This window comes from Carnobacterium sp. (assembly GCF_040274425.1).
The window spans coordinates 57672-114739 of record NZ_JBEMBC010000001.1; the positions used below are offsets into that span (position 1 = coordinate 57672).

49 protein-coding genes (1 of these 49 only partly in view) are annotated in these 57068 nt (G+C 34.8%); 29 read left to right on the top strand and 20 right to left on the bottom strand.

The features are described from left to right. Positions 1–602 carry the 3' portion of an N-acetylmannosamine-6-phosphate 2-epimerase gene (locus tag ABS911_RS00290; protein WP_350465719.1) on the top strand. The gene continues 91 nt to the left of window position 1, outside the view, so only the last 602 of its 693 coding nucleotides appear in the window; the start codon falls outside the window, past its left edge; it ends in the stop codon at positions 600–602. Positions 603–659: 57 nt separating this feature from the next. Here the strand turns inward: ABS911_RS00290 and ABS911_RS00295 are convergent, their stop codons facing one another. After that, positions 660–1466 carry a MurR/RpiR family transcriptional regulator gene (locus ABS911_RS00295; protein WP_350465720.1) on the bottom strand — a complete coding sequence of 269 codons (807 nt, stop codon included), beginning with the start codon at positions 1464–1466 and terminating at the stop codon, positions 660–662. A gap of 853 nt (positions 1467–2319) precedes the next feature. Here ABS911_RS00295 and ABS911_RS00300 point away from each other — a divergent pair. Continuing rightward, entirely contained in the window at positions 2320–3642 is a 1323-nt protein-coding gene (locus tag ABS911_RS00300; protein ID WP_350465721.1) for an FAD-dependent oxidoreductase, read from the top strand. A gap of 171 nt (positions 3643–3813) precedes the next feature. Here the strand turns inward: ABS911_RS00300 and spxA are convergent, their stop codons facing one another. Continuing rightward, a complete protein-coding gene (gene spxA, locus ABS911_RS00305) occupies positions 3814–4218 on the bottom strand; it encodes a transcriptional regulator SpxA (RefSeq protein WP_350465722.1) in 405 nt (134 codons plus the stop codon). A 267-nt stretch (positions 4219–4485) separates the two neighbouring features. Between spxA and gcvT the strand changes: the two genes are divergently transcribed. Genes gcvT through gcvPB form a run of 4 tightly spaced genes read left to right on the top strand, consistent with a single transcriptional unit; the run spans position 4486 to position 8836 of the window. Next, positions 4486–5598 (top strand): glycine cleavage system aminomethyltransferase GcvT, encoded by a 1113-nt coding sequence (gene gcvT / locus ABS911_RS00310; protein WP_350465723.1) that lies wholly within the window; start codon positions 4486–4488, stop codon positions 5596–5598. A gap of 31 nt (positions 5599–5629) precedes the next feature. Further along, positions 5630–6028 carry a glycine cleavage system protein GcvH gene (gene gcvH / locus ABS911_RS00315; RefSeq protein ID WP_350465724.1) on the top strand — a complete coding sequence of 133 codons (399 nt, stop codon included), beginning with the start codon at positions 5630–5632 and terminating at the stop codon, positions 6026–6028. A 4-nt stretch (positions 6029–6032) separates the two neighbouring features. After that, the gene (gene gcvPA / locus ABS911_RS00320) at positions 6033–7379 is read left to right on the top strand and encodes an aminomethyl-transferring glycine dehydrogenase subunit GcvPA (protein ID WP_350465725.1); all 1347 of its coding nucleotides are present in this window, start codon (positions 6033–6035) and stop codon (positions 7377–7379) included. After that, the gene (gene gcvPB, locus ABS911_RS00325; protein WP_350465726.1) at positions 7376–8836 is read left to right on the top strand and encodes an aminomethyl-transferring glycine dehydrogenase subunit GcvPB; all 1461 of its coding nucleotides are present in this window, start codon (positions 7376–7378) and stop codon (positions 8834–8836) included. Before gcvPA ends, gcvPB begins: the two co-directional genes overlap by 4 nt. A gap of 108 nt (positions 8837–8944) precedes the next feature. Here the strand turns inward: gcvPB and ABS911_RS00330 are convergent, their stop codons facing one another. After that, on the bottom strand, positions 8945–10309 hold the full coding sequence (locus tag ABS911_RS00330) for an FAD-binding oxidoreductase (protein WP_350465727.1): 1365 nt from the start codon (positions 10307–10309) through the stop codon (positions 8945–8947). 252 nt (positions 10310–10561) lie between these two features. Next, positions 10562–11296, bottom strand: a complete 735-nt coding sequence (locus ABS911_RS00335) for a YjjG family noncanonical pyrimidine nucleotidase (RefSeq protein ID WP_350465728.1) — start codon at positions 11294–11296, stop codon at positions 10562–10564. Positions 11297–11423: 127 nt separating this feature from the next. On the opposite strand from ABS911_RS00335, the gene ABS911_RS00340 reads away from it, so the two are divergent. The 5 genes from ABS911_RS00340 (at position 11424) to ABS911_RS00360 (ending at position 14073) form a co-directional block, all read left to right on the top strand. Further along, on the top strand, positions 11424–11753 hold the full coding sequence (locus tag ABS911_RS00340; protein ID WP_350465730.1) for a DUF6054 family protein: 330 nt from the start codon (positions 11424–11426) through the stop codon (positions 11751–11753). A 135-nt stretch (positions 11754–11888) separates the two neighbouring features. Then, positions 11889–12536 carry a CAP domain-containing protein gene (locus ABS911_RS00345; RefSeq protein WP_350465732.1) on the top strand — a complete coding sequence of 216 codons (648 nt, stop codon included), beginning with the start codon at positions 11889–11891 and terminating at the stop codon, positions 12534–12536. A 43-nt stretch (positions 12537–12579) separates the two neighbouring features. Further along, on the top strand, positions 12580–13068 hold the full coding sequence (locus tag ABS911_RS00350) for a cob(I)yrinic acid a,c-diamide adenosyltransferase (protein WP_350465733.1): 489 nt from the start codon (positions 12580–12582) through the stop codon (positions 13066–13068). A 47-nt stretch (positions 13069–13115) separates the two neighbouring features. Beyond that, positions 13116–13535, top strand: coding sequence for a DUF4430 domain-containing protein (locus tag ABS911_RS00355; protein WP_350465734.1), 420 nt, complete (start codon positions 13116–13118; stop codon positions 13533–13535). Beyond that, the gene (locus tag ABS911_RS00360) at positions 13522–14073 is read left to right on the top strand and encodes an ECF transporter S component (RefSeq protein ID WP_350465735.1); all 552 of its coding nucleotides are present in this window, start codon (positions 13522–13524) and stop codon (positions 14071–14073) included. The genes ABS911_RS00355 and ABS911_RS00360 overlap by 14 nt, the downstream gene beginning before the upstream one ends. Before the next feature lie 67 nt (positions 14074–14140). Here ABS911_RS00360 and ABS911_RS00365 read toward each other — a convergent pair whose 3' ends face one another. Continuing rightward, positions 14141–15640 carry a peptidoglycan DD-metalloendopeptidase family protein gene (locus ABS911_RS00365; protein WP_350465736.1) on the bottom strand — a complete coding sequence of 500 codons (1500 nt, stop codon included), beginning with the start codon at positions 15638–15640 and terminating at the stop codon, positions 14141–14143. A gap of 274 nt (positions 15641–15914) precedes the next feature. On the opposite strand from ABS911_RS00365, the gene ABS911_RS00370 reads away from it, so the two are divergent. After that, complete coding sequence (locus ABS911_RS00370; protein ID WP_350465737.1) at positions 15915–16814, top strand: ROK family protein; 900 nt, start codon at positions 15915–15917, stop codon at positions 16812–16814. Positions 16815–16959: 145 nt separating this feature from the next. Next, positions 16960–18729, top strand: a complete 1770-nt coding sequence (locus ABS911_RS00375; protein WP_350465738.1) for an ammonium transporter — start codon at positions 16960–16962, stop codon at positions 18727–18729. Between the two features lie 59 nt (positions 18730–18788). Here ABS911_RS00375 and ABS911_RS00380 read toward each other — a convergent pair whose 3' ends face one another. Genes ABS911_RS00380 through ABS911_RS00390 form a run of 3 tightly spaced genes read right to left on the bottom strand, consistent with a single transcriptional unit; the run spans position 18789 to position 21012 of the window. Continuing rightward, the gene (locus ABS911_RS00380; protein WP_350465739.1) at positions 18789–19400 is read right to left on the bottom strand and encodes a hypothetical protein; all 612 of its coding nucleotides are present in this window, start codon (positions 19398–19400) and stop codon (positions 18789–18791) included. Beyond that, positions 19400–20401: a flotillin-like protein FloA gene (floA, locus tag ABS911_RS00385; RefSeq protein WP_350450550.1), complete on the bottom strand. Its 1002-nt coding sequence runs from the start codon at positions 20399–20401 to the stop codon at positions 19400–19402. The genes ABS911_RS00380 and floA overlap by 1 nt, the downstream gene beginning before the upstream one ends. A gap of 2 nt (positions 20402–20403) precedes the next feature. Next, on the bottom strand, positions 20404–21012 hold the full coding sequence (locus ABS911_RS00390) for an NfeD family protein (protein ID WP_350465740.1): 609 nt from the start codon (positions 21010–21012) through the stop codon (positions 20404–20406). A 709-nt stretch (positions 21013–21721) separates the two neighbouring features. Between ABS911_RS00390 and glgB the strand changes: the two genes are divergently transcribed. The 7 genes from glgB (at position 21722) to ABS911_RS00425 (ending at position 33412) form a co-directional block, all read left to right on the top strand. Beyond that, positions 21722–23632: a 1,4-alpha-glucan branching protein GlgB gene (gene glgB / locus ABS911_RS00395; RefSeq protein WP_350465769.1), complete on the top strand. Its 1911-nt coding sequence runs from the start codon at positions 21722–21724 to the stop codon at positions 23630–23632. Positions 23633–23686: 54 nt separating this feature from the next. Continuing rightward, positions 23687–24835 carry a glucose-1-phosphate adenylyltransferase gene (locus ABS911_RS00400; protein ID WP_350465741.1) on the top strand — a complete coding sequence of 383 codons (1149 nt, stop codon included), beginning with the start codon at positions 23687–23689 and terminating at the stop codon, positions 24833–24835. After that, positions 24825–25997: a glucose-1-phosphate adenylyltransferase subunit GlgD gene (glgD, locus tag ABS911_RS00405; RefSeq protein WP_350465742.1), complete on the top strand. Its 1173-nt coding sequence runs from the start codon at positions 24825–24827 to the stop codon at positions 25995–25997. Before ABS911_RS00400 ends, glgD begins: the two co-directional genes overlap by 11 nt. A gap of 4 nt (positions 25998–26001) precedes the next feature. Next, complete coding sequence (gene glgA, locus ABS911_RS00410) at positions 26002–27438, top strand: glycogen synthase GlgA (RefSeq protein WP_350465743.1); 1437 nt, start codon at positions 26002–26004, stop codon at positions 27436–27438. 116 nt (positions 27439–27554) lie between these two features. Beyond that, positions 27555–29990: a glycogen/starch/alpha-glucan phosphorylase gene (locus ABS911_RS00415; RefSeq protein ID WP_350465770.1), complete on the top strand. Its 2436-nt coding sequence runs from the start codon at positions 27555–27557 to the stop codon at positions 29988–29990. Positions 29991–30033: 43 nt separating this feature from the next. After that, positions 30034–31893 (top strand): glycoside hydrolase family 13 protein, encoded by a 1860-nt coding sequence (locus ABS911_RS00420; protein WP_350465744.1) that lies wholly within the window; start codon positions 30034–30036, stop codon positions 31891–31893. A 241-nt stretch (positions 31894–32134) separates the two neighbouring features. Next, complete coding sequence (locus tag ABS911_RS00425; RefSeq protein WP_350465745.1) at positions 32135–33412, top strand: NCS2 family permease; 1278 nt, start codon at positions 32135–32137, stop codon at positions 33410–33412. A gap of 102 nt (positions 33413–33514) precedes the next feature. Here ABS911_RS00425 and ABS911_RS00430 read toward each other — a convergent pair whose 3' ends face one another. Further along, complete coding sequence (locus ABS911_RS00430) at positions 33515–34249, bottom strand: hypothetical protein (protein WP_350465746.1); 735 nt, start codon at positions 34247–34249, stop codon at positions 33515–33517. Between the two features lie 146 nt (positions 34250–34395). After that, a complete protein-coding gene (locus ABS911_RS00435) occupies positions 34396–35022 on the bottom strand; it encodes a DsbA family oxidoreductase (RefSeq protein WP_350465747.1) in 627 nt (208 codons plus the stop codon). 186 nt (positions 35023–35208) lie between these two features. Between ABS911_RS00435 and ABS911_RS00440 the strand changes: the two genes are divergently transcribed. Continuing rightward, entirely contained in the window at positions 35209–36882 is a 1674-nt protein-coding gene (locus ABS911_RS00440) for a peptide ABC transporter substrate-binding protein (RefSeq protein ID WP_350465748.1), read from the top strand. Positions 36883–36971: 89 nt separating this feature from the next. Here the strand turns inward: ABS911_RS00440 and ABS911_RS00445 are convergent, their stop codons facing one another. Then, positions 36972–37328 carry a hypothetical protein gene (locus ABS911_RS00445; protein WP_350465749.1) on the bottom strand — a complete coding sequence of 119 codons (357 nt, stop codon included), beginning with the start codon at positions 37326–37328 and terminating at the stop codon, positions 36972–36974. A 139-nt stretch (positions 37329–37467) separates the two neighbouring features. Further along, positions 37468–37842, bottom strand: coding sequence for a DUF4828 domain-containing protein (locus ABS911_RS00450; protein WP_350465750.1), 375 nt, complete (start codon positions 37840–37842; stop codon positions 37468–37470). A 312-nt stretch (positions 37843–38154) separates the two neighbouring features. On the opposite strand from ABS911_RS00450, the gene ABS911_RS00455 reads away from it, so the two are divergent. After that, complete coding sequence (locus ABS911_RS00455; protein ID WP_350465751.1) at positions 38155–39507, top strand: aspartate kinase; 1353 nt, start codon at positions 38155–38157, stop codon at positions 39505–39507. Between the two features lie 356 nt (positions 39508–39863). On the opposite strand, the gene ABS911_RS00460 is transcribed toward ABS911_RS00455, so the two are convergent. Further along, on the bottom strand, positions 39864–40688 hold the full coding sequence (locus ABS911_RS00460) for an undecaprenyl-diphosphate phosphatase (protein WP_350465752.1): 825 nt from the start codon (positions 40686–40688) through the stop codon (positions 39864–39866). A gap of 137 nt (positions 40689–40825) precedes the next feature. Continuing rightward, on the bottom strand, positions 40826–41809 hold the full coding sequence (locus ABS911_RS00465) for a YeiH family protein (RefSeq protein ID WP_350465753.1): 984 nt from the start codon (positions 41807–41809) through the stop codon (positions 40826–40828). 181 nt (positions 41810–41990) lie between these two features. Between ABS911_RS00465 and ABS911_RS00470 the strand changes: the two genes are divergently transcribed. The 4 genes from ABS911_RS00470 (at position 41991) to ABS911_RS00485 (ending at position 47498) form a co-directional block, all read left to right on the top strand. Next, positions 41991–44147 carry a glycoside hydrolase family 3 N-terminal domain-containing protein gene (locus ABS911_RS00470; RefSeq protein ID WP_350465754.1) on the top strand — a complete coding sequence of 719 codons (2157 nt, stop codon included), beginning with the start codon at positions 41991–41993 and terminating at the stop codon, positions 44145–44147. Positions 44148–44290: 143 nt separating this feature from the next. Then, positions 44291–44794, top strand: coding sequence for a PTS sugar transporter subunit IIA (locus ABS911_RS00475; RefSeq protein ID WP_350465771.1), 504 nt, complete (start codon positions 44291–44293; stop codon positions 44792–44794). Between the two features lie 298 nt (positions 44795–45092). After that, positions 45093–45815, top strand: a complete 723-nt coding sequence (locus ABS911_RS00480) for an ABC transporter ATP-binding protein (protein WP_350465755.1) — start codon at positions 45093–45095, stop codon at positions 45813–45815. 27 nt (positions 45816–45842) lie between these two features. Next, positions 45843–47498: an ABC transporter permease gene (locus tag ABS911_RS00485; RefSeq protein ID WP_350465756.1), complete on the top strand. Its 1656-nt coding sequence runs from the start codon at positions 45843–45845 to the stop codon at positions 47496–47498. A 58-nt stretch (positions 47499–47556) separates the two neighbouring features. Here ABS911_RS00485 and ABS911_RS00490 read toward each other — a convergent pair whose 3' ends face one another. The 5 genes from ABS911_RS00490 to ABS911_RS00510 form a co-directional block, all read right to left on the bottom strand. Next, a complete protein-coding gene (locus ABS911_RS00490; protein ID WP_350465757.1) occupies positions 47557–48177 on the bottom strand; it encodes a flavin reductase family protein in 621 nt (206 codons plus the stop codon). A 64-nt stretch (positions 48178–48241) separates the two neighbouring features. Then, complete coding sequence (locus ABS911_RS00495) at positions 48242–49231, bottom strand: ring-cleaving dioxygenase (protein ID WP_350465758.1); 990 nt, start codon at positions 49229–49231, stop codon at positions 48242–48244. 1 nt (position 49232) lies between these two features. Then, the gene (locus tag ABS911_RS00500) at positions 49233–50135 is read right to left on the bottom strand and encodes a VOC family protein (protein ID WP_350465759.1); all 903 of its coding nucleotides are present in this window, start codon (positions 50133–50135) and stop codon (positions 49233–49235) included. Between the two features lie 178 nt (positions 50136–50313). Beyond that, positions 50314–51372, bottom strand: coding sequence for a lactonase family protein (locus ABS911_RS00505; protein ID WP_350465760.1), 1059 nt, complete (start codon positions 51370–51372; stop codon positions 50314–50316). A 132-nt stretch (positions 51373–51504) separates the two neighbouring features. Beyond that, on the bottom strand, positions 51505–53610 hold the full coding sequence (locus ABS911_RS00510) for a CDP-glycerol glycerophosphotransferase family protein (RefSeq protein ID WP_350465761.1): 2106 nt from the start codon (positions 53608–53610) through the stop codon (positions 51505–51507). Between the two features lie 205 nt (positions 53611–53815). Here ABS911_RS00510 and ABS911_RS00515 point away from each other — a divergent pair, with 205 nt between their 5' ends. The 3 genes from ABS911_RS00515 (at position 53816) to ABS911_RS00525 (ending at position 56099) form a co-directional block, all read left to right on the top strand. Next, entirely contained in the window at positions 53816–54175 is a 360-nt protein-coding gene (locus tag ABS911_RS00515; protein ID WP_350465762.1) for a PTS glucitol/sorbitol transporter subunit IIA, read from the top strand. 39 nt (positions 54176–54214) lie between these two features. Next, positions 54215–55423 (top strand): AI-2E family transporter, encoded by a 1209-nt coding sequence (locus tag ABS911_RS00520; protein WP_350465763.1) that lies wholly within the window; start codon positions 54215–54217, stop codon positions 55421–55423. A gap of 163 nt (positions 55424–55586) precedes the next feature. Further along, positions 55587–56099 carry a hypothetical protein gene (locus ABS911_RS00525; protein ID WP_350465764.1) on the top strand — a complete coding sequence of 171 codons (513 nt, stop codon included), beginning with the start codon at positions 55587–55589 and terminating at the stop codon, positions 56097–56099. 393 nt (positions 56100–56492) lie between these two features. Here the strand turns inward: ABS911_RS00525 and ABS911_RS00530 are convergent. Next, on the bottom strand, positions 56493–57068 hold a 576-nt coding region (locus ABS911_RS00530), incomplete at its 5' end, for a M20/M25/M40 family metallo-hydrolase (RefSeq protein ID WP_350465765.1).

A 57068-nucleotide genomic window follows, 5' to 3' on the forward strand; every position in this document is an offset into this window, starting at 1 on the left:
GAATGGCAGTTGCTGCTGAAGAAGGCGGAGCAAAAGGCATTCGTTCGAATTCAAAAGAAGATATTATTGAGATCAAGAAAAACACTGAATTGCCAGTTATCGGAATTGTAAAAAGAGATTATGATGACTCAGAAGTTTTTATTACGGCAACGATGAAAGAAATTGATGAATTAGCTGAATCTAAATGTGACATGATTGCTTTAGATGCTACAAGTCGTGTTAGACCAAATGGAGAAACACTTGAGTCATTTGTTCAATCCATTCGTGCGAAATACCCGTCAATTTTGTTAATGGCTGATACAGCAACTATTGATGAAGCGATTGAAGCAGAACGATTAGGCTTTGATTGTGTCTCTACTACCTTAATGGGATATACTAAAGAATCAAAAGGTGACAATATTGCGGATAATGATTTTGAACGCTTAAAAATTATTTTAAAATCCGTGAAAGTTCCTGTAATTGCTGAAGGTCACATAGATACACCTAATAAAGCTAAAAGATGTAAAGAGCTTGGTGTTCATTCTATCGTAGTAGGAAGTGCAATCACTCGTCCTCAGTTGATTACGGCTGAATTTGTTGGGAAAATGAAAGAAGTAAAGTAACGTAAAAAGCTAGTAAGAAAGTGGGATTACTCCACTTTCTTACTAGCTTTTTTTGATTTAATGTGAATCTAAGGCAGATAACGTTTTTTTGCGTTTATTTTTATAAGATTTATTTTCTAGCAAGACATAGCACAATACATCTAAAATAAAATGAATCGGCAATTGGCTGTTGATAAATTGGTCATCTGGAATGGACGTTCGACCTGAAGCAAACAGTACTTGATCGGCAATTTCTGTTAAAGGTGTGTGGTTTTGATTGGTAATGACAAAAACGGTAGCATGTTCTTTTTTTGCTATAGTACAGGCATCAATGACAGCTTGTGTTTGTCCATAATTCGAAATAGCGATCATCAAATCATATTTTTTTAACAATACGGCGTCCATTAACATCATATGGGGATCGGTTACGACGTCAACGATCAAGCCCATTCTAACTAACCGATACTTCAATTCCATAGCACTTAATCCGGAATTTCCCACTCCACAAATTAAAATCTTATTGGAAAGATGAATTGCTTCCACAAAATCAGTAATCTGTTGTGTTTCAATCAATTGAGATGCAGAGTTGATCAATTGTGTGTAATAGCTGGCAATTTTAACAGGCACTTGTAAGGGCAATGGGTTCTCACCTAATTCTTGAGTTACAAATGTTTTAAATTCACTAAAATTTCGATAATGTAATTTTGAACAAAAACGAGAAATAGTAGCATTGGAAGTCTCTGTTAAACGTGAAAGATCTTTAATATTCCAAGACTCCACATCATTTTTATTTTCCAATATAAATGCGGCTACGTGTTTTTCTTTTTTTGATAGTAGCGGATAATTTTGATTGATTCGATTAGAAAGATCAAGATTGTTTGTCATAAGTAAAATAACCTGCCTCTAAGTCCTTTTTTTTAAGGATACCATTTATAACGGATGTTTACAAAAGAGAAATAAATAAAAAAAAGTCAAATAGAAGTCTTTTATTATTTCATCTTAGGCGTGTTTTAAAACTAGTTTGTCAAGAGGGAAGCCGCCGTTAGATAAACAAAGGCTAAATAAAATGTTGCGATAGGCCGATACTGATTCGAAAATGGTTCGATTCGATAGTGAGAAGGAAAAAGAATGTCGACTTAATGTAGAATCTCATTTGAGTAGGCGCAATAAAGCTTAATTCGATTAACTCAGAGTAGTTTTCCGTTTGAGTAGGCGCAATAAGGCTTCATTCAACTAACTCGGAGTAGTTTTTCATTTAAGTAGATACAATAAGGCTTAATTCGATTAACTCAAATCCGCTTTCTATTTGAGTAGGCGTAATTGGCTTCAGTTTGAGCAATTAAGAACAGAATCCCAATGAATTGACCGAATTTAAGGTACAATGCCAAAAGAATCTACTAGAAAGGTCTGCGTTAGGTGATACTTGCTGACTAAATGCGCTTCTAGTAAACCCGTATCGCGCCATAAATAAAAGCGGATATAAACCGTTTCCTTGATCTTAGCAATCTTTAGGCAGACATTTAATAACGTTCAATGCTCATCCTGATCACTCCTATTTTCTTTTATTACTCCAGATATACCAAAAATCAGGTTCATCCTCAGTTTTCAAACACAACCTAAGAAATAATGCAGAGAAAGTTTATAAACAAATCATTCTTTCTTGCAGCATTGAAGTGTTATACTGAAATTGTATATGGTAAAACGATTCCAATTTAATTTAGAAAGGAACGGTGTTATTTTGAAAAAGTATGATGCGATTATTATTGGATTTGGTCAAGGTGCTCGTACCTTAGCAACTAAGTTAACAGCGAATAAATGGAAAGTAGCATTGATTGAAAAAAATGAATTGATGTATGGCGGTTCTTGTGTCAACATCGGTTGTATCCCTACTAAGATCTTAGAACACGATGCAAGGGAACAAATAGATTATGCTACGGCATTAAAGCGCAAAAATGAGGTAACTCAAAGAAATCGAAATACGGAATTTACAAGTATGCAAAAAAGTGAACAGGTTGATTTGTATACTGGGACAGGTTCATTTAAATCAAACCATGTCATAATCGTCGATTTAGGCGATCAAACGGAAGAACTTGAAGCAGAATATATTTTCATTGGTACTGGTTCAGAAAGTAATTATCCACCAATTGAAGGATTAAAAGAAACAAAAGGAATCTACAATAGTACAGAACTTCAGTCACTGCCTGAAGTACCTAAATCTTTAGGCATTATTGGTGCAGGGAATATCGGATTAGAATTTGCTTCTATTTATGAAATGTTTGGTTCAAAGGTCACTCTTTTTGAAACGGGCGAACAATTCATGCCAAAAGAAGAGCGAGAAGTAGCAGAAGCTGTTCAACAAGTTCTGGAAGACAAAGAGATCACGATTCAGCTAAATGCAAGAACGAATAAAGTTTCAAATGAGAAAGACCAAGTTAAGCTTGAAACAGAGGACAATAAGGAATTTTTATTTGATGCTGTTTTAGTCGCTACCGGTCGCAAACCCAATACTGCTTATTTAAATTTGGAGAATACAGAGATTGTTGTTGATGAAAAAGGCGGAATCGAAGTGAATGATTATTTGGAAACCGCTGTTGAACATGTTTTTGCTTTAGGAGATGTTAAGGGAGGTTATCAATTTACGTACATCACGATTAATGATGCTAAGTTAATTGCTGATTATGTATTAGGCAAAGGCAATCGTAAACGCTCAGAACGCCAGCATGTCCCTTATTCTATTTTTATAGAGCCGTCATTTGCTCGAGTTGGTTTAACCGAAGCAGAAGCAAAAGAGCAAGGGTACCAAGTGATTACCAACACTGCTCCCGTTAGCGGAACAACTCGCTCAGATGTTATTAATGATACTAGAGGATTGTATAAAGCTGTTGTAAATAAGGAAACAGATGAGATTTTAGGAGTCACTCTTTTCGGTGATCAAGCTCATGAATTGGTCAATCAAGTTAAGATGGCAATGGATAATCATATTCCTTACACTTATTTGAGAGATCAAGTCGTAACACATCCTGTTATGTCTGAGATTTTTAATACTTTATTTGATCTTTAAAAAAAAATTCTTTTCACTTTAAATAGTGAAGAGAATTTTTTCTTGGATAACGAATCATGTAAAAACGAATAAGAAATAGAAAAAGTGGATAAGTGCTGCGAATTTACGCATAAACTTATCCACTAAGAGCAATAATAAACCAAATAATTTTAATAATTTGGTTTATGGTCATTAGAAATTAACTGGTAATTGATCGTGTAATTTTGATAGTTCCAGTTTTCTGATGTCTCTAGGCAAAAAACAACGGATGTCTTCTTCGTTATAACCGACGAGTAACCGTTTATTATCGACAAGAATAGGACGCCGCATTATACCCGGATGTTGCTGAATGAGTTTCAACACTCTTCCTAAGGGCATTTCTTCTATGTTGATATTCAATTCTCTGAAAGCTTGAGAACGTTGCGAGATGATTTCATTTGTTCCATTTTCCGTTAGTTGCAAAATTGCTCTCAATTCTTCATCAGTTATCTTTTCAGTGAATACATTCTTTTCAGTAAATGGAATGTCATGTTCTTCTAACCATGATCGGGCTTTGCGACAAGAGGTACAACTAGCAGATGAATATAACGTAATCATGTGTAACCCTCCTTCTCAATTTCATTGAATAGTAGTATACTATCTAATAAACGTAAACGTTTTCAATCAAAAGCTTAAGTGAAATGATCTTAAAAAGCAATCATTTTGCCTACAGTTAACTAGATGAAAAAAACTTTTTTCTTAACAATTTTGATTGTAGACTATTAAATTGTTCGTTAAAATGGTAAATTTAATTTATTAGGACAATTAAAAGTGAACAACAATAAAATTAAGTGCGGCATAATATAATAGAATGAGGGAGATAAAATGGGAAAAGAATTGAAAAGAACACCTTTATTCAATTATTATAAAGAGAATGATATTAAATTAATGAATTTTGGAGGTTGGGCTTTACCGATTCAATTTTCCAGTATAACAGATGAACATAAAAACGTACGTGAAAAAGCTGGTTTATTTGACGTCTCACATATGGGGGAGATCCTCGTAAAAGGAACAGGATCCGAAGGGTTTCTAAATCATTTATTAACGAATGATGTTTCAAAACTCACAGTTGGTCAAGCCCAATACAACGCCATGGTGTATGAAAATGGTGGTACAATTGATGATTTAATTATTTTTAAATTAGATAAACTAGGATACTTAGTAACTCCTAATGCTTCGAACACAGAAAAAGTTTTTCAATGGATGAAAAAAAAATTGGTCGAAGATGTTATCTTGGAAAATAGGTCTGAAGATATTGGGTTGATTGCACTTCAAGGACCATATGCTGAGCGAATTTTGCAAAAACTAGCAGATGATGATTTAAGTAAACTTAAACCATTCCATTTTTTTCAGCATGTTGCTTTAAAAGATATTACGTCGGTACTGATTTCTCGCACGGGGTACACTGGAGAAGATGGTTTTGAAGTGTATTTGGAAGCCGATGAAACTGAAAAATTATGGCACCTTATAGTAGAAGCCGGGATGGAAGATGGTTTACAGACTTGTGGATTAGGTGCTCGTGACACTTTGCGTTTAGAAGCGAGTTTATCTTTATATGGCAATGAATTATCAGATGAGATTTCCCCTCTTCAAGGAGGAATTGGATTTGCCGTTAAGACTAAAAAAGAAGCTGATTTTATTGGTAAGGCTGCTTTAACAGCTCAACTAAAAAATGGAGTGGATAAGAAAATAAAAGGTCTTGAACTCATAGGAAAAGGAATTGCACGACATGGATACAAAGTGTTTGATGAAGCTGGTTCGGAAATTGGGGTAATCACTTCGGGAACCAAATCACCAACACTTGGCAATAGTATTGCATTAGCTTTATTGTCTACAAACGGAAATGAAGTTGGGACAAAGGTGAAGATTGAGATCCGTAATAAATTGGTGGATGCTGTAATTGTGCAACTACCGTTTTATAAGAGAGAAATCGAATAAAAAAGAATGAAAGATAAGGGGTGTTTTAACCATGACAGAGAATAGATTATACAGCAAGGAACATGAATGGATATTACCATTAGGGGAAGATGCAGTACGTGTTGGGATTACAGATTATGCTGTTAAACAACTGGGAGACGTTGTCTATGTAGAAGTACCAGAAGTGGACGCAGAAGTCTCTATTGGTAGTGAAATGGGTACGGTAGAATCCATCAAATCGGCTTCAGAGATTTTTGCGCCGGTTACAGGAATTATTCTAGCAGTTAATGAAGAATTGGAAGATGCTCCAGAATTAGTAAATGCTTCTCCTTTTGAAGAAGGTTGGTTTGCTGAGATCCAATTAGAAAATCCAATTGAATTAGAAGGACTACTAAGTGAAGAAAACTACCAAGCCTACGTTGCAGAACTGGCAATTGAAGAGGAGGCATAAGCGATTGAACGAATTCAGATACTTGCCTGATACTGCACAAGATCAAAAAGACATGTTAGACTTTTTAGAAATTGAGTCTGTTGAAGAATTATTTTCAGATATTCCAAAACATATCACCTTAAACGAAAAATTGGACATTCCATCTGCTCTTCATGAATCAGCGCTAACAAAAAAGATGAGAAAATTAGCAGCTAAAAATACTACTGCAAATGAGTACAGTCTCTTTTTAGGAGCAGGAACTTATGACCATTATATCCCAAGTGTAGTGGACCATGTGATTTCTCGTTCTGAATTTTATACGGCCTATACGCCTTATCAAGCAGAAGCCAGCCAAGGAGAACTGCAAGCTTTATTTGAATTTCAAACAATGGTGTGTGAATTGACTGGTATGGATGCAGCGAATTCTTCTTTGTATGATGGATTTACTTCACTTGGAGAAGCTGCTACGTTAGCTATTGGAGCTACAAAGCGTTCTAAGATTCTTATCTCTAAAGCTGTTCACCCTCAAGGAAGAGAAGTTTTGCAAACTGTTGCAAATGGTCATGAGTATCGAGTTGAAGAGATTGATTTACTTAATGACAGCACTAATCTATCTTTATTAGCAGAACAACTAGATCATGAAACAGCAGCAGTTGTTGTCCAATACCCTAATTTTTTTGGCTCAGTTGAGGATTTAGCGGCAATAAAAGAACTGGCAGCAGCAAATAAAGCTTTACTTATTGTTATGGCGAATCCTTTAGCTCTAGCTTTGCTTGAATCACCTGGTAAGTTAGGAGCGGATATTGTTGTGGGGGACATGCAACCCATGGGATTAGCCATGAATTTTGGCGGGCCACATTGCGGTTATTTTGCAGTTAAGAAGAAATATATGCGTAAAATACCCGGACGTATTGTTGGGCAAACTACGGATATTGAAGGGAAGCGTGGCTTTGTTTTAACTCTTCAAGCACGCGAACAGCATATTCGTCGTGAAAAAGCGACTTCTTATATGAGTTCAAATCAAGCGCTAAATGCTCTAGCTTCATCTGTTTTCATGTCTGCTTTAGGTAAAGAAGGCATAAAGAAGATGGCACAACTAAATATTGAAAAAGCTTCTTACATGGCGAAACAATTGGAGAGTAAAGGTTTTTCAATCAAGAATAAAGCAGCCTTTTTTAATGAATTTATTGTTCAACTAGATAAACCAATTGAAGAAATCAATCAGGAGTTGCTTCAAAAAGGATTTATTGGGGGATATGATCTAGAGCCTGATTATGGCTGGGAGAATGAGGTTTTAATAGCCGTTACGGAACAACGTACAAAAGAGGAAATTGATCAATTTATTGAAGTACTGGAGGGGATGACTAAATGACTGAATACAATGAATTGATTTTTGAAATAAGTCAACCCGGACGTACTGCTTTTAGCCTTCCTGAAAGCGATGTTCCTTCAATTGATTTGACGGCTAAGTTTCCGGAACACTTGGTTCGCCAAGAGCCAGCTGACTTGCCAGAAGTATCAGAACCTCAATTGATGAGGCATTATACGTCTTTATCAACGAAGAACTTTGGTGTGGACAATGGCTTTTACCCACTTGGTTCATGTACGATGAAATACAATCCAAAAATTAATGAAGATGTCGCTCGTTATGACGGATTCGCAGCGATCCACCCATTTCAACCAATTGAAACTGTTCAAGGGGCTTTTCAATTACTTTATGAGTTACAAGAAGACTTGCAAGTTATATCCGGCATGGATGCCATTACTTTGCAACCAGCTGCTGGTGCTCAAGGGGAATGGACGGGGTTGATGATGATGAAGGGCTATCACTCTAAAAATGGTGATAGAACAACTAGAACGAAGGTTTTAGTTCCAGATTCTGCTCATGGAACAAATCCTGCTAGTGCTCATGCCGCCGGTTTTGATGTTGTAGAAATCCCTTCTAATTCGAATGGAACAGTGGACTTAGTCGCATTAAAGAAACAAGTTGGCGACGATACTGCTGGTTTGATGTTGACCAATCCGAATACACTAGGTATCTTTGAAAAAGACATTATAGAGATGGCTGAAATCGTTCATCAAGCGGGTGGACTTGTTTATTATGATGGAGCAAATTTGAACGCTATTTTAGGTCAGACAACTCCGGGAATGATGGGTTTTGATATCGTTCATTTGAATTTACATAAATCCTTTAGTACTCCACATGGAGGAGGAGGTCCAGGTTCTGGTCCAGTAGGGGTCAAGGAATTTTTGATTCCTTATTTACCTGTCCCACGAATTGAAAAACAAGAAGACCAGTACGTCTTAAATACGGACTATCCTGATTCTATTGGTCGAGTAAAAGGCTATTATGGAAACTTTGGGGTCAATGTTCGTGCATATACGTATATACGCACAATGGGGCCTGAAGGATTAAGACAAGTATCCGAAAGTGCCGTATTGCATGCCAATTATTTGCGTAAGAAATTAGAACCTTATTACGACACACCTTATACTCAATACAGCAAACATGAATTTGTTTTATCCGGGTCAAGACAGAAAAAACTTGGGGTTCCAACGACTAATATTGCAAAACGGATTCTCGACTTTGGCTATTACGCTCCAACGGTTTATTTCCCTTTGATCGTGGAGGAAGCATTAATGATTGAACCAACGGAAACGGAAACAAAAGAGACGTTAGATAAATTTGCAGACGCATTGATCCAAATTGCTAAAGAAGTAGAAGAAACACCAGAATTAGTGTTGACCGCACCGCATACAACATTTGTAAAACGCCTAGATGAAGTGAAAGCTGCAAGACAGCTGATTGTTAAGTATACACAAGAATAGAATGCAAACACCCCAACTTCGTAAAATTACGAGGTTGGGGTGTTTTGTTTTAAAACCAAACTTAATGGTTTATAGCTATATGGATCTAAACATTTTTTATACTATGATTTACATCACTTTTGTTGGGTTCAAACGACCGTCTGGATCAAAAACTTGTTTGATTTTACGCATGTAAGTTAAATAATTTGGATCAGTCATTTTAGCAAGATAAGGTTTTTTGATAATTCCGATACCATGTTCTGCAGAAGGGAGTCCACCAAGCTCTTTAATTTTTGCGTACATTTTAGTTAATACATCATCACGTTTTGTTTCCCACTCTTGTTGATCTTCTATTGTTCCACGCGCAACACAAGTATGAAGATTTCCATCACCTGCATGGCCAAAACTGATCATACTTAAGCCGCTTTCTGCTTCCAATTGTTTCGTATATTGGTATAGCGTAGAAAGCTGATTAATAGGAACCGTTTCATCCATCGTTACTTGTTCAGTGTAATTTACTACTGCTGTTAACAAAGAATCACGTAATGCCCATGCCGTTTTCTCTAGTTCAGGAGTTTCTAGGATAATGATCTCTAACACATTGTGAGGCTGAACACTTTTTTCAAGTAATTGAACGCGACTCATAATTGCTTCTATGCTATCGCCATCTAATGTTGTTAATAGATACGATTCTCCTTGTTGACTAGGAAAAAGCACACCATTTTCTTTTTCACTCAATTGAATCGTTTCTCTTTCAAAAAATTCAAGAGCAGTTGGATCAACTCCGTTTTGCAGAATGGATAAAACAGCATCAGTCGACTCTTTAAGAGTAGGAAAAGCGACAATAAGGGATAAACTAGCTTTAGGCAATGGAATGACCTTTAACTTGATTTGAGTAGTAATCCCAAGTGTTCCTTCAGATCCAATAAATAAATCTTTTAAATCATAACCAGAACTATTTTTGATATTTACACTGCCTAAAGTTAATTCTTCACCAGTTGCTAAAACAACATCTAGTTGACGAACGTAATCTCTTGTTACACCATACTTAACTGCGCGCATGCCGCCAGCATTAGTAGCAATATTTCCGCCGATAGAAGAATTTTTTGAGCCCGGATCAGGTGGATAAAAGAAACTTTTACTTTCGACGTATTCTTGGATTTCATTAAGCAGTACGCCAGGTTCAACCGTTAAAGTTAGTGTTTCTAAATCTAAATCAATGATTTGGTTCATTAGATGCAAATCAATAATCAATTCATTTTGAACTGGAGCGGTTGCACCAGATAAACCGGTACCTGCTCCACGAGCAATAATAGATAAATTCTCTTGATTAGCAAATTTAACTAACGCAATAACTTCAGCTTTAGTTTTAGGCAATGCAACGCCATAAACGCTCTCAGCGCGACCTACATATTCATCAAACAAGTATTTTTCAGGAACTTCTTTCCCTTCAAAAACACGGGTTGAATCGGTAATGATCTCTTTTAGTGACATAAAAAAATCTCCTTTTGAGTATGAAATGGATAAGTAATTTAGTTCTTACATTCATTAGTGTAGCACTTAACTACTAGAGAATGCAATTGAATTATAGCATAAGAATGCTTTGAAACGTTGCTAAATCAATGATTTTGAAAATGGTATAGGTCAATTTTGTGAAAAAAGTTAATGTGTCATTCTTTTTATAAAATAATTGGAAACAAAAATAAAAAAGGATAGAAATGGAAATCTCAAATCCTTTTTAACTGTCTAGAAAGTTAATACAGAATGTGTATTAGGTGTTTCCTTTGTAGAATTAGGTGTTAAAAGCATATCTTCTAATGTTTGTAGTCGGTGAATCTCATAAGTTGGAATATGTGTTACATTTATAGGTACTTTAGGATTAAACCAACATGTATCGATTCCAGCATTGATTCCACCTTGAATGTCAGAAGATAAAGAATCTCCAATAATTAATGTCTTATCCGCAGTATGGTGAGGGATTTTTTCAAAAACATGATTAAAAAATTCTTTCATCGGTTTTTGATAGCCAACTTCTTCAGAAACAAAGATATCTTTGAAGAAAGTGGTCAGTTCTGAGTTGTTTAGACGAATGAACTGTGTACGTGCAACACCATTCGTTACCACATAAAGGTCATACTGTTTGGCTAATTTCTGAAGTAAAGATTTCGCGCCATCAATCAATACGGCACTTTCTTCTAAAGATTGTCTGTATAAGTTATCTAAATGAACCCCATCTAAAGTTAATCCCACTTTTTCAAATAAAATCGAAAAACGAGTATGCAATAATTCTTCCCGTTTAATTTCTCCCTTTTCAAAAGAAGACCATAATTTTTGGTTCATTTCTTGATAAAAATGCTTAATATCATCCGTTAAAACAACGTCGTGTTCATTAAATAATTTTTGTAATGCATAATTTTCAGCTGCTTTAAAATCAAGCAGTGTATCATCTACATCAAATAAAAGTGTTTGATATCGTTTCAAATGAGTAGCCCCCTTTAATAAAATAATTGTTTTACCTAGTCTCTAAAAAAGTATACCATTTATCTTGTGTAAAGATAGAAAGTTCAGCATAATAAAGTTAACTAAACAAATTTAAAGGGTGGGCGAGATGAAAGAAAAACAAGTTATATTGAATGGGGATAGTTCTGATGTTTTGGAATATTTTAAACAAAATTTAACTGTTGATAATTATGAACAATCGACTACATACGAATTTAATTTTGAATATGGAAAAGGCTATTTAACCGTTTTTGAAAAATATTTTTTCAGGAATGACAGCGTAGCAAGTTTGACCCTACATATACACCCATTAGAAAATGCACAAGTCGAAGTGATTATAATCGTATCAGGCAGTGAATCTGGAATTTTCAAAATAGATTGGTGGATAGGAAAATCTATAATGAAAACAATGGATAAATTGATAGAGGAACTTAGATAGATAAAAAAGCAAGTTGACTAAGTTTCAATATGAGAATAAAACAATCGTTTTCCTTTTAACGTATAGGTGTACTCAATCATTTTTGGTATACTACAAGCAGTAAGTGAATGAGAACAAAAGGAAAGGTTTGATGGAATGAGAAAATTTTTCTCATATAGTTTACTATTGATCATATTGATTGGTTTTGGCTACTGGCTTGGCAGTTCGACTATTTTAGAAGGTACAAAAATTAGTGATACTATCTCTCTAATGGAGAATAAATTGAAAGATAATCCATTAGTACTTGTAGAAGAGTCCCCAGATATTAGTGAACAAGAACAATCAACGAGTGTGGATTCAACAAGCAAGAATGATTTAACAGAAAACGATGAAATTGACGTTGCAGTTGTGGAGAAACGGATGTTAGAGTTATTAAATGATTTAAGAAGTGAAGTGGGTGTTGCACCAGTAAGTTCAAATGATCAATTAAAAAAAGCAGCTAATATACGAGCAATTGAAACAGAAGAATCGTTTTCTCATACACGTCCAGATGGAAAAGCTACTTTTACCGTATTAGAAGAGCCGGAAGTTAACTATTCTTACCGATTAGCGGGAGAAAATTTAGCAATGGGAACTAATTACCTATCGGAAAAAGAAATGACTGAATGGTTGTTTAAAGGATTAAAAGATAGTCCAGGACATTATGAAAATATGATAAAAAATGATTTTGAAGAAGTAGGAATTGGAGTTCATTATGATGGTACCAATCTTTATATTGTTCAAATTTTTGGAACACCGTTATAAAGAAATTATGAATAAACCCATTAAGTAAATAGTAGAAAAAAGATTGAGTTTAACGACTCAATCTTTTTTTAAAACACTACATGTTGTGGTTGAAAAACGAATAAATCTGATATATAGTGGTTTTAAGCAGATGCAACAAAATCTGTTTGATTGCGGAACAGACTTAGCTACTCCTCATGGAAAAGGAACCTATAAAGTAACGAAAGAGATGGTACAAAACTTAGAAAAGAGTATTGATAGTTACTCTGATAAATCTCCTGAGATTTTATCATTTGTGTTGCCAAGGGGACATCCAATAGCTAGTCTTTTACATATGGCACGAACAGTTGTTAGAAGAGCAGAAAGATCCATCGTGAGTTTAGCTTCTGAAAAATCAGTAAACCAATATGCAGCAATCGATATGAATCGATTATCTGATTATTTTTTCGCTGTTGCCAGAGCTGTTAATAATCACTATAGCGCAAAAGAAATTTTATATGAAAGAGGAGGAAAAATTTGTCATCCTGAATTAAAAAAAGAAGATTTGAGTTAAAAAGAATAAATGAGCAGAGTTATTCAATAATTGGAGGAATAAATAAGATGAAAACATTTAAATTAGTACTTATAGGATTAACAGCTCTTAGTTTAGTAGCCTGTGGAGAAACGACTAGGCAAGAATCAGACTCTTCTGCTGCAAAAAGCACTTCATTAGTGGACGATCAGACAAAAGAAACTCTTTCTATTGATATTGCATTAGAACAAGACGGAAAAGAAGTTGCTACAGCTACAAAAAAATTAGAAGTATCCGAGGGCACAACGGTCTTAGAAGCCCTAAAAAAGGAATATGAAGTAGTTGAAGAAGATGGATTTATTGCTTCTATTGAAGGAATGAAACAAGACAAAGAAGCAGGAAAGTATTGGATGTATGAAGTAAACAATACGGAGCCAACTGTAGGAGCAGCGGAATACGAGTTAAAAGATGGAGATCAAGTGAAGTGGTTTTTAAATGCTTTGCAATAAAAGTACTGGAAAACTATCCATTCAAAGAATAACTTTACTTGCCTTTTTGACAGCACTTTGCCAAGTTAGCCGTCAATTGCTTCAGTTCCTGCCAAATGTCCAACCGATAACCGTTATATTAATTATTTTAACGTTAACAGTAGGGATAAGTGATGCACTAATTGTAGCTGTATTGTCCATTCTTTTATCAAATATGACACTTGGGATGGGTGTTTGGACAATTGCTCAAATCGTTTCATTCTTTGTAGTGGTTTTGGTTACTGGACTAGTGATCAAACCTATCTTTAAAAAAATTCCTTTTGCCCTGATGGTTTTTTATGCCGGATTTACAGGCTATTTATATGGATTCATTATCTCACTGATTCAAGCTCCTTTTTTTGGTATTCAAAATTTTTGGATTTATTATGCTTCGGGTATTCCTTTTGATACCATGCACGCAGTAGGAAATAGCGGATTTTATTTGATCCTAGCACCGATTTTATTTCCTTTATTAAAAAATTTTCTTAATAAGTACTACTCCAATAGTGATTGGAAATAAAAAAGATAAAAAGACAGAAAGTTCATTGTAAAACTGAACTTTCTGTCTTTTTATTTAACTTTTCTATTTATAAATAAGAAGCAGGGTTAACACGGCTTCCGTTTTTATACATTTCAAAATGTAAATGTACTCCAGTAGAAGATCCCGTTGTTCCCATTGTTCCAATTTGTTGGCCTTGAGAGACCTGTTGCCCTGGAGAAACAAGTAAACTTCCTGCAACCATGTGAGCATAAAGAGTTTGCATACCATTTCCATGGTCGATTTTTACATAGTAGCCCCATGATGAATGATATCCTGCAATGACAACTGTACCACTTTGAGCGGCTACAATTGCTCCACCACCGCCAAAATCAATTCCCCCATGTAATTTATATACGCCGGTAATCGGGTGTACACGGTAACCATAAGGTGAGGTTGAATACCCGCCACTAGGATGAATAAAACCTGAATTAGATGATGGTTTTGATTCTGGTTCTGGTTTAGGTTGTGGTTTGGGTGTAATGGTCGGTTTTTTTGACGTACTAGAGTTACTTGAAGCTTTTGAATTACTAGAATTGTTTGATGAACTGCTCGGTTTACTAGCATTTGTTGATTTATCAGGAGAAGAGCTGGCAATTGTTGTCTTTTGTTCGGCAACTTTTTTAGAAGTTGCCTCTTGCTCTGCTTTTTCTCGTTCAGCTTTTTCTTGAGCCGCAACGGCAGTTAATCTAGCTTCTTCCTCAGCTGCAGCCTTTTTAGCTTCTTCTTCAGCAGCCTTTTGAATGGCTAACTGTCTTGCTTGTTCTTCCTCAATAATACGCTGACGTTCTACCTGCATTTCTTCAGATAAAGTACTTGTTTGGGTAGCAATTACTTGCTGTTCTTTAACAAATGTATTTTTTTCATCTTCTGTCATATCGTATTGAATAGCAACTTGGACGATTTTATCATCCATTTCAGCTTTTTGAGCGACTAGGTTATTTTTTGATAATTCAATAGCATTTTTAGTTTCTTCAATGGCAACTTTTTCAGCTTCTGCTTTTACTTCATTAGTTTCCAAAGATGTTTGGTCCGCGGATTGTTCAGTAACAATAGTTTTATTAGCAGTAACAAGTTGATTAACAATACCTATACGGCCTACTAGGTCTGAAAAACTTTCAGCAGTTACAATAAGGCCTATTAAATTAGAAGTACTGCCATCCGTTTGTACAGAACGTGCTTGGTTTTCAAGTTTGCCTGTCCGTTGAGCAATTAGTTCTTTTAAAGCTTCAATTTCATTTTTTAATTGTTCAACTTTTGCTTTAGACTCTTCTAATTTTTGTTCTTGATCATGTAATTTCATTACAGTTTCGTCTATTTGAGCTTGCAGTATAGTGATGTCTGATTCTAAATGACCTTTTTCTGTTTCTAAGTCGTTTAAGGTTTCGTCTTGTTCTTTGATTCTATTATTAAGCTCTGATGATTGTGATTCAAGTTCGTTTTTTTGTTGTTCCATTTCTTCCAACGTATCCGCTTGAACAACAGTTGGCAAAAACGGGCTAGCGAACATCACCGAAGCCATAATTCCTGTTAATACTTTCTTTTTCAATAGTTTACCCCCATAAATCGTCTTGCATTTGCATACTTAAAAAGTATAGCATAGATAATGAGCAGATAGGATGTTAGTTGTGTAACAAAAAGCTAGAATAGTATTACATAACAATTGTAAGCTGAAATAAACAACGGCATTCATTTTGATAAAAACCGCAATAAAAATTTAGAAATGAAAAAACGGATATCCTGTAACCGTTTTACTCATTACTAAATAGTGGTAAACTAAGGGTAGTAAAAACAGAGAAGAAATGATGAAGGGGGCGAAAATAATGTATTATCTAGGCATTGATATTGGAGGAACAGAAACGAATTATGGATTGATTAATGCTCAAGGTGAATTAGGGGAAATTAAGACCAGAAAAACTCCTATGCAATCGTTAACGCATTTCCTAGATATGATGGGAGATATTTATGATGAACATGCTCATCAAATTGAAGGTATGGCCATTAGCATGCCGGGAATTATTCATTCCAAAACTGGATATGCTGTTCATGGTGGATCATTAAATTACATTAAGAAAATGAATATGATTGAGATGTTGGAAACGAGATGTCAAACAACGATTCATGTAGAAAATGATGGCAAAGCGGCAACCCTTGGAGAATTATGGAAAGGAAATTTAAAAGGAATTCAACATGGTGTCATGCTAAATCTTGGAACGGGTATCGGCGGAGGAATAGTAGTAAACGGTGCAGTGTTGAAAGGTCAGCACTATTCTGCTGGAGAATTTTCATTTATTAAAACGAATACGGCTAGAAGTAAGGATGCATCCTACATGTTTGGGTATCAAAATGGGATAAAGCATTTGTTTCAAAAAATAGCTTTTCAGTGCGAACTACCATTAGAATCCATGAATGGTTTTAAAATGTTTGAACTAATTGAAGATGGAAATAAAAAAGTCGAATCTTGTTTGAATGACTACTGCTATACGTTAGCTATTCAATTGTTCAATTTACAAACTATTTTAGATCCAGAAAGAATTATTATAAGCGGTGGAATCAGTGAAAATCCACTCTTGATTCAACTGATTAAAGAAAACGTAAGGAAAGTATATGAAGAGGAGTTAGGTGAAGGGTTATTTATTGTACCTAAAATAATGAAAAGCAAGTTTGGGAACAATGGAAATATTATTGGCGCTTTATACAATTATAAATTAAATGAAGAATAAAAATAAAAAGCTTTCAATGAATGTTATATCATCTAACATACATTGAAAGCTTTTCTAGATTTTTTTTGCAAGTTAACCTCAAATGCTTGTTTTGAGCCTTTTTAAATGTTAGGTTTTATAACATATAAAAAAAGGAGGTAAGAATATGTTTTCATCTGTGGATACGTTATGGGTTCTTGTTGGAACGGTTTTAGTATTTTTTATGCAAGCGGGTTTTGCGATGGTTGAAACTGGATTTACTAGAGCAAAAAATGCGGGTAATATTATCATGAAAAATTTGATGGACTTTGTATTAGGATCTTTAATGTACTGGATCATTGGTTTTGGAGTAATGTTTGGTCCAAGTGTAGCTGGTTTATTTGGAACACCGGATTTATTTGTACAAGGCAATTATGATACCACTATACCGGGATATGTATTTTTAATGTTTCAAACGGTCTTTGCTGCAACTGCCGCAACAATTGTTTCTGGCTCAATGGCAGAAAGAACAAAATTTAGTGCATACCTAGTTTACACATTGGTTATTTCTACTGTCGTTTATCCTATTTCTGGACATTGGATCTGGGGTGGAGGATGGTTAGCTCAATTAGGATTTGTCGATTTTGCTGGTTCGACAGCTGTTCATATGGTTGGCGGAGTAACAGCTTTAATCGGAGCAAAGCTTGTTGGGGCTAGAATTGGAAAATACGATAAAGATGGAAAAGCAAAAGCTATTCCAGGCCATAGTTTAACATTAGGAGCATTAGGCGTTTTCATTCTTTGGTTTGCTTGGTTTGGATTTAATGGAGCTTCAACAGTCTCTGCCACGGGTGATGAAACATTAGCTCTTATTGGGACAATCTTTTTAAATACAAATTTATCTGCAGTAACGGCTACATTAGTTGCTATGGTGATTACATGGACAAAATATGGGAAACCAGATATTTCTATGACGCTAAATGGTTCGCTGGCTGGTTTAGTAGGAATTACAGCTGGGTGTGCGGTAGTTTCACCATTTGGAGCTGTAGCGATAGGGGCAATTTCTGCTAGTGCATTAGTTTTTGGAATTGAATTTATCGAAAAGAAAGCTAAGATTGATGATCCAGTTGGAGCTTTTGGAGTTCATGGAATCTCGGGTGCTTTAGGAACGATTCTAATAGGTGTTTTTGCAACAGATGGAGGTTTGCTTTATGGTGGTGGATTTAATCTCTTAGGCATTCAACTAATAGGAGTAGTATCCGTTGTTGTATGGGTGACGGTCACAATGGTCGTTACGTTTAAACTCATTGATAAAACAATTGGTTTACGAGTAACAGAAGAAGAAGAAATTGCAGGGATGGATATTTCAGAACATGGATTAGAATCAAGCTACGGTGACTTTGTAACTGTTCCTTTTGGCCAAAAACCTCTATTCGAAGGTTTGAAATTTGAAAGCCCAGAACCTGAATTAGCATTTTCAGGTGTAGGGACTATTGCTATCAATAAGGAAGATGTTCATGAGACAGTTAAAGTTCATAAGCAGGTAAATCAACCGTTTACTACTGGTGAAAATGAAGATACTAAATTAATGAAAGTGGATATTATAACAAATGAGTCAAAATTTGAAAAATTGAAAAAGTCTTTAAATGGTATTGGTATCACAGGTATGACAGTAACAAAAGTACAAGGATATGGTCTACAAAAAGGCCAAACAGCTTATTATAGAGGAGTAGAAATAGAAGCTAATCTTTTGCCAAAGATACGTTTAGAAATTGTTGTTAGCAAAATTCCAGTTTCTCTAGTTATAAAAACAGCTCGAAAAGCACTATATACGGGCACAGTTGGAGATGGGAAAATTTTTGTCTACAATGTTGAGAATGTCGTTCGAGTCAGTTCTGGAGATCAAGGAACAAAAGCTTTAGAATATGATGAAGAGAAAGAAGAAGTTAGGGTATAATCGATAAAAAACCAATAAGTAAGTTCCCTTAAGAACTTACTTATTGGTTTTTTAGTACTTTATTTATTGTTTCTCAAACTAACAGGTTTATCTAAAATTTCTTTGTAGATGATTCCTTTTACATAATCATTTTGTAAATGACGTTTATTAGCTTTAATCTCAGTCTGATAACTTGATTTTCTGGTAGAAGTTACCTTATCAATTGGGGTTAAAGATGTTAGATCATCCCTATCAAAAAGCGTCTGACTTTTATTTTTCTTGACGTCATTTTCATTAAATAGAGTTGATTTTGGAGCTGTAGAAGATCGAACGGGTTCTGGTTTTCTTTTAGTATTTTGTTGCAGAGTTTCGGCTCTTCTACGAGCTGCATCTTGTTGCATACGACTAGACAATTGTTTTGCTTGGGCTTGTTGATTTCTCTTTTGTGAAGAACCATTAGCGTTGCTTGCAAATTTTTGTCGAGTGGTATTATTCGTTAGAAAAGCATCTTTTAAGGAAACAGAATCTTTATTTGTCAAATCTTCTCTTTGATAAGTTTGCCTTTGACTACTTTTTGAAGGAGAAGAGCTGCCACCGATAGATGAAATGAAAAAACGGTAAATAGTAGCGATAATAGAAAAGAATGTAGTCCCTATAAGAAACAAAACGACAAGGGCTATTAAAGTATTCATTATCTATCACTTTCTCTCTCAGTAGAATCTGAAATAGAGTTTCTCATTTTAGTATCGGCATTAACATTGTTCATGTTGTAATAATCCATTGCGCCTAAGTTTCCTGATTTTAATGCTTCGGCTAATGCCAAAGGTACTTCAGCTTCAGCTTCAACTACACGTGCGCGCATTTTTTGAACTTCAGCGATCATTTCTTGCTCTTGAGCAATCGCCATAGAACGTCTTTCTTCAGCTTTAGCTTGTGCAATATTTTTATCTGCTTGGGCTTGTTCCATTTGTAAGCTGGCACCGATGTTACGACCAACATCAATATCTGCAATATCAATTGAAAGAATTTCAAAAGCGGTACCAGAATCTAAACCTTTTCTTAAAACAGTTTTTGAGATAGAATCCGGATTTTCTAGTACATCAGTATGTCTTGCGGCACTACCAACGGTGGTAACAATTCCTTCACCAACACGAGCAATAATGGTTTCTTCTCCAGCACCACCGACTAAGCGTTCGATATTTGCGCGAACAGTTACTTTAGCACGAGCTTTAACTTCAATACCATTCATTGCCATTGCAGCAATTTGAGGAGTTTCAATTACTTTAGGATTAACACTGACTTGAACAGCTTCAAAAACATTTCTACCTGCTAAGTCAATTGCGGCAGCTTGTTTGAAAACCAAATCAATATTTGCACGTTGTGCGGCAATCAAAGCGTCTATGACTTGATTAATATCTCCACCCGCTAGATAATGGGCTTCCAATTCATTAATATCAATATCTAAGCCAGCTTTAGTTGCTTTGATCAATGGACGGATAATGTCTTGTGGAGCTACTCGTCTTAAGCGCATTCCTACAAGTGTTCCTATATTGACTTTAACGCCTGAGAAATAGGCAGTAACCCATAATCCAACGGGTACAAAACGGAAAAATAAACTAATAACGATAATAACGATAATGGCTATGAATAAAAAGCCAATCCAATTTGTGGGGCTCTCTGCAACTGTTGTCATGTTTAATCCACTCTCCTAACAATAATTTTATATCCTTCTACTTTTGTAACAATAACGGAAACGCCTTCGTCTATGTGTTCGCCTGTACTGACAACATCTAACTCTGTGTCTTCGAATGCTACTTTTCCAGATGGTCTTAGAGAAGTAGTTGTTTTTCCAGTTTTTCCTAAATAAGCTGTAGCGTCATTGTTGCTTGAAAATCCGCTTTTTTTATCTAAGTTATTATTAAGAACGAGTTTTTGTAAATGTGTCAGTGAGTACCCCCTTCGTATGAGCATGATCACTAAAAATGAAGATGCGACCACAGCGATACTTAAATCTCGCAAGGCTGTTCCGAAATCATTATTGGTTAAATAGACACCACCGATAATTAAAAGAAAACCAATTATACCTGCTACACCAAAGTCTGGTATAAAAACTTCAAAAATCAGAAGACAGATTCCTAAAATAAAAATAATGATGGGAATCCAATTTTCAAGACTATTTAAATAAAAGTAGCCACCAAAACTTGCTAATGACAATAGTCCTCCTAAAGTGGATTGAGGCGTTAATGCCGCTATTACTAAACCAACAAAACCAACAGTCAATAATAGTATTTCCAATCTGTTCACCCCCTTTACGATAAGCTCCTTTAATAGTTGCCTGACTAAGTTGTAAATGGACTTACCTATCATCATTTTACCATTAGTAACACCGTAACGCACTTTTAACTCAATATTTCCTAATCTTTTTTATTATTCATTTAGTGACATCCTGATCTTAAACTCATTATAGGACAGATAAAATTATGGCTCGCGAAAATGGATTTTTGGAGAATACAAGTTAGTTTGTAGTGATGCAAAGATTAGAATGTTAGCTTTTTAAGTAGCTCAAGAAGGAGATTGTAATACTACAGTTACAGTAAGAAAGACACAGAAAAAAATAGCTTTTTCAACGTAGTTTTTTCTGTGTAAGTATCAATAAGTTAGAAATAATTTGCTCGGTGCATAGGTCATTACGTATGCTATTAAATTATATGATAAAGAAACTCAATTAATAAAAAAATAAAAACAATTAAGTGTTTTTGTTATATTCTCCTAAAAAAGTGTTTATCCTTTTTTTAGGAGAATTTTTTTAAGTGAAAACTGTGGCAACATATAAGTAAGCGTTTTCTTAAAATAGTGGTATACTAACTACAGAGTTAAAAAACAAGTTATTTTTAAAGAAAACAAAAAATAGGTCGATTATTAGAGAAATACATTGTAAAATGAAAATATAATGATAAAACGATGATAAAATAACAAACGTAAGTTGGGAGTGAAAAATGTGGCAAATAAATCGATGGATGAAGAAACCAAAAATAACCTTGAAAAAGAATTATATTTGTTTAACACAGGTAAGCATTTTGATAGTTATTTAACTATGGGATGTAAAAAAGATAATTATAAAGGGAAAGATGGTTTTCGGTTTACCATTTGGGCTCCTAATGCAAAAAGTGTTGGTCTAACAGGCGATTTTTCAGATTGGCATATGGGTATTGAAATGGAAAGAATAGGGAAAACTGGTTGTTGGACGGTGTTCAATGATCAAGCCATTGAAGGACAATGCTATAAATACCGGATAGAACAATCTGATGGAACGGTAAAATTAAAAATTGATCCATATGCTTTTGAATTTGAAGTAAGACCTAACGATGCATCAATCGTAAAAAATTTGCCGGAAAAAAAATGGCGAGACGGCCTTTGGACTGCAAGTAAGAAACGCTTTTCTATTTATGAACGCCCTCTAAACATTTATGAAGTACACCTCAGCTCTTGGAAACACCATGAAGATGATTCATGGTACACCATTCCCGAATTGCAACAAGAATTGATTCCTTATGTAAAAAAAATGGGGTACACACATATTGAATTTATGCCATTGATGGAACATCCTTTAGATGCATCTTGGGGGTATCAATTGACTGGTTATTATGCGTTGTCTTCGAAGTTTGGTACTATGGAAGAATTTCAAAATTTTGTAGAAGCGGCTCACCTGGCAAATATTGGTGTGTTAATGGATTGGGTACCGGGTCATTTTAATCGAAATGATTACGGAATGGTTTATTTTGATGGAACACCTCAATTTGAATACAAAGATAAGCATAAAGCTGAAAATAATCGATGGGGTACTATGAATTTTGATTTAGGAAAGGATCAAGTTCAGAGCTTTTTGATTTCAAATGCTCTTTATTGGATCGAACAATTTCATTTAGATGGGTTAAGAGTTGATGCAGTATCGAGTATGTTGTATCTCGATTATGATATTGGTGAATGGATACCTAATGAAGATGGAAGCAACCATAATAAAGTGGGTGTAGAATTCATACAAAAATTAAATGAGAAAGTATTTGAAAGGCATCCTGACACACTTATGATTGCTGAAGAAAGTACGGCATGGTCAAAGGTCACAAAACCTGTCTATATGGGCGGATTGGGATTTAATTACAAATGGAACATGGGATGGATGAATGACACATTGAAGTTTTTTGAAATGGATCCATCATCTCGCAAACATCATTTTAATTTAATCACCTTTTCTTTTATGTATGCATTCAACGAAAATTTTATTTTACCATTTTCTCATGATGAAGTGGTCCATGGAAAAAAATCATTGATGCATAAAATGCCGGGTGATCGCTACAATCAATTTGCCAGTTTACGCACATTAGAAGCGTATATGATGGTTCACCCAGGTAAAAAATTAAATTTTATGGGAAATGATTACGGTCAGTTTCTGGAATGGCGGATTCATGAAGGATTGGAATGGCAAAGCTTAGATGATGAAATGAATGCTAAACATTTGTACTTTATGGAATCACTAAATATGCTGTATAAAAAAGAACGCGCACTTTGGGAAATGGATCATCAAGCGGAAGGTATCCAAATTTTAGATGCAGATAACTCTACTGAAACCATTTTGTCGTTCATTCGTAAAGGAAAAAAAACGCGTGACTTTGTAATAGTCATTTGTAATTTTGTTCCAATTGAGCGTAAAGGATATAAAATAGGCGTTCCTTTTGAAGGAGTTTACGAAGAATATTTAAATACTGAGATGCAGGAATATGGTGGCGTCTGGACAAACCAGCAAGGGCCGTTGAAAACGGTAAAAGAAACGACTCATCAGCAAGATTACACCATTGAATTGATTGTACCGGCAATGAGCATTTTGATCTTACGACCAAAAAGAATTTTTGGAGTGCCAAAAAATTAATAGATAAAAAGGAGGGTAGAGGAAGAATGCTAAGCAGATTCTTCCAATAGCATAATGAAAAAAACAGAAACGTTAGCTATGATTTTAGCAGGAGGGCAAGGAACTCGGCTTGGGAAATTGACTAAAGATATTGCTAAACCGGCTGTACCATTTGGTGGGAAATATAGAATCATTGATTTTGCGTTAAGCAATTGCGCTAATTCTGGAATCAAGAATGTTGGCGTTGTGACGCAATACCAACCTCTGGAATTAAATACTCATGTCGGAAATGGAGAAAGCTGGGGGCTGAACACGCATGATGGTGGGGCTACTATTCTACAACCCTATTCAAGTGTTGACGGAGAAAAATGGTTTAAGGGAACTGCACATGCTATCTACCAAAATATTGATTTTATTGATCGATATAATCCAGAATACCTATTAGTCCTTTCAGGAGATCATATTTATAAAATGGATTATCAAGATATGATTTCATTCCATAAAGAAAAAAATGCGGCCTTAACCGTTGGAGTCATTCCAGTTCCTCTTGAAGAAGCACCTCGCTTTGGGATTATGAATACTGATCAGACAGACCGAATTATTGAATTTGAAGAAAAACCAGCAGAACCTAAAAGTAATTTAGCTTCAATGGGAATTTACATTTTTGATTGGCCTATGCTAAAAAGTTACCTTATTGACAACCATGCTAAAAATCGGACAATGGAAGATTTTGGTAAAGATGTGATTCCCGCTTATTTAAGAAACAGTGAAAATATATTTGCTTATGCATTTAAAGATTACTGGAAAGATGTTGGAACAATTGAAAGTCTCTGGGAAGCGAATATGGAATTTTTAGATCCAAACCATGCCTTAAATATAAGAGATTCGTCATGGAGGGTGTATACACAAAATCCATCTGCGCCACCTCAATTTTTGACTAAATCTTCAAAAGTTTCAGATTCTATGATTGCAGATGGATGCTATATTGCTGGGGAGATCAATCATTCTATTTTATCTCATAATGTTAAAGTGGGGAAAAATTCTATAATAAAAGACAGCTTGATCATGGCAAATGTAATCATAGGAGAAAATGTAACGATCAATTGTGCAATCATCGGAGAAAATGCAAAAATTCATGATGGAGCACAACTTAAAGGAGAAGAAAAAAACATTACTGTTGTCGGCTATGCAGAAGAGATAGGAGGGTTAAAAGATGAAGACTAATGAGCAATTATGTGCAGTATTAAATCTTGATGAATCAGAATCACAATTAATGCCTTTAACGAAAAGAAGAGCAGTTGCTGCATTGCCATTTGGTTCACGTTACCGGTTGATTGATTTTCCTCTTTCAAGTTTATATAGTGCAGAGGTAACTTCAGTTGCTATATTTGTAAGAGGTAGGGCAAGAGCTTTAATGGATCATGTACGAAGTGGTTACCCTTGGGGAATGGAATCTACCGTTGGAGGTGGGTTATTTATTCATTCTGGAGCCGAAATAAAAGAAGCTGTTGAGCAGTTGGAATCAGGTCAAATTAGCAGTTACTACCAAGATCAAATAGATTTTGTCCAGCATTCTACTAAAGGATATGTAGTAGTTATGGGCAGTAAAATGCTGTGCAATGTCGATCTTAAGGCAGTGTTAAGAAATCATATTGAAAGTAAATCTGATGTTACAATTGTATATAAAAATGTTTCTAGAGAATTTTGTTCGCCAGATTCTATTGATACATGCCTAACTTTTGAAGGAGAAGGAGAAAGCAAAGTCATTGATTTGCTTACAGCTCATGAACTTCCAAGTGAAGAAACGAAAATAGCGATCGGTATGGGAATTGCGATTATGAGAGTTGAAAAATTTATTGAATTAACAAGAGAAGCAGCTAGTAATCGAATAAAAGGAGACATCAATGTTTTAATTAGACATAGTTTAAAAGAAAATACCGTGAATAGTTTTGAATATACGGGATATTTGAAAAATATTGATAATATTTCAAGTTATTATCAGGCGAACATGGATCTGTTAGATGAAGACAATTATAATGCGTTATTTTATCGTAGCCAACCTGTTATTACAAAAGTCAAAAATGGAGCGCCTACCTACTATTCAAAAGAAGCGGATATCAGCAATTCACAACTGGCAAGTGACTGTGTGATTGATGGAACGGTTGAAGACTCTATTATTTTCCGTAAGGTCTTAATAGAAAAAACAGCAACGGTCAAAAATTCTTTAATTATGCAAGGATGTAAAATTGCTCAGAATGCAGAATTACAGTACGTTATTTTAGATAAAGGTGTAAAAATTGGTCCGGGAGTTCAGCTAACAGGAACAAAAGAAAATCCTATAGTGATAGAAAAAAATAGCGAAATAACCGTTGAGAAGGAGAGCTGAAAAAATGAAGGTTCTATTTGCTGCGGCGGAATGTGCTCCTTTTTTTAAGACCGGGGGATTAGGGGATGTCGCAGGTGCTCTGCCAAAAGAGTTGAAAAATCAAGGGATAGATGTACGTGTTGTATTACCTTTATATAGTACGATGCCCCAAAAATATAAAGATCAATTAGTAGATGTAGCGCAGTTTGAAGTGAAGGTTGGTTGGAGAAATCAGTATTGTGGGATTAAAAAATTAAAGAAAGATAATATTCTATATTACTTTATTGATAATTTATACTATTTTGATCGCCAAAGTATTTATGGTTTTGATGATGATGGCGAACGATTTGCTTTTTTTGCACAAGCTATTTGTGAGATGTTGGAAAAAATAGACTTTATCCCAGATATTTTACATGTGAACGATTGGCATACGTCTATTATTCCTGTTTTGTTAAAAGATAAGTACCAATGGATCACAAGTTATCAATCAATAAAAACGATTTTGACCATTCATAATATACAGTTTCAAGGGGTTTTTGACCAACTTGTATTATCTGATTTATATGGAATAGGTTACAATGCCTTTCACGAACACGGCTTAAAATATTATGACGATATCAATTGCTTAAAAGGTGGGATTTTTTATGCAGATCAAGTCACAACAGTTAGTCCAACATATGCACAGGAAATCCAAACACCTCAATTTGGCGAAAATTTAGACGGTGTATTACGGTTCAATAGTTACAAATTAAGCGGTATTTTAAATGGGATTGATTATGAGGTCTTTGATCCTGAAACAGATGATGCTATCCCAGCACATTTCTCTACAAAAAATTTAAAAGGAAAAACGGTTAATAAAACAACTTTGCAAGAGCGAGTTGGATTACCGGTAAATGAGAAAATAGCACTAATGTCTATGGTGAGTAGATTAACGACTCAAAAAGGTTGCAACTTACTGCGTGATAAAATTGATGAACTGATGCATCGCAATATTCAAGTTCTCATATTAGGTACCGGTGAAAAAGAATACGAAGACAGTTTCAATTATTTCACTTGGAAATATCCAGAAAAATTTAAAGTAATTGTTGATTTTGATGTTGCTCTAGCCCAACATATCTATGCAGGAAGCGATTTATTTGTTATGCCGTCAGCATTTGAACCTTGTGGATTGTCTCAACTTAACTCACTTCGATATGGTACATTGCCAATCGTACATGAGACGGGGGGATTAAAAGACACCGTTCAACCATACAATTCTGTTACTGGCGAAGGTACCGGGTTTAGCTTCAATGATTTCCGTTCATCTGTCATGGTTGAAACAATTGACCGTGCCTTAACGGTTTATTATGATGAGCCTAAAAAATGGATATCATTAGTAAAACAAGCCATGTCGAAAGACTTTAGTTGGGAAAAATCTACTAAGGAATATATACAAGTTTATGCAGAATTGCTTAAAGCATGATAAAGAACTTCAACAGGAACATAAAAATAGGCAACTATTCTTATTTTGACTGTTGGAGTTTCTTTATTTAGTAGAAGACCCATTAGTTTAATCAAAAAAGAATATGAGGAGAAAAAATAATGTTAACAACTACTGAATTTAAAGAAGAATTCGAGAAAATAATTGAGGTTCTTTATGCCTCAAATTTAGAAGATACTTCTTCCATACAGCAATATACGGCTTTAGGAAATTTTGTAAAAAGTTATTCTTCCGATAATTGGAACCAAACCAATCAGCTGTATTTAGAAGAACAAGTGAAACAAGTCTATTATTTTTCAATGGAATTTTTACCTGGGCGTATGCTGAAAAGCAATTTGTTGAATCTAGGTATTTTAACTACTGTGCGAGAAGGAATTGCTGAAATGGGGTTAGATTTCGAAGCAATTGTAAAATCAGAAGTAGATCCAGCTCTAGGTAATGGTGGATTAGGTCGATTAGCTTCTTGCTTTATGGATTCAATTGCTTCTCTGGGTATTCCGGGTAATGGCACAGGTATTCGCTACCGTTATGGTTTATTTCAACAAAGATTTGTAGATGGGTATCAAGTTGAATTGCCAGAGAACTGGCTACGTAACGGAAATGTTTGGGAAGTCAGAAAAGAAAATAAAGCTGTCTTGGTTCGTTATGGCGGCGAGGTGTACTTGAAAGAAGATGGCGAAAATAAACTGCGCCCTATCTATTCAAATACCCAAAATATTTTAGCGGTGCCTTATGACACAGGAATGATAGGGTATGAGAATGATGTTGTAAATAATCTTCGCTTATGGTCAGCTGAAATCCCCCCTGAAGAAGAGATACGTTACAAGACGATTGCTGAACGAGAAGTAGTCAACCAGATTACCGAGGTACTTTATCCAGATGATTCAAATTATGAAGGACAGCTTCTTCGATTAAGACAAGAATATTTTTTTACATCTGCAGGTATTCAAAGTATTATTCGATTTTTCAAAAAACAAGATCAGCCATGGAGTGAGTTTCCAAATAAAATCGCTATTCATGTAAATGATACACATCCTGCTTTATGTGTTCCAGAATTGATGCGTATTTTATTAGATGAAGAAGGACTTAGTTGGGAAAATGCATGGGATATTACGAAAAAATCTATTAGTTATACCAATCACACCATTATGCAAGAAGCTATGGAAAAATGGCCGGTCGACATGGTTCAAGGTTTGCTGCCACGTATTTATCAAATCATTGAAGCAATCAATCAACGCCATATAGATAGGAAAATCCCATTATATGGAGAAGAACTGACGTATCGGACCACTATTATTTCGGACGGTTATGTTAAAATGGCGCACTTAGCTATCATTGGAAGTCACAGTGTAAATGGGGTTGCTCAATTACATACAGATATTCTAAAAGAAGAAACGCTGCACGACTTTTATAAAATGTATCCATCTAAATTTAATAATAAAACGAATGGTATTACGCAAAGACGATGGCTTCATTTAGCTAACGAAAAGTTAACGCAACTGATTGATGATAAAATCGATCAAGAGTGGAAAATAAATCCAGCTGAATTAAGACAGTTTAAGGCCTATTCAAAAGATTCAGAAACACTAAAACAATTATCTAATATCAAACTTGAAAACAAAAAACGATTTGCATTTTATGCAAAAGAAAAGTACGGTATTGAAATTGATCCCACAGCATTATTTGATGTTCAAATAAAAAGATTACATGCATATAAGCGCCAATTATTGAATGCATTGCATATCTTAGACCGTTATTTGAAAATCAAAGAGGATCCTACACTTGAATTACAGCCAAGAGTCTTTATATTTGGAGCAAAAGCAGCTCCTAGCTACGTTTATGCAAAGCAAATCATTAAGTTTATTAATGCATTAGCTCAGTTAGTAAATAACGATCCAGATATAGGTAATAAAATGAAAGTGGTATTTGTAGAAAACTATGGTGTTTCATTGGCTGAGTTGATTATTCCAGCTGCAGATATTAGTGAACAAATATCGTTAGCAGGAAAAGAAGCTTCAGGAACAAGTAACATGAAATTGATGTTAAATGGTGCTTTGACCATGGCAACATTGGATGGTGCTAATATTGAAATAAAAGATCTAGTAGGGGAAGATAATATTTTTCTATTTGGTTTGACGAATGATGAAGTTAATCAGATGAATCGAGAGGGGAATTATTCTTCGATAGCTGTTATGGAAGCCAATCCGCGTCTGAATCGAGTTCTGAATTGCTTAATAAATGGAACTATCCCAGGTATCGAAGAAGAAGGCCGAGTAATCTATGACTCATTAACATTATTTAATGATGAGTATTATGTTTTGCAAGATTTTGCAAGTTTTGTTGCAGCTCAAGAAAGAGCAGATAACTTATACCAAGACAAACAGGCGTGGAACCAAAAGGCATTGATCAATATTGCAAGTTCAGGTCCATTTTCTGCCGATTTTACAATTATGCGCTACGCTGATGAAATATGGAATGTTAAGGGGAAAGCTGAAAAACATGCTTCTTTTTTAAAAGGCAACCAGCCAATATAAAAGATTAAGAAGACCGCAACTACAATAGAACTGAGGAAATAAAATGACTGAAATGATTTATTACAATTCGTGGTTATCAGAATACAAAAAACCATTTGGAGCTGTACCGATTAATCAGAAAGTAACTTTTAAGATCACCTGTAAGTGGCCGGTAGTCGAACCAATCTACCTGATTGTACAAAAAGATTTTGGAGATACATTTGAAGTCAAGATGCATTCTATCGGACAATTTCAATACCAAGTTACGATTCAATTAACGGAAGGCCAAGGTTTGTATTATTATTTTTTTAAAGTACTTGTTCAAAAAAATCAACAAGACGAAGTCGTTTACTATGGGAACAATCAACGGTTCAAGGGTGGAGAAGGCCAAGTTTATAAACAGGAACATGAGGTGAAGCCTTATCAATTAACGAGTTATTTAGATGCAGATCCTTCGCCTAAATGGTACCATGAGGGAATAGCTTACCATATTTTTGTCGATCGTTTTTACAATGGCAATGAAGATGGAAAAGTGCTGAACCCTAAAAAAAATTCCTTTCTTTATGCTAATCAAGAAGATCTGCCTATGTACATTAAAAACAAAGATGGAGAAGTTGTTCGTTGGGAGTTTTATGGAGGCAATTTAAAAGGAATTATTCAAAAATTACCTTATTTAAAAACATTAGGTATAACCATTTTGTATCTTAGCCCGATATTTAAAGCTCGTAGCAATCACAAATACGATACGAGTGACTATATGAAAATTGATCCAATGTTTGGTGATGAAGAAACGTTTAAGGAACTGATTCAAAAAGCCAAAAATTTTGGGATGCATATTATTTTGGATGGTGTATTTAATCATACAGGTGCAGATAGTCGCTATTTTAATCGATTTGAAACTTATCCTGAGATAGGAGCTTTTCAATCTAAGGAAAGTCGTTATTTTGATTGGTACACGTTTAAAAATTTTCCGAATAGTTATGAATCTTGGTGGGGAGTAAAAGATCTACCTAAGTTGAATACCCAAAATCCAAAGGTTCAGTCCTTTTTGTATAAAGATCAAAATAGTGTGATTCGAAAATGGTCAAAATTAGGATTAGGCGGCTGGCGTTTAGATGTAGCAGATGAACTCTCTGATGATGTATTAAAAGGGATGAGGTTGGCGTTAGAAGAAACTGTTGAAGATTCAGTACTGATTGGTGAAGTGTGGGAAGATGCCTCAAATAAAATTGCTTATAATAAACGGCGACATTATATTGAAGGAGGTCAATTGCATGGAGCGATGAATTACCCTTTTAGAGCAATTATTATTGGACTTCTTCAACAATTGATAACTCCGCAAGAAGCTGCTGAGAAGTGGATGAATTTAAAAGAAAATTATCCTGCTGAAGCTTTTAAAAGTAACTTTAATAATATTGGCACACATGATACCGAGCGAATCTACACGGTTTTAAACCATAACGTAGCAAAGTTAAGACAAGCAATGGTATTATTATTTATTGTTCCAGGAGTTCCTTGCCTTTATTATGGAGATGAAGCAGGTGTAGAAGGAAAAGAAGACCCGGATAATCGCCGAATGTATCCATGGGGAAAAGAGAATAAAGGAATTCAAACTTTTGTAAAAAAATTAGCCGCTATCCGTAGCAAAGAAACTAGTTTGAAAGAAGGAGATTTTTATTCTTTTTCACAGGGTGAATTGATGGGAATCGTTAGATTTAGCAATCAGGAAGAGTTTGTCATTGCGCTTTTAAACACAGCTAATAAAGAGAAACGTTTAGAAATATCTGCTATTCCAGAACAATATGATTTTAAAATCTCATCTTTTTTAAATAAGAATCAACTAAATAATATTCAAATACAACCCAACAAAGCACTTCTTTTGATAAAAGAAAAAGGTCAAGAGGTAAAATCACTGATATTTTAAGCAACGAATTAAGTGAAGAAGCATTCATCAGATAGAAGTATTTATCTGATGAATGCTTCTTTTTGTGTTCCTGTAATAATGAAAAATAATGACTTTTTATACCATAGATGTTAAAATAAAATGTTGGGGCGTGTAAGGAAAGAAAACTTTCTTTTTTGCTGTGCAAGCTTTAAAAAGACTGCAGCCCATGTCTCCAGATTACTTGTGTTTGAAAAAACACATCGAAAAGGAGAAAAAAATAGTGAATTTTTTTAAATTGAAAGAAAAACAAACAAGTATTAAGCAAGAAATGATAGCGGGTATTACTTCGTTTTTCGCGCTGTCGTATATTATTATAGTCAATCCATTAATATTGGCTGAAGCAGGGGTTCCCGCTGAGTTAAGTGTGTTCGGTACGATTTTGGTTTCTGCTGTGGGAAGTATTTTAATGGGGTTATGGGGAAATGCTCCACTGGTTCTCACTCCTGGTATGGGAGTCAATGCTTTCTTTACGTATACAATCGTAGGTTCACTGGGATTATCTTGGCAGCAAGCCTTAGCTGTAGTTTTTGTCTCTGGAATAATTTTTACTGGTATTGCCTATACTTCTATCAGCAAGTTATTAGTAGAAGCGATTCCTGATTCATTAAAACATGGTATTACAGCTGGGATCGGACTTTTCTTAGTCGTCATTGGATTAGAAAATGGCGGTATTCTTGCTGATGGAGGAGCCAACTCATTTATTACATTAGGAGATTTGTCTCAGCCACTTGTCTTACTCGCGGTCATTGGGATTTTATTATCAGGTGTATTATATTTAAGAAACGTACCAGGCAGCTTTTTTATTGGAATTGCTGTTATCACAATCATTTCTTTAGTAACTGGCGTTCATGAAGTAGGAGCTTCTTCGTTTTCATTGAGTAACCTCTCAGACTACCCAGCACTTGTAGGAGCTTTTGATTTTTCAACAGTCCTTAGTGTGCCTTTTATTTTAGCCGTATTTTCTTTGACAATGATCTTAATTTTTGAATCCATAGGTTTATTTGAAGGTATGTTAGAAGATAAGACTCGTTTTACGAGTGCTTTTAAAGTCAGTGGAGTCATGACACTTGTATCAAGTTTACTTGGAACGAGCCCGACTATACCAGCAGCTGAAAGTGCATCAGGTATTAAAGCTGGTGGGAAGACCGGCTTAACAGCTGTGTTTGCTGGAGGTCTATTTTTACTTTCACTAGTTTTCACACCATTGTTGTCTTATATTCCAAATGCTGCACTATCACCTGTTATCGTAATCACTGGAGCAATTATGATGGAGAATTTAAAACATATTCCATTTGATGATTTTAGTGAATGGTTCCCTGCCTTTTTAATTATAGTGATGATTCCTTTAACATCAAGTATCGTTGATGGATTAGCTTTTGGTTTTGTAGCCTATCCTATTTTTAAATTAGCAAATGGCGAATTTTTCTTAGTAAAAAAAGCGATGAAAGTTGTATCCTTTTTATTCCTGCTTACAATGGTTGCTATTGCAATTATTTAAGCAGTAATAGAACTAAATGTGTTTATTAAAAAGAGCACACAGAAAAACCCTTGAAATCAGTATTCTGATTCCGAGGGTTTTTCTGTGTGCTCAAAATGAAATTTAGAGAAAGATTAGCAGAAGAGAGTATCCGAATGAGCCAATCAAAAAACTGCCTATGCTGCTTTCTTGTTCTTGAGGAAGTTCTTCTTTCATGACATTGAGGATAACACCACCGGCTATAAAAGCTTGCAAAATAGAGAGAAGCAACTCATTTAGTTCTGTTAATGCTCCGATAAGCCATCCAAAAAGAATAGCTACAGTTAAAAGTACTCTACCATACTGATCATAAATGTGTTGATGGTCTTTACGTAAACTCCAATCGTTGGTTAGAAAATGAACACCTAAAGCGATAAAATAAAACAGCATTCCTAGAATAGTGTTGAATTCTTCTTGTACTAGTAAATACCCAATAATGGCGTTGTAAATAAAAAATGAACCAATATGAAGCCAAAAGATACCTGAACTAGCATCTTCAGGTTGTTTAAAATGAGGATTATTTTTAGAAAGCTTGACTAACCGTTCTAAAGAGTAGAACAAGACTAGTCCAGCTAAAGCAATGACATAAATATGGTGTTCTAAGTACCTCCACGCACTATTTTTTAGTTCATTGACTAATATTTCTTGATAGTGATTTAACTCTGGTAATAAATGGACAAAGACATAAGCAACAGAAACTCCAGCTGAAAAAGATAAAAATTTGCTTCTTGGCACAACATTCGCAAAGCGGATAGATTTAGAGAAAAAATGAATCAAAGCAAAGCCTACTGCACAGAAAAAACTGAGCAAAATATACATGACGTTCCTCCTATCTCATTAATCCTATTCTAGCTTTCTAGCGGATTAAACAGAACTATTTTGTCTTGTGTTGGAGAATAATAGTTAGAAGGGGATGACAAAAAAGGAGCTGAGAATTTATTCTCAGCTCCTTTTTGTTGATTTATTTATGATTTAGCATCAATTTCTGCTAATACTTGCTCGAATACTTCAATAGGCTGAGCACCACTAACACCATATTGTTCATCGATAACAAAGAAAGGGACACCTTGAACGCCAATTTCAACTGCTTGAGCTTGATCTAAACGTACAGCATCTAAATAAGCATTTGAAGTTAGAATTTCTCTAACGCGTGCTTCTTCTAATCCAATTGATTCAGCTAAGTGAACTAAGAAGTCATCATCATTTAACCATTTTCCTTCAATAAAATAAGCTTTTTTAGCTAATTCCATAAATTCATTCCCTTTGCCTTGTTCTTTAGCAAACTGAAATAAACGATGAGGTTTTAAGGTGTTTCCATGTTGAATAATATCATAATGGTAATCTAAATCAACGTTATTAGCCATTTGAGTAACTTGATTAAACATTGATTGCGCTTGATCAACGCTCATTCCTTTGTGTTCAGCAAAATACTCTTCCATCGTACCCTCAACCTTTTCGGGTGCTGTTGGATCCAATTCATAACTATGAAATTCGATTTCTACGTCTGTGCGGTCTTTAATTGCGGCTTCTAAATGACGTTTTCCAATATAACAAAAAGGGCATACGAAATCCGACCAGATTGCAATTTTCATACTTGATCACTCCTTAAAAATGCTTACTAATGATAAGCATAAAGGTAAAGGGACTTAAAAGTCAATTAAAGTTGATTCATTAGAAAAAAAAGCTTGCAAATAATAAATTGAATGTGTATATTTATTATCAAGTTCTAATTTAATTAGAAAAAGATTAAAATAAGATTAAAAACGGGGGATTTAGTTATGGAGAAGAAGACATGGTGGAAATCTGGAGCCTTATTATTAACAGCAGGTATTTTGGTAGCTTGTGGAAATGAAGCAGATAGTGAAACATCTTCATCAAGTTCAGGCGAAGGGAATTTAGCAGAAGAACAAGTATTGAACTTAGTTGAGATTGCTGAATTGCCTACTGGAGATACAGCATTAGCTACAGATACAGTTAGTTTTACAGTTTTTAATAACGTCAATGAAGGTTTGTACCGTCTTGACAAAGATAGCCAACCTGTTCCAGCTTTAGCTCAAGAAGAAGCAACAGTCAGTGAGGATGGTTTAGAATACACATTTAAATTACGTGAAGATACAACTTGGTCAAATGGCGATCCTGTAACAGCTAAGGATTTTGTATACGCTTGGCAAAGGGTGGTTGATCCTGAAACAGCAGCTTCTTATTCTTACTTATTTGAAGGAATCAAAAATGCAACAGCTATCATTGCTGGAGAGGCTGAACCTGAAACTTTAGGAGTGGAAGCTGTTGGTGATTATGAATTAAAAGTTACAATGGAAACACCGGTACCTTACTTTATTTCTTTAATGGCTTTCCCAACGTTCTACCCTCAAAACCAAGCTTTTGTAGAAGAACAAGGAGATAAATATGGTACTTCAGCAGAAACAATGGTCTTTAACGGACCCTTCACATTTAGCAATTGGGATGGAACAAACCTAAATTGGACTTACGAGAAGAATGATGATTATTGGGATGCTGAAAATGTTACTTTAGAAGAAATCAATGTTGAAGTTATTAAAGAAACGTCTACAGCACTAAACTTATACGATTCTGGTCAAATTGATCGAGTTAATTTAACTGGTGAGTTTGCTAAACAATACAAGGACAATGCAGATTATACTGTTGAAACAGAAGCAAGAACGTCTTATCTTCAATTGAATCAAGAAAAAAATGGAGAAGAAACACCATTAGCTAACGAAAACTTACGTAAAGCAATTGCAACTGCTTATGATCATGAACTATTGGTCAACGAAATCTTAGCAAATGGTTCTCAAACAGTTGGAGGTCTTGTTCCTTCTGAGTTAGCAGCAAATCCAACTTCTGGAGATGATTTCCGTGCAGAATCAGGTGACTACCTAACCTTTGATGCTGATGCAGCCAAAGAATATTGGGAAGCAGCTAAATCTGAACTAGGTACAGATACTGTAACATTAGAATTACTTGGCGATGATGATGAAACAAATAAAAAAGTTGGAGCTTACATGAAAGATCAAATTGAAACGAATTTGCCTGGTGTAGAAGTGACCTTGAAAAACGTTCCTTTTAAATCTCGTTTAGAATTGCAAACAAAACAAGATTACGATTTTGCTTTAGGTGGTTGGGGAGCTGACTTTGCTGATCCAGTAAACTTTATTGATTTAATGACATCAGAAAGTCCATACAACCGTTCTAGCTACAGTAATGCAGAATTTGACGAACTAGTTGCTTTATCTAAAGGAGAGAATGCAACAGATGTTGATGCGCGTTGGACAAACTTGCTTGATGCAGAAAAAATCTTATTAGAAGAAGCAGGTATTGCTCCTCTATTCCAAAGAGCTGCAGCAACTTTACAAAAAGAATATGTTAAGGATATTTACAACCACCAAGTTGGAGCTAAATACACTTACAAAAATGCTTATATTGAAGCTCACTAAAAGTTGACTAAGCAGGACTAAAAATCAGAAGAGCTCTAAACAAAGATCCTAGATCTTTGATTTAGAGCTCTTTCTATTTAACTACGTATTTAGGATTGATTCGCTTTAGCAACGATACGATTTGTTTGTAGATCAAAAAGAATGTTGCAAACAAATAGAGCAGCTAAAATGAAGACACTCACAGATGTATTACCTCCAAGGTAAAAGTGAACAAAGAGAGAATAGATGATTATTTTTGCAATAAGTTGGAGGCTAAAGACTTGCTTTAGTTTTTTAACTAACGGTACAGTTGGTTTTTCTTTGATATTTTTTATGATCCTACGATCATTCACAAGAAAAATGCGAACAAACTGATTCTCGAAATCATAGGCACTAAAATGTCGCAAGGCTAATAAATTACCCATCACGTAGAAAACGATCAATCCAATTAAAAGGTATTGAAACAAGAGCAGTACTCCTTTCTGAGCAGTTAAGAATGGTTTGAATATCTATTATAACATAATGTATGTAGAAAATAATTTCACTAATATATATACAAATAGAACTAATAAAACCCAACCATGAGGTTAATATCATGGTTGGGTTTTACTCTGTTAAAACAAATAAATAATCTTTCTCATCTGCATCATCATAAAAAGACAACGTATTATTTGCTTGACGTTTAGCAATTAATTCATAGCCGTAATGATCGGTGAAAATAAGTTGGTCATGGGAGATAGAAGTGATGCTTCCTACAATAAGTTGACCATTAATAAGAAACTCGCCTTCTTTTGTTATTTTTAAAAATCTCCGTTTATCATTTGTTTCTTGATTGCTCCAAGTTCCAATAAAAGAGGATAAAGGATCTTGAACAAGTTTACTTTTAGATGAGGCATTTTTTTTCTTTGAAACAGATTTACTTAATAGCCCTGCAACAATAGAAAAACCAAAAAAATAATTAATGTATTTATTCATTTTCATGTTTTTATCTCCCGTAAATAAATAATAGAATAAGTGCGTAAAAAAAGTGTTGTCAATTTCAACTCCTTTATTATATGCTTATTTAAGTGAATTAAATAGGGACTAAAGTATTATTTTGATGTCAAATTGATGTTAAATAGATTACTAAAAAGTAAAAGCGAGAGATTAAGTAAAATATAGCCACTTTTTTTCTTAAATCAATAGAAAGACTTGATTATCAACAAAAAACAGTCCAAAATATAAGAGTATGCTTCTTTTCCTTATATAGTGATAAATGAAATTAAATAAAAAATGATAAAGGATGTTACTTTGATGAACGTGATTAAATTTGGTGGAAGTTCTTTAGCTTCAGGAAGTCAGTTGAAAAAAGTAGTGCAAATCGTAAAAGAAGATGCTGCACGGAAAATAGTTGTTGTATCGGCTCCTGGTAAGCGTTCAGCAGAAGATGAAAAAGTGACAGACCTGTTGATTGGATTTGGAATGAAAGCACTTGTCGGACATGACTATAGTGCAGTATTGGGTAAGATTATAGATCGGTACCAAAATATTGCAGAAGAATTAGGGTTGGGGAATGAAATCATTGAGGAAATTAGAACCAATTTAGATTCATTAGTTAACGGCAATAAAGACGAACCCGATTATTATTTAGATGCTTTTAAAGCAAGTGGTGAGAATAATAATGCTAAATTAGTAGCGGCTTATTTTAATCAAGAAGGTGTGCCAGCTCGTTATATGGATCCTCAAGAAGCAGGCTTGGTCGTAACGAATGAACCAGGAAATGCTCAAGTTTTATCGGAAAGTTACGAACAGTTGTATAAATTGCGCGAGAGTAAAGAAGTCATTATTTTCCCAGGTTTTTTTGGCTACACTAGAGAGGGGAAAGTGTGTACTTTTTCCAGAGGCGGATCAGATATTACTGGATCAATTTTAGCAAATGGGATAAAAGCAGATCTATATGAGAACTTTACAGATGTCGATGCTATTTTTGCTGCTAATCCTAACGTAGTAGAGAATCCTATTGGTATAAAAGAGTTAACTTATCGTGAAATGCGAGAGCTTTCTTATGGTGGTTTTTCAGTTTTACATGATGAAGCTTTGCAACCAGCGTTTAAATTAGGAATTCCAGTTCAAATCAAAAACACAAATAATCCCTCAGCACCGGGTACAAGAATCATGAAAGAACGTCAAATGTCGGAACAAGGCGTAATCGGGATCGCTAGTTCAAGTGGATTCAGCAGTATCTATATTGATAAGTATCTGATGAACCGTGAAATTGGTTTTGGGCGTAAGGTATTGGAAATTCTGGAATCAAAAGGGATCAGTTATGAACATATGCCTTCAGGAATTGATAATTTAACGATTATTTTACACAGCAATCAAATGACTACAGAAGAAGAACATTCTTTATTGGTACAATTGAAAGAAGAGTTGGATGCAGATAGCGTAACAGTTGAACGCAATATTGCATTGATCATGATCGTAGGAGAGGGCATGCGCGAAAAAATGTTTACGATGTCAAAAGCAGCGACAGCATTTTCTGAGAACAATATCAATATCGATATGATCAATCAAGGAGCTTCTGAAGTCAGTGTTATGTTTGGTATTCAAGCTAAGCACGAAGACCTAGCAGTAAAAGCATTATATGAAGCTTTTTTTGTAAAATAAGAGTATCATAAAAAAACGGAATATTCCTAAAACTGCAAAAATGGTAAATCTCATTCTTCCTTGGAAGAGTGAGATTTTTTTTGCTTCACTTGTCCATGAAACCAGTCTTCATGGACAAGTGATACATTTTTTTTGGTTCACTCTTCCGTGAAGAGGTGTCTCATGGAAGAGTGAACCCGAATATCTGCTCCAGTTGTCCGACAAAGGCCATTTCATGGAAGAGTGGTGCCAAAGGGTGATCAAAAAAGTTAAATAAAATGCTAAAATAAAAAACTCATTCGTACTTCTGATGAAAAAAACATCAAAAGTACGAATGAATTTTTGAACTAGGACGGTTGTCCTGATCCATCTAGTGATTAACCAAATAAAAGGAAATAAGCAATAACAAGTACACCTAAAATAATTCTGTACCAACCAAAAGCTTTAAAGTCATTGTTTTTAATGTAGCCCATTAAGAATTTAATCGAGATAATGGATACTACAAATGCAACCAGCATTCCGGTTAAAAGAATAGCTACTTCCATACCTGTAAAGGCAAAACCAAACTTAAAGAGTTTAAGGAAGCTTGCGCCAAACATGATCGGGATCGATAAGAAGAATGAGTATTCTGTAGCAACAAAACGAGAAGTACCGATTAAAATAGCCCCTAAGATTGTTGCTCCGGAACGAGAAGTACCAGGAATCAATGAAAGAACTTGGAACATCCCAATGAGAAAGGCTGTTTTATACGTCAAATCGTTAAAAGAAGTGATGGAACTTTCTTTTCCTTTATTCCGATTTTCAATAACAATAAATAAAATTCCGTAAACGATCAGCATAATAGCAACTGTCCAATAATTGTATAAATGATCATTTAACCAGTCATCAAACAGAAAGCCTAATACGGCTGCAGGAAGAACTCCTACAATTACTTTGTACCAGATAGACATAGTATCTTTCTTTTCTAGGGCCGTTTTCTTGGGTGAAAATGGGTTTAGCTTATGGAAAAAAATCAATACTACTGCCAGAATGGCCCCTAGTTGGATGACGACAAAAAACATTTCTTTAAATCCTGCTGAAGCATCTAAATTAATAAATTGCTCTACCAAAATCATATGCCCTGTGCTACTAATAGGCAGCCATTCCGTAACTCCTTCGACAATTCCTAAAAATGCCGCTTTTAATAATTCAATAAAAATCATGTTGTTCTCCTTTCAAATCAAAACCTGGATTAATTACGCACAAAAATAAGTATACCTAAACTTAGTTGTTTATCCTATAGTCTTTAAACAAAATTAAATAATTTTTTAATCAGACTATCAATGATCTTTAAACAACATTAAAGTTGACCTTGAATAAACTGGACAAGTAAACTACTAGCTGCAACAAAGAACCAAGTAATCAGACCAAGTAAAACTGGTTTCACACCCGTTTTCAAGAGATCTTTAAAATTAGCAGATAAACCGATCGAAGCTAGTGCCATTGCAATCATAAAACGTGAAAGCCATTTGGCAGAAGTAATAAATACTTCAGGAAGCAAACCGGTACTACTGATTACAGAAGCAACTAAAAACCATAAAATAAACCAAGGGAATATTTGCTTTAACGAGACCTTTTCAGCATTGCGGCGCTTCTTATAGAGTTGGATGCCAGCAATTAGTAATGACACAGGTATGATCAACGTAGCTCTGGTCAATTTTACAATTGTAGCATAATCTCCAGCAGATTCACTGTAACTGTAACCTGCAGCTACAACTGAGGAAGTGTCATTAATAGCTGTTCCTGCCCACAAACCAAAGCCACCATCTGTTAAATTCATCAAGTGACCTATAAAAGGAAACAGAAAGACGGCGACAATATTAAATAAGAAAATGGTCGAAATGGATAAAGCTATCTCTTCATCTTTTGCCTCAATGATTGGTGAAACAGCAGCAATTGCTGAACCTCCGCATATGGCCGTTCCTACTCCTATTAAAGTTGTAGTGTTCATCGGAATATGTAACCATTTTCCAATAAAAAAAGCACTGATAAAAGCTACAACAATCGTAACAAGTGTAACGCTTAGAGATGAAAGCCCCGTTGATTGGACATCTTGAATGGATAAGCTAAAACCTAATAAGACAATCGAAGCTTGCAAGATTTTTTTTGAAGAGAATTTAATACCCGGCTGAAAGTCAGCAGGAGTACCGATTGTGTTGTTCAATAATAAACCTATAATAATAGCAAATACAGCACTGCCAATAATAGGAAATACATTTCCCAATAGCGTAGCAATAAGTGCAATTGCAATGGAAAGAAAAAGCCCTTTACTAATTTTTTTCATCTATTGATCGTCCTTTCTCTAAGATTTATTTTAACTATAGCATATTTTTAAACGGGTATCGTTTGAGAAACAAAAAAATTGATGATACAGTGAGTTTGTGAAATCGGTTTATCTTATGGGGTTATTCGATTTTGGCGAAACTATTCCTTACTGATAAAAAAATTTAATAAGGAGGATTTTTATGGACTCAATTCACCTTCATCATTTGTTAAGTAAAATGACAAGAGAAGAAAAGATTGGTCAAATGGTCCAATTAGCAGGCGAATTTTATAAAGAAGAAGATAGTGAAAACACAGGTCCCATGCATGAGATGAATTTATCTCCAGAGAAAATGGCTACAATTGGTTCAGTACTTGGCATATCTGGTGCTCAAACATTGATAGATATCCAAAAGGAACATTTAACAAAAAGTCGTCTAGGAATACCACTATTGTTTATGGCGGATGTGATTCATGGATACCGTACAATTTTTCCAATTCCATTGGGCATGTCTAGTACATGGGATCCCGATTTAGTTGAAGAAAGTGCTATTCTGTCTGCAAAAGAAGCAGCTGTTTCAGGATTACATGTTACCTTTGCGCCTATGGTCGACTTAGTTCGTGATGCTCGTTGGGGAAGAGTCCTTGAATCTACTGGAGAGGATCCTTATTTGAATCAACTGTATGCACGTGCGTTTGTCAGAGGCTACCAAGGAGAAGATTTAATGAATAATAAATTGAGTGTAGCAGCTTGCATCAAACACTTTGCTGGATATGGTGCGCCAGTAGCAGGTCGTGAATACAATACTGTTGAATTATCTGAACGGACTTTAAGAGAAATGTATCTGCCCGCTTATCAAGCAGGAATCGATGAAGGCAGTAAATTAGTGATGACAGCATTTAATTCACTTAATGGTGTTCCAGCTACAGCCAATAAGCCTTTGATGCGTGATATTTTACGAAAAGAATTTGGCTTTCAAGGTGTTCTAATATCAGATTGGGCTTCAGTTGGAGAAATGATTCCACATGGGATTGCAGCTGATCTAAAGCAAGCTGCTGAGTTAGCAATAAGAGCAGGTGTGGATATCGAGATGATGACAGGCGGATACTTGAATTATCTACATGATCTGATAGATGAAGGGGAAATTTCTGAATCCCTTCTTGATGAAGCGGTATGGCGCATTTTAACTTTGAAAAATGAGTTAGGTTTATTTGAAGATCCTTATCGTGGTGCAAATAGTAAAGAAGAAAAAACAATGGTGTTTAGCCGAGAGCATCGAGAAAAAGCTAGAAAAATAGCTGAAGAATCAATGGTATTATTGAAAAATGAGAAACAAGTATTGCCTTTAGACAACCAGCAAAAAATCGCATTATTTGTTCCAGAAGAACAATCCAAAGATGTTCTAGGCGCATGGTCTTGGAAAGGACAGCAAAAAGAAAGTGTGTCTGTCTATGAAGGATTGTTGCAACATGTTTCAAAAGAATCGATAGTGTTAAAAACCTATTCTCCTTTAACAAATAAAAATCAGAAAGACTGGCTAGCAGATGTTGAAAATGTCAATGTGTTAATAATTGTAGGTGGAGAATCCTCCTATATGAGTGGAGAAGGGGCAAGTCGAAGCAACCTTAAATTACCAGCAGAACAGATTCAATTGATCAAGAAGCTTCGCACGACATCTAAGCCCATTAGTTTGATTCTACTCAATGGCAGACCTTTAGATTTGACGGATATTATTCAGGATGTGGATAGTATGATTGAAGCTTGGTTTCCAGGTACAGAAGCTGGATCTGCAGTCGCGAATCTTCTATTTGGACTAAAAAATCCAAGTGGCAAATTAACGATGTCTTTTCCAAGAGCAGTTGGGCAAGTTCCTCTTTATTACAATCAAGATAGCACTGGGCGCCCGTTGACACCATATAATCAAGAAGATAAGTACCTTTCAAGATATTTGGATGTAGAGAACAGTCCGCTTTTTCCTTTTGGTTTTGGATTAAGTTATACGCAATTTAAGTATAGTCCAATGCAGGTTACTGTAGCTGAGTCTAAGGAAGAGGTCAGTATAGAAGTTACTATTACAAATAACGGGAACCGGTCAGGTGCTGAAATCGTTCAGTTATATGTTAGAGATAAAGTAGGCGAAGTCGTTCGTCCAGTTAAAGAATTAAAAAGATTTAAAAAAGTATTTTTAGAACCGGGTCAATCAATTGGAGTTTTATTTCAGTTGCAAAAACAAGATTTTGAATATGTTCATCAAGATTTATCTGTGTCCGTTGAAGCTGGGGAGTTTGATTTAATGGTAGGTTCTAATAGTGAAGAGCTAGAAATTGAGACGATTTTTTTAGATTTTAAAAAGAAATGAATAAAAATACATTAAATAGTCAAATAACAGCCATTTTTGTTCTCTTCACGGTGTCTTTTATGGTATCATAAGGTGCAAACTTCTTATTGTTTAGATGATAAGAAGCAGACTATAAAATAGAGAAAGTAGGAATTGAAATGGGAATGTTCGATTTTTTGAAAAAAGATAATAAAAAGGAAAACAATGCAGCAGCAAAATTATTCGCGCCTGCAAATGGGACAGTTGTAGCTATTGAAGAAGTAGCAGATCCAGTTTTCTCCCAAAAAATGATGGGCGACGGATTTGCAGTTATCCCAACAGATGGAAAAATTTATTCTCCAGTAACTGGGAAAGTTGTCAGTGTATTTCCAACTAAGCATGCAATTGGAATTGAACTTCCAAATGGAGTAGAAGTACTTTTACACATGGGTCTAGATACTGTTGAATTAAATGGTGGACCGTTTACTAATTCAGTAGTTGAAGGAGACCAAGTAACACCTGAAACATTAGTTTCTACAGTTGACTTAGTTGCTCTTGAAGCTGCTGGAAAAGATAGCGCAATGGTTGTTGTCTTTACAAACATGGATAAAGTAGCTGATTTCACTTTAAGTGGAAAAGGACAAGCATCTGCTTCAGCAGAAATTGGAACACTTACAGCGAAAGCCTAAAAAAACGTTGATATGATTTACACCCCGAAAGCTAGAGTGAATTCTAGTTTTCGGGGTGTATTTGTATAACTAAATAACCTAATGCGAATAAAATTATTCGATCGTTTGTTCGGAAACAATTAAGCGAATCTACTTTGCTTATAAAAGTTGCTGTAAAGTAGAACAAAAAGGATTATGATTATCTATAGTAGACGAATAAAAAATTAATACTACATACTACAGAACAAAAATAGAATGTGTTATAAAAAAAACTAACGTATAGACGAAAGAGCTCATAAAATCTGAAAGGAAGTATGGAATGTTAACAATCAATCATTTCAGTAAGACCTATAAAAACGAAAAAAAAGCAGTAGACGATATCAGTCTTAAAGTAGACGAAGGGGATATTTTCGGTTTCATTGGTCATAATGGAGCAGGGAAAAGTACCACAATTAAATCAATAGTGGGTATTCTTGATTATGAAGAAGGAGAAATTTTCATTGATGGTCATTCAATGAAAACAGAACCGCTTTTATGCAAGCAAGTTATTGCTTATATACCAGACAATCCAGATTTATATGAACATATGACAGGTATTCAGTATCTGAATTTTATAGCAGATATCTTTAAAATTCCTACAGCTATTCGAGAAGAGAACGTGAAAAAATATGCGAATTTATTTGAAATCACTGGAAATCTTGGAGATCTAATTTCTTCCTATTCGCATGGTATGAAACAAAAGATTGCAATTATTTCGGCTGTGATCCATAAGCCAAAGTTACTTGTATTAGATGAACCTTTTGTTGGTCTAGATCCTAAAGCTGCTGTTGTATTAAAAAAAATCATGTATGAACTGTGTGCACAGGGAAGTTCAGTTTTCTTTTCAACACATGTATTGGATACTGCAGAAAAGCTTTGCAATAAAGTTGCGATGATCAATCATGGAAAACTTGTTTTTTCAGGAACGATGGAAGACATGTTAAAGGAGAAAAAAGGGAGTTCTCTAGAGGAAATCTTTATAGATATTTTGAATCAAGAATAATTAAAAAAGAGGAGAGCACTTTAAGGTATGAATACTAAAGATGTGAAATTAAAACGAAAAAATTTAAGTTGGCTACTTGCTAAAAATAGATTGATAGAGCAACTTGGCTGGAATGTTTTTCGTTATGAAAAGGACAGACGTAAAAGAAATAGTAAAATTGCAGTAGCCGTAGCTATTGGTATGGTTTTACTTATGATCATTTCTTATTGTGGTGGGGTGGCGTACGGCTATGTTTATTTAGGAATGACAGATCTGATTCCTAGTATTGCTATCTTTATCAGCAGCGTGCTCACTTTAACCTTTTCATTGTTTAAATCAAATGGAGAATTCTTTAATTTTAGTGATTATGATCTAGTAATGTCTTTGCCAATAGCTGTAAGGACAATTATTAGCAGCCGCTTTTTGAATATGTATATTTGGAATACTTTTATTGCTTTTCTCGTTATGTTTCCAATGGGAATGACTTATTTGTTTTTTGAACAGCCTAATTTTATAACTTATCTTTTTTGGTTTGTCAGCATCTTTTTAGTCAGCTTGATTCCTACTGTTATTGCAGCTGTTTTTGGAACAGTGGTTACGGCAATTTCATCTAAATTTAAATACACAAATGCAGTATCTACGGTCCTTTCTATCGGATTAGTAGTCGTGTTCTTAATTTTTCTTATGACTGCTTCAACAGCGAATTTCGGATTTGGAGAACTCGTTGATTTTCAAACTGGAACCATAAATACGGATGCATTTTCAAACTTAGCTCCTTTTGTTTCTGATAGATTGAACCAATTATATCTACCCACAAAATTGTTCAAGGAAGCAGTAGTGGATGGAAAACTCCTTTCTTTTCTGATTTTTGTGGTTATCTCTGTTGGTTTGTACTTCCTCTTTTTACAGCTGTTGTCTATAAAATACAAACAAATCAATACAGCACTGTCTTCACATAGTAGCAAAGGGAATTATAAAATTGGGGTGTTGCGTCAGAGTGGGGTGCTTATGGCATTGTATAAAAAGACACTGATGCGAATCTTAAAGTCAACAGTAGCTGCCACAAATTTATTGATTGGTTGTGTAATGGCAATTCTATTGGCCGTTAGTACATTACTCATAGGGCCAGAAAAAATAGTACAGAGCCTGGAGTTAGGTGAGTACTTTCCAATCTTAAAAAATAGTGCTGGTTATGTTATTGCAGCTATGGTTTCTATGACAAATACGGCTACTATCTCACTCGCTTTAGAAGGGAAAAATGTCTGGTTGATCAAATCATTGCCAATTTCTCCAAAGACCCTGTATGACAGTTATTTATTAACCAATCTTACGTTTACTATTCCAACATCGATTGTCTGTTCACTATTGTTTAGTATCTCTTTAAAAACGAGCTTCATTGAAACAATTTTGATAATCGTTACACCACTTAGCTTTTTACTATTTACAGCAGTAGGAGGCATTTTTATTGGAAATAGGATGGCTTATTATGACTGGCAGGATGAAACACAACTCATCAAGCAGAGTATGATGAGCTTAGTAGGAATGTTAGGCGGTATGGTAATCATTCTATTGTTCGGGATAATAGCTAACATAGGCATTCTTCCATTAAAAATCAATACGATTACATTTAGTATAAATCTATTTATTTTAATAGTTACAGGCCTGTTGTATTTGCATGAATGCAATCGTCCAATAAAACAATAAAATCCAAAAGAAAAGAGCCACTCAAGAATTTTTTTCTTCTTGAGCGACTCTTTCTTAGTTATGTTGGGCGTACAATCGTGAATTCTTCAGCTAGTGTAGCGTATTGGTTACCGGCAAGCCGTGCAACGGGATTTAATTTATCCGTTAAAATATATTCTTTTTCTTGATCAAAGACTGTCTCATCAAAAAAGAAATCTGTTACTCGAATAAAAAAGAAGTCCGTTACAATGTTGTTATGCTCATCTTTAATCGGTACGTATTGATGTAAGACACCTTCAAAACGAATTTTAGCTTCTACAATAGAAGGAACTTGCACGCTCAGACTGTCAATCAGCGTTAAGTTTGTTTGATCCAACTCACTTTCGTCTGGTGAAAGTGGGGCAGATGTTTGATTCATATCCTCAACGACAGATTGATCAACAATGTGTACAACCGCTTCTTTTCGATCAAGAATATTACGAGCGGTGTCTTTAATAACGCCATCTTTTCTTAAGATAGCAACGGTTAATAAAGGTAATTCATTGGATGCTGCACTGAAGAAGCTGAAAGGAGCGGCATTTACCACTGAACCATCTTTTGATAAAGTGGTAACCCAAGCAATTGGGCGTGGAATCACACTTCCGCTAACAAATTTGTACTGTTGTTTTTTGTTTAATTGTTCTGCTGTATAGTGAAACATAATTAGTCACTTCCTAAGGGGTTAATTTAAAAAACAAATTATCAATTAATCTGGCAGCTTGATCTTAATCTAAATACTCTTTTTGAAAAACTTTTGTACTGCGTATGGTATCTATAGGACGAACAAGTTGTTCGATTTCTTTCCGTTGATCTCTGAACTTTGGTGGTAAGGCTAAGGTTTCACCCAATATTTCATAATTCTCTTCATCGTCGATAAAACCAGGACCATCTGTTGCAAATTCAAACAATATACCTGGAGATACACGAGCATAAAGAGATTCAAAATAAAAACGATCGACATAACCAGAAGTTGGCAAACCAAATTGATTCAATCGTTGAATCCACTCTTCTAAAACAGCACGGTCTTCTACACGAAATGCAACGTGATGCACATTTCCATAACCTTGTTGGGCATCAGGAAGGAGCTCGTTATGTTCAACAATCACTTGTGCTCCATTTCCTCCTTCGCCAACTTCAAATTGATGAAATTGATTTTCTTGAGCAATTTCTTTAAACAGTAATACTTTTTCCAGTATTTCTTTCATAAAGTCAAAATTTTTCACACGTAAAAAGATAGGACCTAAACCAGTAATAGCAAATTCATCTGGAACTGGGCCTTTATGCCATGGAAACCCAGATGCTATGCCTACATTATTTTCATCTGAGATCAATTGATAGTGTTGATTATCAAAATCATGGAAAGCTAGAACTTTAACACCAAATTGTTTTGTGATTCCTTTGTGCGGTACATTATATTTATCAAATCGTTTTATCCAATAATTTAAAGCAGCATCACTTGGCACACGTAAAGAAGTCTTTGAGATATCATTGGTTCCTTTTGACCCTTTAGGAATCCCAGGGAAGTCAAAAAATGTCATATCTGTACCTGCGCTGCCTTTATCGTCTGAAAAGAAAAGGTGATACGTTTGAATGTCATCTTGGTTCACTGTCTTTTTTACTAAGCGGACACCCAAAACGTTCGTAAAGAAGTCATAAATTTTTTCCGCGCTACTTGTAATAGCTGTTACATGGTGAATCCCTTTTAATCCATTCATATTAAAAATCCTCCAATTGAGCTTCAATTTCTGCTCGTTTATTTTCTAAGAAAGCGGGTAGTGCAAGTGTGGTCCCTAACTTTTCAATTGGTTCATCAAGTGTAAATCCAGGAATTTCAGTGGCTAACTCAATTCGCAGACCGTTTGGTTCTTTTACATATAAGCTTTTAAAATAGCCACGTTCAACATATTGATCAATGGGTAGTCTCATTTGTACAGCTTTTTGATACATCTCTTCTAACTCTTTAGATGAATGAACGGTATAAGCAATATGATCAATAGATCCTCTGCCCATTCGAGATAAATCGGTCTTGCCACTAGAAGCAACTGATGTGAAAACATCCTGCTGATCAATTTGAACTCGATGTTTTTGATTCAATAAAGATAATCCTAAATAATCGATTAAAAAAGAGAGTGTTTCTTCAGGACGCTCAACTTTAAGCAAACTGTCAAAAATACCAATGATTTGGTTTGAGAGAGGGACATCTGAATGCTTAGTTGCATTTGCAGATAGGATCACATCATCAACTTCAATCAAAGAGAGTTCAAATTGATCAGGATCTTTAAAGAATAGAGACGATTCGTTCTGATCCAATTTGGTTTCAATTGAATAACGTGCTAAACGAGATTCCCAATAAGATAGCGTGCCTTTAGGAATTTTTAAGGCAACAGTTGAGAAATAATTATTCTCATGATAAGCACTGCCAACTTTCTTTAATTCAAAAAAAGTCAGTAGAGTGCCAGGGTTTCCTTGATAATCTCCATAAAATAAATGACGTATCGCTGTATTTTCTTGATTAACTGTATTTTTAACAAAACGTAATCCAAGAATAGAGGTATAGAAAAAATGATTCTCCCTAGCTGATTTAGTGAAAGCAGAGATATGATGAATACCTTTAATCACAGAATAAAATCTCCTTTCGTCAAATAATGGATCATTGAAATGAATTTATAATGTAACTATAACACATCGTAAAAATACTTACAATAAATAAGTTTAATTCGAGATAAATTACATTAAGATAAAAATAAAAAACTAATCCAAACCTATTAATAGGTTTGGATTAGTTTTTTATTTGGACTTATTCAAAAGCGACACAAACACATTCTGGAGCATAAACATCTTTTTGAAGCAGAGACAACAGGCCTGTTTCTGCATCTCTTTCAAATAAAGTCAGTTTATCAGAATTTTGATGGCCAACGACTACGAATTGTTCAGAAGGGTCTAGTGCGAAATCACGAGGAGTATCTCCTTCAGATGAGATCAACTGAATACGCTCAATAGCATCTCCCGTTTCATTAATTGCATATACCGCAATTGAGTTGTGGCCACGATTAGAAGAATACAAGAAACGACCGTCTTCAGTAACACGCACAGCTGAGCCACTATTGAAAGTAGTATGTGTGTCTGGAATAGAGGAAACAGTTTGAACAGTTTCAAATGAACCATCAGCAGCATTGTATGCTAACACAACGATTTCACTCGTTAATTCTCCGACAAGGTAAGCAAATTTACCATTTGGATGGAAAACTAAATGACGAGGACCAGTACCAGGCTTAGCTGTATACGTAGTGGCTAAATCTAATTTTCCATCCTCAGAAACCTTATAAGTGTAAATTTTGTCGGTTCCTAAATCACAAGCTACAACATAATTACGATCTGGCGTTAAATCCAAGTAATGCGCATGAGCTTTTTCTTGATTTTCATGAACACTTGAACCTTCATGTTGTTTAACATCTGTTAATGTTAAATTGCCTTTATTATCTGCTTTGTAAACAGAAACAAAACCATCATGATAACTAGTTGTATAGACTAGCGAGCGATTGGCATCATAAGCGACGTAACATGGTGGGGCAGCATTTTCTTCGATTAATTCACTTGTTTTTTCAAAAAAAGTAGTTGTATTTTCATAAGCTGTTGCTGGTTTTTTCTTGAATGAAGCGAGTCCGCCTCCAGTAGCCGTTTTACTAACAGAATAAATAATGTCTTTTCCATTTGATAAAGCTATATAAGTAGGATTTCCTACTTTTGCTACAAGTTTGGCCTCTTCTAATTGTTTTGTTTGAGTATTCAAGACGATCTCATAAATACCTTCACTGTTTCCTTTAGTATAAGTTCCTAAATAAATGGTTTCTTTCATTGTAAAGCCTCCTTGGTTTTATGTAACAGGTTTCAAATTCAAGTATAGCACTTGCTTATTAAAGAATTAAAGCAAAAAGACACTATTTTAAAAAAAAAGTGTCTTTTTGCAATGATTGTAATCTTTTTATTATTAATGAAGAAGAGTAGTAATCGCTTCGTAAATTCGTTGATTCGACTGAGTATCATGATAGTAAAGCAGTGCATCTGCTTTTTGCTGGTTTTTACGAGAAACCTGAAATTGATTTATACCGATCTGTTCTAGCAAATGAATCAAACTTTCTTCAGAAGTTGTAATTTCACCCGGCAGCTCATTTAAATAAGTATGGGTAGAATTAAATGGTACTTCAGAAGCCAGTGTTTTAACATCTGGTTGATAAAATAAAACCGGTTTTAAAAGGAAACTAAAATCAAAAGCAATAGGATCTGCATCCGTGATCAAAAGACTGCTTTCTTTAATCAATTGTTGTATGTCTTCTTGATTTTGAAGCAATACAGTACAATTACAAGCGGTAAATGCTGCTACATAGTGAAGCATCGAAGTAGGGAGAGCTGTCACAACCTCTAATTGGTATTGCTGAACAAAGTCTAAAAATGTTGGATTTTGTAATAGTGAAATAAACGATAAAGCCATGTGTTCAATGACATCCGATTGATAGTATAAACCAGAATCGTGATTCATTGGAAAAATAAGCAACTGACGTTTATTTGCTGAAAGAGACTCATTCGTTAATAGTTCATCAAAGCGTGGCAAACCAGTAATGGAAACTTTATCTTCAGGGAAGTTTAAGGTTTCGATTGCAAGGCGTTTCTCCGTTTTTGAACTCACAAAAAACAAATCTGCTTTGAACCGCTTAGCATTGTATTCTAAACTAGCTTTTATATCTTGCAACCCAAGAACATTTTTTTGCAAAACAACCTTCTTAGCACTCAACTCGTCTAACCACAAAGGATTGCGTGTTGGCAAGATAACATAAGGTTCTTCAGTTGTGATCAGTAATTGAGCCATTAATAAAGTCCAAATGTATTTTTTTGATTTATAAATCAAGAGGTGATCTTCTCCTAAAGCTGCAGCTTTAGCGTAATCAGGCGAAGTTTTGTCAATGACATAATAAACTTCTTTTTCTGGATGCTGCTGTCTCATGTAACAATAAAAAGCCCAACCATTATTTTTAGCTTCCATAGGAGTTTCACCAATGATCCAAATACCCCGATTGCTATAAAAAGGGCGTAAAACAGGCGCAAAGGGAAGGAGTTCTTTCATATATTCGATAGTTTCATTTTCAAAATTTGTCACAGAAAGAATAAAGTTATTTGATTGTCCAGTAAAATTAGGAGCTAAAAACTTAGTATTTTTCCCATAAGAATAAGAAAAACAAGTGTAATTTTTCTTGGCATTTGCATCGCTGGGATTAGAGACACGAATAATAGTTGGATCAAAAAAACCATTTAAATACAGTTCAAAATATAAATCAAAATCTTCGTCATTTGTATTGCTGATAAAAAAATCGCGTGCACATTCTTCTAAATCTATATTAATTTGATAATCATAATAATGGAGATGCGTTCCATCTGTTGAATCAGTAAGTTGATGATCGGAATGAATGACTTGGCGATGGCCGAATTTTCTTCCTATCATTACAGTATCGATGCGATTAATAGGAATTGCTTTGGTCACGATTGTACCGGTTAGTGCTAGTGTGTCTTTTTTTAATTGAATAGTATCTATTTTTGAATCTTGAATGTAGCGCACACTGCGTACTGGAATATTGATAGTAAAACAAAATCCTTGTGTTTTACGACTAAAATAAGGGTAAAGATGATGACCGCTATCTTGTACTTCCGTCAACCCATAGGATTCATAATGAGAAAAACGGTTAAGAGATAAAGGTTCATCTTTTTCGATTTCATGATCGTCTATTAAATAACGAACAGTAAAATAAAATTCAAAGTGTTCTTTTGGATCCCAAGGAACATATTTTTTAATAAAAGAGCGTATATCAACTGAAAAAGTATAGGCTTCATTAGGACTATCTGCTATAAAAGAGTGTTTTTCCCCAGTTTCTCTATGTAATATGAAAAATTCTTTGAATTCCGTTGAAACATCTTTCGATAAAGTGACAGTGGTAATTAATTCATCATCCTGTTTTGTTACACTAAATGATGGATGACGAAGCTCTTTAATTATTTTTTCAGCTTGTTCTATTTTTAAGTGTTGCTCATTAGTAGTAGAATTCATAAAATTCACCTCCATTATTGTGATAGTCTAGTTTAATTTATCATACCAGTCTCGCCAACAGGTAGCAATCACTATAAGTGTTTTTTAAAGGAATGAGTTATTTTTTGTTTATTAAGCAGCTTACCATTTAGTAACCTTTAGAAGAGAGAATATGGTAAAATAAATAAGAAAAGAAGAATATGAAAATGAGAAAGGAATGAATAGTATGTTAATTGGAACAATCACTGCAATTGGAGAAAATGCTATTAGTAAAAAAGATCCAATGATAATTTTATTTGGAGAGCAAGCTACAGAGGAAATTCGTACAGTAGCCATTATCCAATCTTTTGAAAAAGATAAAGAAAAGATAAAATTACAATCAGGGGACACTATTTCTTTTGATGAAAAGGTGTATACCATTGAAACTGTTGGAAGTTTAGCAAATGAAAATTTGAATACCATTGGACACGTTACCCTTTCATTTTCAGGAGTTCCAGAAGATGATCGAATTGAAAGCGGCATTTATTTATCGCCACATGAATTGCCTGAAGTATCTGTGGGTACTAAAATAAGTTACAACAATTAGTTTTATAAGTGTATAGGAACAGATGAGAGAGGTGAGGATATGGGCGAAGAAAAAATAAAAAGCAAAACCAGTGAGAAAACAACATGGTTTTGGAAATGGTTTTTAAATAATAAAGTCGTTTCAATTTTATTGATTTCCCTTTTGATTTTTTTAAATCTTTTAGTGTTTCCAAAAGTTGAGTATGTGTTTTCACCCATTAGAGATTTTTTGAGCATCATTGGATTACCGGTTATCTTAGCTGGAATCTTATATTACTTGGTTAACCCTTTGGTAGATTGGATGGAGCGGAAAAAAATTCCTCGCTTGTTAGGCATAACTTGGATATTTATTGTTATAGGAGCTTTAATTGTTTGGGGAATTACAACGTTGATTCCAATCATTCAGGAACAGACTATTAGTATCATTGAAAATTGGCCAATTTATTGGGATAATATTGTTTCTCAAATAGACAGTTGGTTAAGAAGTGATGTGCTATCTGAATTTCAAACAAGATTATCTGATTTCAATACAAATATAATGTCCAATTTTTCTGAACAAGCAGATGGATTCGTAGGTTCAACTTTCGCTAGTATTGGAAGCGTGGTAGGAGCAGTGACAAATGTTGTTATTGCAATTATTACGATGCCTTTTATTTTATTTTACTTGCTGAAAGATGGAAAAAATCTTCCTTATCACGTGATGAAAATCATTCCTTCAAAAATGAGAGTTAGTACGTATCAATTGTTATCTGAAATCAATATGCAAATTAGTCAATATATACGTGGGCAATTAATGGTAGCTTTTTTTGTCGGCTTAATGTTTTGGATAGGATTTGCTATTATTGGATTGGAATATGCTGTTACATTAGGTGTACTGGCTGGATTCTTAAATCTGATCCCTTATCTAGGCTCATTTTTAGCAACTGTGCCAGCTATTGTGATTGCTTTGGTAGACTCACCAAGTATGTTGATCAAGGTACTGATCGTATTTGCCATTGAACAAACGATCGAAGGAAGAGTGATTCAACCGCAAATTTTAGGGAATAATTTAGAAGTTCATCCCCTTACCATTATCATTGTTTTGCTATCCGCCGGGAAAATTTTTGGTGTTCCAGGTGTAATTCTAGGTATTCCTGGATATGCCGTTTTAAAAGTGATAGTTGTTCATTTCTTTAGATGGTATAAAGAATATACTGGTTTATATGAGAATGATGAAAATCCGGCCCCGCCACCAGTTGTAATCGTAAAGAAAAAAAGGATAAAAAGTTAACATTAAACAAAAATTATTGTGGTAGCTGAATGTACTGAACACTTACAGTCAGTCAACAACCTAATTTACCAACTGACTGGTATGAAGACGGTATTCAACCGAATTCGTACCAGTCAGTTTTTCTTTTATTCAATCATTGTGATAGTAATGGAGGGGATACAAATTGAAGAAAAAATTTATTTGTGGATTTTTCTTGCTGATGGCGCTTAGCTTTTTTTTGACTGGATGTTTTTCAACGTCTATTAGTAAACAAATTTCTAATTCTTTAGCTGTTCAATTGCCATCAGAAGTAGAAATCGACTATGAAGATGATCACGGGGGTTTTCATGGCGACGGAGTTACAATTGCTAATGTTCAATTTCAAGAAGATGAGGCTAAAGAGATTTTATCTCAGATTCAGAACAACAAAGATTGGAAACCTACTCCTCTTTCGGAGAATATCGAACTAGAATTTTATGGTGGTGAAAAAAACGATGTTTATTATACATCTGATTTAGCAGAGAAAAATAATATGCCTGAAATTACAGATGGTTATTGGATATTTATCGACAGATATGATGGTGAAGAACGGATTACTGAAGGAGAAGAGTTGTTTTCTGAGTCTGCTAAAAATTATACAGCAGGAATATACGATATTGAAACTAAAAAGTTGTATTATTTTGAGTACGACAGCTGATCGTTGATTTGGGATGCTGCGCCTATTGTAAATTTAACTGTCGTATAAAAAATGGTTGTTTAACAAATGGTGTTGATACAACAAAAATAAAATTTCTTCTGGAATCGACAGGTTTGCTTGTGGAGAACCAAGGGGACCGTCTGAAGGGATGGAGTCTCCAGACTTTCAAGCCTTAAACAAAGCGTAATCGCTGAAGTGCTAACGCTTTGTAAGTCGCATTGAATCCTTAGACATGGCTACAAGCAACCTTATTCCTCCAGAAATATCCTGTAATCAATTTAACTAACCTACCAACACTAAAAATTATAGAGCCAAAAAAAATCAACCCTTTTCTCAGTAACGAGAAGTAGAGGTCGATTTTTTTATAGCTGTTTGTAGAGTATTCTGTTGTTTTTAATTGGTAGTATTTCCTAAAAATTCTAAGGCAAATTCGACATGCCAAGCGGCTCCTAATTTTAAAATATCTTCGTCAAGTTCATAATGGTCATCATGAGGAGCATGAATGGTATTTTTTTCTTCATTATATATTCCAATGATGCCGTAGACACCGGGAGCTTCTTTCAGATAATAAGAGAAATCTTCAGAATTCATTGCTCTTGGGAACTCTGAAACCTTATTTGAACCAAATATTTTCGTTCCAGCATTGGTTGCTATTTTTGCTAGAGCTGCTTCATTTTTAGTTGGAGGAGTGCTCGGCTCGATTGTTACATCAACAGTAATTTCATACATGTCCGCAAAAGCTTTAGCATGGCGCTTAATGGCTGCATGAGTAAAATCACGACTCTCTTCATCAAAGTAGCGCATTGAAATGTCCATTGTTGTTTCTTTTGGAACAATATTGGCTTTTTTTCCGCTTGCAAAGCGTCCAACATTTAGAACAACGGGATTTCTGGAATCAACATTTTTAGCAATGATCTCTTGCAAATCAAGTGCAAATTGAGCAGCAGGAGTGAAGGAATCTTTTCCTAG

Bases quoted from the DNA above. Each gene is read 5' to 3' on its own strand.
- ABS911_RS00295 (WP_350465720.1), bottom strand. From the start codon at position 1,466: ATGACAAACAATCTTGATCTTTCTAATCGAATCAATCAAAATTATCCG.
- spxA (WP_350465722.1), bottom strand. From the start codon at position 4,218: ATGATTACGTTATATTCATCTGCTAGTTGTACCTCTTGTCGCAAAGCC.
- gcvT (WP_350465723.1), top strand. From the start codon at position 4,486: ATGGGAAAAGAATTGAAAAGAACACCTTTATTCAATTATTATAAAGAG.
- gcvH (WP_350465724.1), top strand. From the start codon at position 5,630: ATGACAGAGAATAGATTATACAGCAAGGAACATGAATGGATATTACCA.
- gcvPB (WP_350465726.1), top strand. From the start codon at position 7,376: ATGACTGAATACAATGAATTGATTTTTGAAATAAGTCAACCCGGACGT.
- ABS911_RS00330 (WP_350465727.1), bottom strand. From the start codon at position 10,309: ATGTCACTAAAAGAGATCATTACCGATTCAACCCGTGTTTTTGAAGGG.
- ABS911_RS00340 (WP_350465730.1), top strand. From the start codon at position 11,424: ATGAAAGAAAAACAAGTTATATTGAATGGGGATAGTTCTGATGTTTTG.
- ABS911_RS00345 (WP_350465732.1), top strand. From the start codon at position 11,889: ATGAGAAAATTTTTCTCATATAGTTTACTATTGATCATATTGATTGGT.
- ABS911_RS00355 (WP_350465734.1), top strand. From the start codon at position 13,116: ATGAAAACATTTAAATTAGTACTTATAGGATTAACAGCTCTTAGTTTA.
- ABS911_RS00360 (WP_350465735.1), top strand. From the start codon at position 13,522: ATGCTTTGCAATAAAAGTACTGGAAAACTATCCATTCAAAGAATAACT.
- ABS911_RS00370 (WP_350465737.1), top strand. From the start codon at position 15,915: ATGTATTATCTAGGCATTGATATTGGAGGAACAGAAACGAATTATGGA.
- ABS911_RS00375 (WP_350465738.1), top strand. From the start codon at position 16,960: ATGTTTTCATCTGTGGATACGTTATGGGTTCTTGTTGGAACGGTTTTA.
- ABS911_RS00380 (WP_350465739.1), bottom strand. From the start codon at position 19,400: ATGAATACTTTAATAGCCCTTGTCGTTTTGTTTCTTATAGGGACTACA.
- floA (WP_350450550.1), bottom strand. From the start codon at position 20,401: ATGACAACAGTTGCAGAGAGCCCCACAAATTGGATTGGCTTTTTATTC.
- glgB (WP_350465769.1), top strand. From the start codon at position 21,722: ATGGATGAAGAAACCAAAAATAACCTTGAAAAAGAATTATATTTGTTT.
- ABS911_RS00400 (WP_350465741.1), top strand. From the start codon at position 23,687: ATGAAAAAAACAGAAACGTTAGCTATGATTTTAGCAGGAGGGCAAGGA.
- glgD (WP_350465742.1), top strand. From the start codon at position 24,825: ATGAAGACTAATGAGCAATTATGTGCAGTATTAAATCTTGATGAATCA.
- glgA (WP_350465743.1), top strand. From the start codon at position 26,002: ATGAAGGTTCTATTTGCTGCGGCGGAATGTGCTCCTTTTTTTAAGACC.
- ABS911_RS00420 (WP_350465744.1), top strand. From the start codon at position 30,034: ATGACTGAAATGATTTATTACAATTCGTGGTTATCAGAATACAAAAAA.
- ABS911_RS00430 (WP_350465746.1), bottom strand. From the start codon at position 34,249: ATGTATATTTTGCTCAGTTTTTTCTGTGCAGTAGGCTTTGCTTTGATT.
- ABS911_RS00435 (WP_350465747.1), bottom strand. From the start codon at position 35,022: ATGAAAATTGCAATCTGGTCGGATTTCGTATGCCCTTTTTGTTATATT.
- ABS911_RS00440 (WP_350465748.1), top strand. From the start codon at position 35,209: ATGGAGAAGAAGACATGGTGGAAATCTGGAGCCTTATTATTAACAGCA.
- ABS911_RS00450 (WP_350465750.1), bottom strand. From the start codon at position 37,842: ATGAAAATGAATAAATACATTAATTATTTTTTTGGTTTTTCTATTGTT.
- ABS911_RS00455 (WP_350465751.1), top strand. From the start codon at position 38,155: ATGAACGTGATTAAATTTGGTGGAAGTTCTTTAGCTTCAGGAAGTCAG.
- ABS911_RS00460 (WP_350465752.1), bottom strand. From the start codon at position 40,688: ATGATTTTTATTGAATTATTAAAAGCGGCATTTTTAGGAATTGTCGAA.
- ABS911_RS00465 (WP_350465753.1), bottom strand. From the start codon at position 41,809: ATGAAAAAAATTAGTAAAGGGCTTTTTCTTTCCATTGCAATTGCACTT.
- ABS911_RS00470 (WP_350465754.1), top strand. From the start codon at position 41,991: ATGGACTCAATTCACCTTCATCATTTGTTAAGTAAAATGACAAGAGAA.
- ABS911_RS00475 (WP_350465771.1), top strand. From the start codon at position 44,291: ATGTTCGATTTTTTGAAAAAAGATAATAAAAAGGAAAACAATGCAGCA.
- ABS911_RS00480 (WP_350465755.1), top strand. From the start codon at position 45,093: ATGTTAACAATCAATCATTTCAGTAAGACCTATAAAAACGAAAAAAAA.
- ABS911_RS00485 (WP_350465756.1), top strand. From the start codon at position 45,843: ATGAATACTAAAGATGTGAAATTAAAACGAAAAAATTTAAGTTGGCTA.
- ABS911_RS00490 (WP_350465757.1), bottom strand. From the start codon at position 48,177: ATGTTTCACTATACAGCAGAACAATTAAACAAAAAACAACAGTACAAA.
- ABS911_RS00495 (WP_350465758.1), bottom strand. From the start codon at position 49,231: ATGAATGGATTAAAAGGGATTCACCATGTAACAGCTATTACAAGTAGC.
- ABS911_RS00505 (WP_350465760.1), bottom strand. From the start codon at position 51,372: ATGAAAGAAACCATTTATTTAGGAACTTATACTAAAGGAAACAGTGAA.
- ABS911_RS00510 (WP_350465761.1), bottom strand. From the start codon at position 53,610: ATGAATTCTACTACTAATGAGCAACACTTAAAAATAGAACAAGCTGAA.
- ABS911_RS00515 (WP_350465762.1), top strand. From the start codon at position 53,816: ATGTTAATTGGAACAATCACTGCAATTGGAGAAAATGCTATTAGTAAA.
- ABS911_RS00520 (WP_350465763.1), top strand. From the start codon at position 54,215: ATGGGCGAAGAAAAAATAAAAAGCAAAACCAGTGAGAAAACAACATGG.